Genomic DNA, 56,529 nt, shown 5'->3' with positions numbered 1-56,529 from the left:
TTGACCGGCGCCTGCTTGCCGGCGGCATCAAAGCGGTACAGGTCGAAGTTGGTCGACCACGGTTCCTGCTTGCCGGCCACGCGGATGCTGGCGACCACGCTGGCGCCGTCCGGCGACCAGGTGAAATCGTCGTTGCCGCCGAACGGCTTGGACGGTGCGTCGCCATCGATGGTCGCGCTCAGCGCCGAGGCGCCCTTCACCGGGCCGGCCTTGGCCGCCGGCAGCGGGGCCACGAACAGGGTGTTGCGTCGGCCGTCGTTCCAGGTGTCCCAATGGCGCACGAACAGCGAATCGAAGACCTTGCCGCTGGCCTTGGCGTCAGCCACGTCCTTGAGCTTCTTCTCGGTGCAGGCCAGGTCCGAGGCACAGGCCTGGAACACGCCGGCGCTGAACAGCACGCGGTCGTCCTGCGGCGAGACGTGGTAGCTGTCCACGTCCACCGGGAAATCGGTCAGCTGGCGCGGGGTGCCGCCACTGATGCCCTGCGCGTACAGCTGCTGGCTGCCGTTCTTGGCACTGAGGAAGTACACGGTCTGGCCGTCGGCCGACAGCGAGGCCGAATTGACGTTCCAGCCGGCCGGGGTGATCTGCTTCGGCGGTGCCGCATCGCGGGTGCGCAGGTTGCGCGCGAACAGCGCGGTGCTGGACTTGAGGTTGGCGTCGGTAGTGCGCTTGGCGAACACCACGGTGCCGCCGTCAGCGGTCAGGACCGGGGCGGAGACGCGATCCATGGCGACCATGTCGCGGACTTCCAGGCCACGGGCAGCGGCGACGCTGGGCAGGGCGGCCAGCAGGCTCAGTGGCAGCAGGGCATGACGCAGTTTCATCGGGATCTCCGCAGGACGGCAAAAAACCGATGGTAGGCCCGTGCGGGCGGGGCTGCCAAGGCCATCGGTCATGACCGCCCGCGGGGGGCGTTCCACCGCCAGAAAAAGCAAACCGCGCCGTAGCGCGGTTTGCCAGGGCAGCCGAGCACAGGCTCGGCCCTACATGGGCCCAGCCATCACGCCATGGCGCGCTTGCCGGTGCGGTAGATCAGCCAGCCCACCAGGAACAGCACGGCCAGACCGAACCACTGCGCGGCCGGCAGGTGGAACGGCAGGGCCAACACGTCGGCGCGGCTGCTGACCACGATCGGCACGGCGATGGCGATACCCATCAGCGCCTCGCCGGTGATCAGGCCGGCGGCGAACAGCACGCCCGGCTTGTGCACGCGGTCGCGGCCTTCTTCGTCATCGCCACGCACCTTGTGGAAACGCTCGACCAGGTAGGCGATCAGGCCGCCCAGGAAGATCGGCACCATCAGTTCCAGCGGCAGGTAGATGCCGATGGCGGCAGCCAGCACCGGCACGCGGAAGCGCGAGTTGCGCGACTTCAGCCAGCTGTCGAAGGCGATGATGACCGCACCGACCACGGCACCGATGCCGATGAAGGTCCACGGCAGCTCGCCTCCGAACAGGCCCTTGGCCACCGAGGCCATCAGGTTCGCCTGCGGGGCGGCCAGCGCGTTCGGGTGGAGCTCGGACTTCACGCCGATGCCGTAGGCGGTGGCCAGCAGGTTCAGCACCGGGGCCATGATCAGCGCGCACGAGAACGCGCCGATGCCCAGCATCAGCTGCTGTTTCCACGGGGTGGCACCGACGATGTAGCCGGCCTTGAGGTCCTGCAGGTTGTCACCGCCCACCGCGGCGGCGCAGCAGACCACCGCGCCGATCATGATGGCGGCCACCGCGCCCAGCGGCGCCCCGCCGGCACCGACCGGCTTCAGGCCATCGGCGCCCAGCAGCACGACCAGCACGGCCGAGGCGAACAGGATGGTGGAGATGGTGATGCCCGAGACCGGGTTGTTGGACGAACCGATCAGGCCGGCCAGGTAGGCCGAGACCGACACGAACAGGAAGCCGGCGACGATCATGATGAGGGTCATCGGGATCGACACATGCCACTGGCCGACGATGGCCTGGTACAGGGCCAGCAGCGGCAGCACGAAGACCACCAGGGCGACCAGCATCCACTTCATCGGCAGGTCGCGTTCGGTATGCGCCAGCACCGGGCCGCCGCTCTTGCGCGCGGCGGCGAAGCCGCTCTTGACGCCGTTCAGCAGCGACTTGCGCAGCGAGATCAGGGTCCAGATGCCGCCGATCAGCATCGCGCCGACGCCCAGGTAGCGCATCTTCGCGCCCCAGATGGCGAACGCGGCCTCCGTGGACGAAGCAGCGGCAACCGACGCGGCCAGGGCCGGATCGGTGTTCATGAAGAACGCCTGGTAGATCGGAATGGCGATGTGCCAGGTCAGGATCGAGCCGGACACGACCACGATGCCGACATTCAGGCCGACGATGTAGCCCACCCCCAGCAGGGCCGGCGACAGGTTGGTGCCGATGAAAGCGGTGATCTTGGAGCTGCCGACATAGGCCGAGGTCGACCAGGCATCGGGGATCAGGCGCAGGCCGCTTTCGGCGGCCAGCTTGACGAAGGCACCGATCACGGCAGACAGGCCGAGGATCTTCAGGCCCGGGCCGGGGTTTTCACCGGCCTTGAGCACTTCGGCCGCGGCCTTGCCTTCCGGGAAGGGCAGCGGGTCTTCGACGATCATCGAACGGCGCAGCGGCACCGAGAACAGCACGCCCAGCAGGCCGCCGAGACCGGCGATGCCCAGCACCCACCAGTACTTGAAGTCCGGCCAGTAGCCCATGATGACCAGCGCCGGGATGGTGAAGATGACACCGGCGGCGATGGACGAACCGGCCGAAGCGCCGGTCTGGACGATGTTGTTTTCGAGGATGGAACCACCGCCCAGCAGGCGCAGCACGCCCATGGAAATAACCGCCGCGGGAATGGCGGTGGCGATGGTCAGGCCTGCGAACAGACCGAGATAGGCGTTGGCCGCCGACAGCACCACCGCCAGCACGATGGCCAGGGCCACTGCGCGGAAGGTGAGCTGCTTGGGCGCAGCGTCATGGTTCATGGAAGCCCCTGCTGGCAAAAAATCCCTGCCACGCTAGCGTTCAGGGCAGAGCAAGTCCAGCGTGCCAAAGGATGGGGCCGGCTGCTGCAGTGCAACGGCCGCGGGCGTGCACAGGCAACCGGCCGATGCAGCAAAGCCGGACTGGCCACCCTGTAAATGATATGTTATATCTTTATGTTGTACCCAGCCGCTGCTCCACATGCCCCCTTCCCCCTCTCTCCGGCTGGCCTCCATCGACCAGCTGCGCGGCACCGTGATGCTGCTGATGCTGCTCGACCACGTGCGCGAGACCTTCTTCCTGCAGCACCAGGTCGGCGACCCGATGGACGCGGCCAGCGTCTCCCCTGCCCTGTTCGCCTGCCGCCTGCTGGCGCATCTGTGCGCCCCGGTGTTCGTGCTGCTCACCGGCCTGTCGGCGTGGCTGTACGGCCAGCGCCAGGCCGACCCGCGTCGCGCCATCGCCGCCTTCCTGCTCAAGCGCGGCCTGTTCCTGGTGGTGCTGGAACTGACCCTGGTCAACTTCGCCTGGACCTTCCAGTTCCCGCCGGACACGCTGTACCTGCAGGTGATCTGGGCCATCGGCCTGAGCATGATCGCGCTGGCCGGCCTGCTGTGGCTGCCGCGCCCGGCGCTGCTGGTGCTGGGCGTGCTGCTGGTGGCCGGCCACAACCTGGTCGATGGCGTGCGCGTGGAAGGCAACGGCGTGCTGGCCGTGTTGTGGAAGGTGCTGCACCAGCGCGACTGGATCGAAACCGGCGTGCTGCGCCTGCGCACGTCCTACCCGGTACTGCCGTGGATCGGGGTGATCGTGCTGGGCTACCTGATGGGTCCGTGGTTCGCCCGCGACCGCGACCCGGTGCAGCGCCAGCGCTGGCTGCTGTGGGCCGGGCTGGGTGCGCTGGCCGCGTTCGCCCTGCTGCGCTTGGCCAACAGCTATGGCGAGGCGCCGTGGCAGCACCAGGACAGCGCCCTGCGCACCTGGATGAGTGTGTTCAACGTGACCAAGTACCCGCCGTCGCTGCAGTTCCTGCTGCTGACCCTGGGCGTGGGCCTGTTGCTGCTGCGCCTGTACGAATGGCCGCCGCTGGCCCGCGCGCTACGACCGCTGGCCGATATCGGTGCAGCGCCGATGTTCTTCTACCTGCTGCATCTGTACGTACTGAAGCTGCTGTACGTGGCTGCGCTGGCGACCTGGGGGCCGACCCACGGCAGCCTGTACGCGCTGGATTCGGTGGCCGGCCTGCTGCTGGTGGCCTGCGCGCTGGCGGTGGCGATGTATCCGCCGACGCTGCTGTTCGGCCGGTTCAAGGCGCGCCGCCGCGACCTGGCCTGGCTGCGCTACCTGTAATCGACCGCGCGTGATGAGCCCCATCCACGCATGGCGTGGATCTACTGGGGCCGCCGGGCCATGCCCGGCGCTACCCGGCGCGCGCCTATAATCCGCCGATGAATTCCACCGCGATCGCTTCCGACGACTTCCTCGGCCACCCGAAAGGCGTCTACGTCTGCTTCTTCACCGAAATGTGGGAACGCTTCTCCTTCTACGGGATGAAGGCGCTGCTGCTGCTGTATCTCACCAAGTACCACCTGTTCGGCGACAAAGCCGGCCTGGACCTGCTGGGCGCTTACGGCGGCCTGGTCTACTGCATCCCCGTGTTCGGCGGCATGCTGGCCGACCGCTGGCTGGGCATGCGCCGGGCGGTGCTGTTCGGCGGCATCCTGCTGGTGCTGGGCCACCTCGGCATGGCCTTCGAGGGCCACGCCGCTTACCGGGTCAACGGTGAGGTGGTGCGCGATACCTCGGCCCTGGCGGTGACCTACCTGTCGCTGGCGCTGATCATCATGGGCGTCGGCTTCCTCAAGCCGAACATCTCCACCATCGTCGGCAAGCTCTACCCGCAGGACGACCCGCGCCGCGATTCGGGCTTCTCGCTGTTCTACGCCGGCATCAACCTCGGCGCGCTGTTCTCCTCGCTGGTCTGCGGCTTCCTCGGCGAGGCCTATGGCTGGAAGTACGGCTTCGGCGCCGCCGGCATCGGCATGCTCGCCGGCCTGGCGATGTTCCTGTGGGGCCAGAAGTATCTGCAGGGCCACGCCGAACCACCGCAGCCGGCCGCACTGAAGCAGAAGGTGCTGGGCCTGCCGCGCGAATGGCTGATCTACCTGTGCGCGGTGGTCGGCGTGCTGCCGGTGGCCTGGCTGATGTGGGCCGCAGGCAACGGTGCCTTCGCCCTGGGCGGCGAGATCAGCCTGGCGCTGATGCTGATGCTGGTGGTGCTGGGCGGCGTGCTGGTCTGGTTCGCCTGGTTCACCGGCAGCAAGTGCACCCCGGTGCAGCGCCAGCAGATGATCGCGCTGATGGTGCTGATCTTCATGGCGCTGGTGTTCTTCACGATGTACGAGCAGTCCTACGGCTCGTGGGTCACCTTCACCGATCGCCTGCTGACCAAGGACATCGTGCCGGCGCTGGTCATCACCGGTGGCACCCCGCTGCCGTGGTCGATCATCTCGCTGCTGCTGGCACCGCTGGGTTTCGTGGTCAGCGCGCGCCTGTCCGAGCGCCGCCCGGGCTCGAACGCGCCGCGTGCATTCTTCATCGTCATCGTCGCGCTGATGCTGGTGCTGCTGGTGCGCGACTGCCTGGTCATTCCGCAGACGGCCGGCTCGCTCACCTATCTGGGCGGCCTGTTCCTGGTGCTGCTGGCCCCGGCGTTCGCCGCGCTGTGGACCTGGATGGACCGCCGCGGCTGGGAGCCGGGCAAGCCGGTGAAGTCCGCCTGGGGCCTGGTCATCGGTGCGCTGTCGTTCGTGCCGCTGGCACTGGCCGCGCAGCAGGTCGGCGCCACGGGTGAAATGGCCAGCGTGTGGTGGCTGGTGCTGGCCTACTTCCTGTTGGCCAGCGGCGAGATGTGCTTGTCGCCGGTCGGCCTGTCAGCGGTGACCCAGCTGGCCGTGCCGCGGGTGATGAGCCTGATGATGGGCACCTGGTTCCTGGCCACCGCGTTCTCCGAAACGCTGGCCGCGCTGTTCGGCAAGCTGGCGGCGATCGAGGTTCCCGAAGGAGAGACGCTGGACATGGTGGCGGCCGCAGGCGCCTATGCGCACCTGTTCTGGCTGCTGATGTGGATCGGCCTGGGCTGTGCAGTGCTGGCCTTCATCGCCGCGCCGCTGCTGAAGCGGATGATGCACGGGGTGAAGTAGCCCCCCGTGCACCGGCGCCCGCTCAGGGCGCCTTGGCCTTGCCCGCCGCCGCAGATGCTGGTGCGGCGGTGGCGCCCCCGAGGCTGCGTGCGAGGAACGCCAGCAGCCGGGTGTAGTAGTCGCGCCGGTTGGCCTCGCCATACAGGCCATGCCCTTCGCGCGCGTAGTAGGCCGCTTCCACCGGCACGCCGACCTGTTTCAACGCCGCTTCCATGCGCTCGGTGTGCTGCACCGGCGCACGCTGGTCTTCGCGCCCCGCCGCCAGCAGTACGGGCACCTTGATCCGGGCCGCCAGGTTCACCGGCGAAACCTCCGCCAGTGTTGCTGGCTCGCCCAGCCAGTCGCGCAGGTAGTTCACGCCCGACGTGCGGTCCTGCACATCGCCGCGCTTGAACATCAGCGGCAGGTCGTACACGCCCACATAACCGGCCGCGCAGCGGTACAGCGCGGGCTCGCGGGCGACCCCCATCAGCGCGGAGTACGCGCCGTAGCTGGCGCCGTAGATGCAGATGCGCCGTGCATCGGCGATGCCTTCTGCGATGGCCCAGCGCGTGGCATCGGTGACATCGTCCTGCATGGCGCGGCCCCATTGTTTCGCGGCGGCCTGGGTATGCGCGCGACCATGATTGCCCGAGCCCCGGAAGTTGACCTGCAGCACCGCATAGCCGGCCGCCGCCAGCAACTGGTTGTCGCGCTCGAAGCTGCCGTCGTCGAACTCGCCGATGGGGCCTCCATGCGGCTTCACCACCATCGGCAGCCCGCGGCCATCGCTGCCGTGGGGAACGGTAAGGAAGCCGTGCAACGGCATGCCATCGCGTGCGGCCAGGGTCACAGGACGCACGCTGGCACCGCCGTCGCGGTCGAACCAGCGGTTGCGCGCGGTCAGGAACGCCGCTTCGCGGGTGGCCGTGTTGAACAGGAACCAGTCACCGGGATTTTTTCCCGAGTCGACCTTGACCAGGATGCGCGCATTGTCACGGGTGGCCGACAACAGGCTGACCACGTGGCCAGGGAAGGCTTTTTCCAGCATGCGCTGGATACGCGCGGTGGGCGTCTGCTCGTCGAAGAACGCGCTGCGCGGAGCCGCACCCACGAACTGCACGCCGACCGGCACCCGCGTGCCCGGCTGGTGGATGATGTAGGTCGGATCGACCGCTGCATCCTGCAGCAGGGTGCGGCGCTCGTTGGTCTGCGGATTCCAGCTGACCACCACATCGGGCCCGCTGGCCTGCTGCACCACCAGGTAGGCCAGCTGGTTGTCGGCGGAAAAACCGATCGGACGTTCGATGCGGTAGCTGCTGTCTTCATCGTTGAGCAGCGTCCAGCGGCCGTCATCCTGGCGGTAATACAGCTTGTTGACGTTGTCTTCGCCAGCGCCACGGGCGAAGCGCAGCACCCCCGCGTTGTCGGTGGTGAACGTGGCCCGCTGCACCGGCGAGCGCGAGACCAGCACGCGGCGACCGGTGACCACATCCAACCGTTCCAGCCGTGCACTGGTGTCATTGGCAAACGGCCACAGCGAGATCAGCACGTTGCGGTCATCGCCCTGCAGCGGGTCGGCGAGGAAGGCCGCCACTGGCTCCACCCTGCGGCCGCTGACCAGGCCCGGCTCGTCCGGGCGTGCGCGGTAGCCGACCAGCAGGTCACCACGCTTGCCGTTGGCATCCATGGCATACAGCTCGCCGGTGGGCCGCGGCGCGTCCAGCGCGCCCCACTTCTCGGCCAGGCCGATCAGCAGGCGGTTGTCACTGACCCAGTCGACGCTGTCGGCGTGGTTGTTGCGCGGCGGCCGGAAGTTGCCGACCAGCTCCATGGTGCTGGTGCGCAGGATGGCGACGGCGGTTGCATCTTCCAGCGGCAGGGTCATCGCCAGGTACTCACCGGTGGGCGAGAGCTGGATGTCATTGAACTCGGCGCGGCGCAGGTAGTCGTCCAGCGCGAGCTCGGCCGAACGGGCCTGGCCCGCGCCGCACAGCGCCAGCATCCCGGCCAGCAGGATGGAAGGTTTCATGATGTCTCCCCTGGCCGGGCAGCCGTGGCTGCCCGGCCTGCTGAAGCGCACGCGCGGCGTGCGCGGTTGGACTTACGGCGCCTTGCCGCTGGCCTTCGGCGCTGCCGCACTGGCCTGGGCCCCACCCAGGCTGTTGGACAGGAACGCCAGCAGGCGGCTGTAGTACTCGCGTTCGTGCTCGGGCCGGTAGAAGCCGTGGCCTTCGGTGCTGTAGTACAGGCTTTCCACCGGCGTGCCCGCCTTCTTCAGTGCTGCTTCAAGGCGCTTGGTGTGCTCGATCGGCGCGCGCTTGTCTTCGCCACCGGCCGCGAGGAACACCGGCACCTTGATCTGCCCGGCAAGGGTGACCGGCGAGGCCGCGCCCAGCTTCGCCGGGTCGCCCAGCCAGTCACGCAGGTAGGTCATGCCCGAACCGCGGTTCTGGATGTCGCCACGGGTGAACATCATCGGCAGGTCATACACCCCCACGTAGCCGGCGGCACACTTGTACATGCCCGGTTCGCGCGCGGCACCCATCATCGCCGAGTAGGCGCCATAGCTGGCACCGTAGATGCAGATGCGGTCCTTGTTGGCGATGCCCTGCGCGACGGCCCAGCGTGTCGCATCGGTGACGTCGTCCTGCATGGCGCCGCCCCACTGCCGTGCACCGGCCTGGGTGTGCGCGCGGCCGTAGTTGCCCGAGCCACGGTAGTTGACCTGCAGCACCGCATAGCCGGCATCGGCCAGCATCTGCGATTCCATGTCATAGCGGCCGGAGTCGAAGATGTCGTACGGACCACCGTGCGGCAGCACCACCATCGGCAGGTTGCGACCGTCGCTGCCGTGCGGCAGGGTCAGGAAGCCGTGCAGCGGCAGGCCATCGCGGGCCTTCAGCGATACAGCGCGCACCGGCGCGGTCTTGTCCACGTCCAGCCACTCGCTGCGGCTGATCAGGTGCTGCGCCGACTTGGCCACCGTATCGAACACGTAGAACGAGCCGGGATCGTTGCCGGTCCAGGTTTCCACCAGCACCTTCTTGCCGTCGCGCGTGCTGGAGGTGATGTAGACCGGCTGCTTGAAGGCCGCTTCCAGGCTGTGGTACAGGCGCGCATCGGCCGAGGTCTCGTCGAAGAAACGGCTGCGGGTGGTGTCGCCCAGGTACAGCGCACCCACCGGCACGCGCGTGCCGTTGCGGAAGATGATGTGGTACGGATCGACCACGTCATCGGCCAGCAGCGTCTTCCGCTCGCCGGTCTCCGGGTTCCAGCTGACGATGGCGTCGGGGCCCTTCGGCTGCTGGACCTGCAGGTAGGCCACGCTGTTGTCTTCCGCAAAGCCAATGGCTGTTTCGATCCGGCTGCTGACCGCTTCGTCGTTGACCAGCTTCCACTGGTTGTTGCCCGGCTGGCGGTAGTAGAGCTTGTTGACGTTGTCAGTGCCGGAACCATGGGCGAAACGCACTTCGCCCTTGTTGTCGGTGGTGAAGCGGGCGTTGCGCACCGGCGAGCCCGCGACCTGCACGCGGCGACCCGTGGTGACGTCCAGCCGCTCCACGCGGGTGAAGGGATCGTTGCCGAACGGCCACACCGCGACCAGCACGTTGCGGTCGTCATTGGCCAGCTCGTCGGTGAGGAAGGCGGCCACCGCCTCCACCTTCTTCGGCTGGATGCGGGTACCGGGCCCATTGCCTTCCACCCGGTAGCCGACCAGCAGCTCGCCGCGCCCGCCATTGGCGTTGACCGCGTACAGCTCACCGGTGCGCTGCGGCGTATCCAGCGAGCCGAACTTCTCGGACAGCTCGATCAGCACGCGTTCGTTGCTGACCCAGTCGAAGCTGGTCGCATGGTTGTTGCGGGGCGGGCGGAAACTGCCCATCGGCGTGTTGTCCGACGTCCGCATGATGACCACAGCCGTGCTGTCTTCCAACGGCACGGTGGCAGCGAAGTAGTCGCCCCCCGGCGAAATCTTGATGTCCTGGAATGTCTCCTGGCGGATGTACTTTTCCAGGTCCACGGCACCGACCGCAGTCGGCGCGGCACAGGCCAGCGCCAGCAGCGCGGCCATCATTGTCCTGCGCATCCTTCCCCCTATACAGCGGACACCCTGTCCGCACCCCCGATTGTAGGCAGGCCGATGGGCGGCCTGCCAGTACCCAGCGACATGCCGGCTGCAGGGACAAAAAAAGAACGGCGGCATCGTTTCCGATGCCGCCGCAGCCACGACCTTGGAGAGAGTGTGGTGTTCGGTGCAGTGCTCAGTGCACGCCGCGGATGGCCAGCGTGAGCGCCAGGATGCTGAGGATGACGGCGATGGTGCCGTCCAGCACGCGCCAGGTGCTGGGCTTGGTGAACAGCGGCGCCAGCAGGCGGGCACCCAGGCCCTGCGCGGTCAGCCACAGGCAGCTGGCGGTGACCACGCCGGCGGCGAACGCCATGCGCGCATTGCCGAAGTTCTCGGCGATCGAGCCGATCACCATCATGTCCAGCCAGAAATGCGGGTTGATGAGCGAGAAGCCGACCGCGGCCAGCAGCACCGCGCGGCGGCTGCCATCATCGCTGTCGGCCTCGCCCATGCCACCGCCACCGGCGAAGGCACGGCGCGCGGACTTCATTGCGTACCAGGCGAGGAAGGCCACGCCGGTCCACAGCACGGCGCTGGTCAGCCACGGCAGCGCCGAGGTGAGCGTGCGCAGGCCGGCTACGCTGGCGAAGATGAAGATGGCGTCGATGGCCGCGCAGGTGGCGACCACCGGCACGATGTGCTTGCGCAGGATGCCCTGGCGCAGAATGAAGGCGCTCTGGGCACCGACCACGGCGAACAGGCCGACGCCGGTAGCTGCACCAGAGAACCAGGCACCGAGGCCGGTGCTGGCGGAGATGACCGAGAACATGGGATTCACTGCCTTGTCTTACTGGGGGGGACGGTGCCTCGCAAAGGCGGACAGCACCGGAACGGGCGCCATTGTCGCGCCGCACCATTTGAAAGACGAGCTAAACTTACTAAACCAACATTAGCGGAGCTTAATTCGATGCGCATCGACCATGCCCAGCTGCGGGCTCTGGCAGCGGTCATCCGCGAAGGCAGCTTCGACCGCGCTGCGCAGTCGCTGAATGTCACCCCTTCGGCCATCTCGCAGCGGGTGAATGCGCTGGAGGACCGGATCGGCCGCCTGCTGGTCAAGCGCGGCACCCCGGCCACGGCCACCGCCGAGGGCCAGCTGCTGGTCCAGCTGGCCGAGCAGACCGCGCTGCTGGAGCACGACGCCCTGCACCGCATGGGCCTGGCCGACGAGGACCTGCCGCAGGCGAGCATCCCGGTGGCGGTGAACCACGACAGTCTGGAAACCTGGTTCCCGCAGGCCGCGCAGCAGTTCGCGCAGAACACCGGCACCACCCTGGACCTGCGCGTGGAAGACCAGGACCACACAGTGGAGCTGCTGCGCCAGGGCACGGTGCTGGGTGCAGTGACCACGCTGGACGAGCCGGTGCAGGGCTGCCAGATCCATGCGCTGGGCAGCATCCGCTATGCGGCGACCTGCACGCCGGAGTTCCGCGAGCGCCATTTCGCCAAGGGGGTGACGGCGCAGGCGCTGGCGCAGGCCCCGGTGCTGGTGTTCAACCGCAAGGACGACATGCAGTCGCGCTTCGCCCAGCGGATGGCCGGCGATGCGCTGCCGAGCACGGCGCCGACGTGGTGGATCCCCTCCACCCGGGCCTTCGTGCAGGCCAACCTGGGCGGGCTGGGCTGGACGATGAACCCGCTGCCGCTGGTGAAGCGCCATCTGGATGCGGGGCGGCTGGTGTATGTGCGGCAGCGTGCGTGGGAGGACGTGCCGCTGTACTGGCAGCACTGGAAGGGCGATGTGCAGACGATGGCGCTGCTGACCCGGGCGGTGCTTGAGGCGTCGAGCACGCTGGTCCGGCGGAAGCGGTAGTGCCGGCCGCTGGCCGGCAACGTCAACGTCAACGTCAGAAGCGGGCATTCCGTGGAATGGCGGGGTGGGTCCGGTTGCTGCGCAACGGGCTCTGACCCCATTTTTTGGGACCTGTTTCTGTGCCAGCATCGCGGCAACCGACCTTCTGGGGGCTGGGCGATGCAGACCGATCCGGTGTTCCTGCATATCCGCGTGGTGATGGGCATCATCCTGGGCCTGTCGATCACCACGCTGCTGAAGGGGCTGGCGCAGATCATCGAGCACCCGCAGCGGCGCGGCTGTTCGGCCCTGCACCTGTGCTGGGTGGCCTGGACGCTGGTATCGCTGGTGACGTTCTGGTGGTGGGAATTCCGCCTGGTCCAGATACACCAGTGGACCTTCGAGATCTATCTGTTCGTGATCACTTACGGCGCTACGTGGTTCCTTTTGTGCGCCCTGCTGTTCCCGGATGACCTGCGCGATTTCGGCAGCTACGGCGCCTACCTGATGCAGCGCCGGCGCTGGATCTTCAGCGCGATCGCCGCGCTGACGCTTCTGGATCTTGTGGATACCGCGATCAAGGGGCAAAGTCGCTGGCGCCTGCTGGGCGAGGCCTATCCGCTGCACACGGCGCTGATGCTGATGGTCTGCGTGCTGGGCTGGAACCTGCGCACGACACGCGCGCAGGTGGTGCTGGCCGGGGTGGCACTGGCGTACCAGGTGGGCTACTTCGCTGCGGAGTACTTCACCATCGGCAGTGATTGAACGCTTCCGCCGGGCATGGCCCGGCGCTACCGAAGGAACCTGCATGACGATCCACTACCGCCCCGCCCTTTCCACTGATGCGGCCGCCTGCATCGACCTGCGCGGGCGTACCCGCGAGAACGCCTTCAGCGCCGCGCAGCTGGCCGAACTGGGCATCACCGCGGAGAGCTGGGCGGCAGGCATCGCCGAGGGCGATTTCATCGGCCGCATCGCCGAGGACGACGGCACGGTGGTCGGCTACGGCTTCGCCGACCGCGACAGTGGCGAGGTGCTGGTGCTGGCGCTGCTGCCGGACTACGAACGCCGCGGCATCGGCCAGCGCCTGCTGCAGGAGGTGGTCGGTCTCGCCCGCGCCGCCGGCCATGGCCGCCTGTTCCTGGCCTGCTCGGCCGATCCGCGCTCGCGTTCGCACGGTTTCTACCGGCATCTGGGCTGGCAGGCCACCGGCGAGGTGGATGAGGCGGGCGACGAGATCCTGGAACTGGCCTGAGCGCGTGACGCCGAGGGGCGGGATGCTGCATTGCATCAAAACCGGACCAGATCGGGTTAAAATCGCGGCAGGTTGCTGCAAGGCATTGTTTCTTCACGCCATTTGCTGTCCCAGCGCGCATCCTGCCCCCTTCCCCACGCCCAAGTCATTCCCATGAAGAAATTTGGCAAGGCTCTTATCGCCCTGCTCGTGCTGCTGTTGCTGGCCGCCGCGCTGTTCCTGTACTGGCCGCTGACCCAGCGCTCGGTGCCCGCCGCCAGCAACGACAAGCCGGTCGACGTCGTCCTGGTCGGTGCCGGCATCATGAGCATCACCCTGGCCACCTACCTGCAGGAACTGCAGCCGGACTGGAACATCCAGGTCTACGAGCGGCTCGACACCGTCGCCGGCGAAAGCTCGGACGGCTGGAACAACGCCGGCACCGGCCACTCGGCATTCGCCGAACTGAACTACACCCCGGAACTCCCCGACGGCAGCATCGAGACCAAGCGCGCGGTCGGCATCGCCGAGTCGTTCGAGGTTTCGCGCCAGTTCTGGTCGCACCAGGTGAAGGAAGGCCGGCTGAGCCAGCCCAGCGACTTCATCAACCCGACCCCGCACATGAGCTTCGTCTGGGGCGATGACAACATCGCCTACCTGCACAAGCGCCAGCAGGCGCTGGTGAAGAACCCGCTGTTCTACGGCATGCAGTACTCGGAGGATCCGGCGCAGATCAAGCAGTGGGCCCCGCTGCTGATGGAAGGCCGCGACCCGAAGCAGAAGGTCGCTGCGACCTGGATGCCGCTCGGTACCGACGTCAACTTCGGCGTCATCACCCGCCAGCTGACCGCCGGCCTGCAGCGCAGCCCGAACTTCGGCCTGCACCTGGAACATGAAGTGCGCGCGCTGCGGCAGAACGCCGACAAGAGCTGGAACGTGACGGTGAAGGACCTCAAGGCCGGCACCGAGACCACCACCCACGCCCGCTTCGTGTTCATCGGTGCCGGTGGCGCCGCGCTGAAGCTGCTGCAGATGTCCGGCATTCCCGAATCGAAGGATTACGCCGGCTTCCCGGTGGGCGGCCAGTTCCTCGCCTTCCAGGGCGCGGACGTGACCTCGCGCCACCACGTGAAGGCCTACGGCATGGCCGAAACCGGCTCGCCGCCGATGTCGGTGCCGCACCTGGATGCGCGAAAGCTGGACGGCAAGCCGGTGATCCTGTTCGGGCCGTTCGCCCTGTACAGCACCAAGTTCCTCAAGCACGGCTCGTGGTGGGACCTGTATTCGTCGGTCAACCACAACAACGTCGGCCCGATGCTGTCGGTGGGCAAGGACAACCTGGACCTGGTGCAGTACCTGATGGCCCAGGCGCGTCTGGATGATGCTGACCGCCAGGCCGAGCTGGTCAAGTACTTCCCCAACGCCAAGCCCACTGACTGGAAGCTGGTGACGGCCGGCCAGCGCGTGCAGATCATCAAGCGCGACCCGCTGAAGGGCCCCGTGCTGCAGTTCGGCACCGAGATCGTGACCGACAAGGACCACACCCTGGCCGCCCTCCTGGGTGCCTCGCCGGGTGCCTCGACCTCGCCGCCGATCATGCTGGACCTGATGGCCAAGGCCTTCCCGGAACAGATGAAGGCCGGCTGGGAAACCCGCCTGCGCGAGATCGTGCCGTCGTACGGTCGCAAGCTCAACGAGAGCGCCGCGCTGACCAACGAGATCCGCACGCAGACCAGCCAGACCCTGCACCTGCCGTATCTGGACGTGCCGGTGGAAGCCGGTGCGACGCCGGCGCTGGCGCCGACCGCTGCCCCGGCCGCGCCGCAAAAGCGCAACGCCAACGAGGAGCTGCAGGCGCTGTAAGCCTGTTTGCCCGCTGCGGTACACGGACGGCCACCTTCGGGTGGCCGTTCGTATTTGGGCGGCTCTTTGGTGTAGAGCCGAGCCCATGCTCGGCTCCAGCCAAATGCAGCCGAGCATAGGCTCGGCTCTACAGAAGGCGGTGCCCGGCGCCAGGACGCCCATGTCCGGTGATACGAATTGTAATGTTGTTAAGAATTATTTACATTTGCGACCTGCGCAGTGACTGCGCCCTCCCAGATGGACCTGATGTGCCCGAAGCCGCCGCCCCGGGTACTGGACGACTGTCGCCACCCTTCCCCGCTTCCAACCCTCGAGCCCACCATGTCCTTGACCCTACGTAACCGCCTGCCCCGCCGCGCGCTGCTGCCGGCTGCCCTGCTTTCGTCGCTGTCCCTGCTGGCGGCGCCCAGCGCGTTTGCTGCCGCCGATGCCTCCGACGCAAAGACCCTGGACCGGGTGAGCGTGCGCGCCGAGCAGTCGGCGCCGCCGTCGAGCACCACCCGTCTGCCGATCACCCTGCAGGAGACCCCGCAGTCGTCCACGGTGATCGGCCTGGATCGCCTGCAGAACGAATCGCTGTTCAGCATCAACGACGTGATGCGCAACGTCACCGGCGTCAGCGTGTCCTTCTATGACACCCAGCGCCCGCTGTATTACGCGCGTGGTTTCGCCATCACCGATTTCCAGGTCGACGGCATCCCCACCTACAGCGGCTCGACCAACCAGGAATACGACACCGCCTTCTACGACCGCGTGGAAGTGATCCGCGGTGCCAACGGCCTGCTCAGCGGCGCCGGCGTGCCGTCGGCCACGGTCAACCTGCTGCGCAAGCGCCCGGGCAAGGAATTCGACGCCTCGTTCTCGGTCAGTGCCGGTAGCTGGGATTACCGCCGCATGGAGGCGGACGTGACCGCGCCGCTCACCGCCGATGGCCGCTTCCGCAGCCGCGTCGTCGCCGCCTATACCGATCGTGATTTCTATTACGACCGCTACAAGGAAAACAAGATGGCCGGCATGGCCGTGCTGGAAGGCGACCTGACCGACAGCACCACGGTCACCGTCGGCTACCAGACCCAGGACAACAACCCGGTAGGTTCGACCTGGGGCACCGTGCCGTTCTTCGACAGCCAGGGCAATTTCGCCCACCTGCCGCGCTCGACCAACCTGTCGCCGAAGTGGAGCTATTGGCAGCGCGAAACCAGCACCGTGTTCGCCAACCTCGAACAGCGCTTCGGCGACGACTGGCTGCTGAAGGTCAACACCTCCTACACCCGCGGCAACGTGCAGAACGTGCGCCTGTACGGCACCGGCAACCCGAACCCGGTGGACGGCTCGGGCATCTTCCTGCGCGCCGCCGCCGGCGATGCCGAAGACACCCGCCGTAACGTCGATGCCTACCTGACCGGCACCTTCAGCCTGTGGGGCCAGGAGCACGACGTGACCCTGGGCACGCAGTGGTCGGACCTGGAAGCCACCACCAACACCACCACGCTGAACTTCCCGAGTGACTGGGCGCGCTGCGGCAACGAGCGCTGCTACTACATCCCCAACATCTACGACTGGAACGGCGACATCTCCGAGGTGACCTACACCCGCACCGGTGCGCGCCGCCTGGCCAAGACCACGCAGAGTGGCGTGTACCTGGCCACCCGCCTGCGCCTGGCCGATCCGCTGGCGCTGATCGCAGGTGCACGCCTGAGCCGCTGGGAAACCCGCACCCGCGCCTACAACGCCGCCGGCGCGTACACCGGCACCAGCGGTGCGTACAAGGTCAGCGACGAAGTCACGCCGTACGTGGGCCTGGTCTACGACATCACCCCGGACGTGTCGGTCTACGCCAGCTACACCGAGATCTTCAACCCGCAGAACTACAAGGACAAGAACGAGAACCTGCTGGCGCCGGTGCAGGGTTCCAACGTCGAAGCGGGCATCAAGACGCAGTGGTTCGACGGCCGCCTGACCGCCAATGCGGCGGTGTTCGAAGCCAAGCAGGACAATTACGCGGTGCGTGACATGAGCGTGCCGGACGGTTCGCTCAGCGATGGCAGCTCGGCCTACATCGGTGTCAACGGCACCAAGGCGCGCGGCTGGGAAATGGACATCAACGGCGAGATCCTGCCGGGCTGGACGGTCAATGCCGGCTACACCCACGTCAAGGTGACCCGCGCCGCGACCGACCTGCTGTACGCGAACCCGGCTGAAGACCTGCTGCAGCTGAACACCCAGGTGCGCCTGCCCGGCGTGCTGGACCGCCTGAGCGTCGGTGCCGGCGTGCAGTGGCAGAGCAAGGTGCAGGGCTACAACATCCCCTACCCGCTGGGCGGCACGGTGACGGTGAACCAGCCGGCGTATGCACTGGTGCAGTTCAACGCCAACTACCGCATCAGCGACAACTGGACGGCGACGCTGAGCGTGCGCAACGCGCTGGACAAGACCTACTGGGCCAACCTGGACTACAACAACTACGGCGAACCGCGCTTCGTGGCGGCCAGCCTGCGCTGGAAGTTCTAAGGTCGCCGCGGGGTCGGATCCCTTTCCGCAGGAAAGGGCTCTGACCCCACACCGGGTCTCCATCCACGCATGGCGTGGATCTACCGGCCAATCCCGGTGGGGGCCGACCATGGGTCGGCACTTGCCTTCCCCGGGCTGCCACGACCAACGGTCGTGGCCTACATGAATGGGCCCGCCTGCGTGCGGGCCTTTTTCTTGCTGCGCTGCGGGTTGCACACCGCCCTGTAATTATGTCGTAATTATCCAACCACCAATCGGAAGCCGGTCGATGAACCCGAGCTGGGACACGTTGGAACGCAGCCGCCAGGCCCGCCTGGAACGGGCCGCGCCATGGGCCAGGGGCCGCGAGGTCGCCGCTGCGGATGTGGCCGAACTGCTGCATGCCCTGCTGGAGCCGGGCGACAAGGTCTGCCTGGAGGGCAACAACCAGAAGCAGGCCGATTTCCTCGCCCAGGCCCTGGCCGACCTGGACCCCGTCCGCGTGCACGACCTGCACATGGTGCAGTCGGTGCTGTCCCTGCCCTCGCACCTGGATGTGTTCGAGCGCGGCATCGCGTCGAAGCTGGACTTCTCGTTCTCCGGCCCGCAGTCGGTGCGGCTGGCCAACCTGGTGGCCGAAGGGCGCATCCAGATCGGTGCCATCCACACGTATCTGGAACTGTTCGGCCGCTACTTCATCGACCTCACCCCGCGCGTGGCGCTGGTCGCCGCGCAGGCCGCCGATCGCCACGGCAATCTCTATACCGGCCCGAACACCGAAGACACCCCGGTGATCGTCGAGGCCACCGCCTTCGGTGGCGGCATCGTCATCGCCCAGGTCAACGAAATCGTCGACACCCTCCCCCGCGTCGATATCCCCGCCGACTGGGTCAACTTCGTGGTGCAGGCACCGCGCCCGAACCACATCGAACCGCTGTTCACCCGCGACCCGGCGCAGATCTCCGAGATCCAGGTGCTGATGGCGATGATGGCCATCAAGGGCATCTACGCCGAGTACGGCGTGAACCGCCTCAACCATGGCATCGGCTTCGACACTGCGGCCATCGAGCTGCTGCTGCCGACCTACGCCGAATCGCTGGGACTGAAGGGCAAGATCTGCCAGCACTGGGCGCTGAACCCGCACCCGGCGCTTATTCCGGCGATCGAATCGGGCTTCGTCAAATCGGTGCATTCGTTCGGTTCGGAGCTGGGCATGGAGAGGTACATCGCCGCGCGAGGCGATGTGTTCTTCACCGGTGCAGACGGCTCGATGCGCTCCAACCGCGCGTTCTCGCAGACCGCCGGCCTGTATGCCTGCGACATGTTCATCGGCTCGACCCTGCAGATCGACCTGCAGGGCAACAGCTCCACCGCCACCCGCGACCGCATCGCCGGCTTCGGCGGCGCACCCAACATGGGCTCGGACGCACGCGGCCGCCGCCACGCCAGCGACGCCTGGATCAAGGCTGGCCAGCAGGCCGCGCGGCCGGGCGAAATGCCGCGCGGGCGCAAGCTGGTGGTGCAGATGGTGGAAACCTTCCGCGAGCACATGGCGCCCGCCTTCGTTGAACGCCTGGATGCCTGGGAACTGGCCGAGCGCGCGGACATGCCACTGCCGCCGGTGATGATCTACGGCGACGACGTCAGCCACGTGCTGACCGAGGAAGGCATCGCCAACCTGCTGCTGTGCCGCACGCCGGAGGAACGCGAACAGGCGATCCGTGGCGTCTCCGGCTACACCGCCGTCGGCCTCGGCCGCGACCGCGCGATGGTGGAAAACCTGCGCGACCGTGGCGTGATCCGTCGTCCTGAAGATCTCGGCATCTCGCCGCGCGACGCCAGCCGTGACCTGCTGGCCGCGCGTTCGGTGAAGGACCTGGTGCGCTGGTCCGGCGGCCTGTACGACCCGCCCAAGCGCTTCCGCAACTGGTAAGGGACTGAGCATGGAAACCCTCGACTATCGATTCGACGGCCGCACCCCCGTGCAGTTCCCGCGCGATGCGGTGCTGGTGGGCGTGCTCGCCTCGGGCAACCTGGAAATCCTGCTGGAGCCCGCCGCGCAGGACGGGGCGATGACGGTGCGCATCATCACCGCCACGCAGGGCTTCGGCACCATCTGGCAGGCGGTCATCGCCGATTTCGCCCAGCGCCATCCCCTGCGCGACGTGCGCGTCTCGATCAACGATGCCGGTGCGACGCCGGCCGTGGTCAGCCTGCGCCTGGACCAGGCCGTGGAAACCCTGCTGGCCGGAGGCACGCCATGAGCCACGTGCAACGCCACAGCTATTACGAAGCCGATGCACGCGAACGCATCGCCGGTCTGGTCGACGCCGGTTCGTTCCGCGAATTCCTCGGCCCCGCACGGCGGATGATGAGCCCGCACCTGGCCCAGCTCGACCAGCCGGCCGCCTTCGACGATGGCATCGTCGTCGGCGAAGCGACGCTGCAGGGCAAGCGCGTGTTGCTGGCCGCGCAGCAGGGTGAATTCATGGGCGGTGGCGTCGGCGAAGTGCACGGCGCCAAGCTGACCGGTCTGCTGCGCCGCGCGGCGGAAACGCAGCCCGATGGCGTGCTCCTGCTGCTCGATACCGGCGGCGTGCGCCTGCACGAAGCCAATGCCGGCCTGATCGCGATTTCCGAAATCATGCGCGCCACCCTGGGCGCACGCGCCGCCGGCGTACCGGTCGTGGCCCTGATCGGCAGCGGCAACGGCGCGTTCGGCGGCATGGGCATCGTCGCCCGCTGCTGTACCACCGTCATCATGTCCGAGGAAGGCCGGCTGTCGCTGTCAGGGCCGGAAGTGATAGAGACCGTGCGCGGCGTGGAAGAGTTCGATTCGCGCGACCGCGCACTGGTCTGGCGGGTGACCGGCGGCAAGCACCGCTATCTGATCGACCAGGCGCAGGTGCTGGTGCCCGACGCCATCGAAGCCATCGCCCGCGCCGCGGCCGATGCGTTGCAGGCCGACGCCGACAGCACAGATACCGACGCTGCCCTGGCCGCCCTGCAGGCCCGCCACGCCGCGTTGAAGGCGCGCGTGCAGGCCTGGGGCGACTGCCGCGATGGGCTGGAGATCTGGGCCCGTCAGGGCATCGCCGAACCCGAGCGCCTGCCGCTGCTGGACACCGACGCCTTCCTCGCCGCCACCGCCGACCGGAGCCTGCCATGAGCGCCCCGCTGCAGACCCTGCTCGACGCCCTGTTCCCGCGCGGCCACCGCATCGACATCCATGATTCGGTGCTGACCGGAACGGCCACCACCGAGGACGGCGAAGTGACGGTGATCGGCACCACCGACCGCATCGAGGTCGGCGTCGACCATGCGCTGGCGCTGGCCGAAACCGTGCTGGCCAGTACCGCCGCACACCCGCAGCGGCCACTCGTGATGCTGGCCGACACCGCCGGCCAGCGCCTGGCCCGTCGCGATGAACTGCTGGGCATCAACGGCTGTTTCGCCCACCTCGCGCAGACCCTCGATCTGGCCCGCCGTCGTGGCGCGCGCCTGGTTACCCTGGTCTACGGCGAATCGGTGAGCGGCGGCTTCCTGTCCTTTGGCCTGATGGCCGACCACATCCATGCCCTGCCCGATGCACAGGTGCGGGTGATGGACCTGCGCGCGATGGCGCGGGTGACCAAGCAACCGCTGGAAAAGCTGCAGGCGCTCAGCCAGAGCTCGCCGGTGTTCGCACCGGGCGTGGCCAACTACGTGTCGATGGGCGCGGTCGAATCGCTGTGGGATGGTGACCTCGCCCAGCACCTGCTGCAGGCGCTGCGCGCGCCCAGCGACGGCGACCTGCGTGCCACACGCGGTGCCGAACGTGGCGGCCGCGCACTGGCGGCCGATGTCTGCACTGCGGTGGCCCGCGGCGATGCCTGACCGGCCCGCCCGCCACACGCTGGTCTGGCTTTCGGCCAATGCCGACTGGCGGGCCGACGTGGCCGCGCAGGAACCGCGCCTGGCGGCGTGGTTCGCGCAGGGGCTGCCCGCGATGGTGGCGCGGCGTGCCGTGGATGATCCCGACCCGCGCCTGCGTCTGGGCGTGCCGCTGCCGCCGAGCGAGGGCAAGCAGCGCCTGGCCCTGCGCGTGCCGCTGCATGACGTGCTGCGCCAGCAGCCGCCGCCGATGCTGGAAGCCATCCTCACCACCGGCGTTGCCAACGACTGGCAGGCCGCGCTGCACGCACTGGCGCGCCTTGCGCCGGCCCGTGTTTTCGGTGCCTTCGCATGGCAGCACCTGAGTGGCCTGCCCTATGTGCATGCCGGATCGGACATCGACCTGCTGTGGCAGGTGGAGGCCACGGTACAGGCCGATGTACTGGTGGCGCGCCTGCAGAAGTGGGAGGCCGAGCACGGCCGTCGGGTGGACGGCGAACTGTGCCTGGCCGACGGCGGCGCGGTGAACTGGCGCGAATACGCCGGTGGCAGCCGCCAGGTACTGGTCAAGCGCCTGGAAGGTGCCGCGCTGGAAGCCCGCGAACGACTGTTCCTGGCCACTGGAGTGGCCGCATGAACCCCCTGGCCCACGCCACCCGCCCCGTCGCGCACCGCGTCGACAGCGCGCGCCTGGGCCGCCTGGCCATCGCCAGCCTGCATGCCGAACTGGCCTGCGCACCCAAGCCGGGCCTGGTCACTCCGTTCGATACCGGCAGCCATGACGACATGGATGCCGGTACGTTCCTGCGCAGCCTGTTCGCACTGCGCCACTACTTCACCGCGATTGCCGGCGCCGGTGCCGCTGATGCGCCGTTTGCCAACCTGCGCGCTCACGGCATCGCCGCCGAGCACGCGATGCTGCGCGCCACCGGCGGCATCAATACCCATCGCGGTGCCATCTTCAGCCTGGGCCTGCTGGTCGCCGCTGCCGCCCGCTGCCGCCGCCAGCAGAGCCACGCCGCGCCCGCCGCGCAGGTCTGCCTGGCCGTCCAGCACTGGGCCGATGCGTTGGCCGCTGCGCCGCTGGATGCGAACAGCCCCGGCCAGCGCGCGCGCGTGCGCCATGGCGTGCCGGGGGTGCGCGAACAGGCCGCCGCCGGTTACCCCGTGCTGCGCGAGCTGGCCGTACCGACCCTGCGCCATGCGTTGCACAACGGCTTGGCGCGTGATGCGGCGATGTGCCAGACCCTGATGCAGCTGGTCGCGCAGGTGGACGATCTCAACCTGCTGCACCGTGGCGGCGCAGAGGGCCTGGCCTGGGCGCAGCAGCAGGCGCGCCGCTTCATCGAGGCAGGCGGTGCCTTCGCACCCGGCTGGGAAACTCGCCTGCACGGCATCGGTGAGGGCTTCGTCGCGCGCCGCCTGAGCCCCGGTGGCAGCGCTGACCTGCTGGCCTGCAGCTGGTTCCTGCTGCAGCAGGAGGGCGCATGAGCCTGGCCCTGCTCTGCCCCGGACAGGGTGCGCAGCACGCGGCGATGTTCGACCGTGTGCGCGAGCTTCGCGCGGCCCGCGACGTGCTGGCGTCGGCCAGCGCCGTGCTCGGCCGTGATGTGTTCGCGGCCGCCGCCGACGGAGCACGCTTCGACAACGCACTGGCGCAGCCCTTGCTAAGTGCCGCAACGCTGGCGCACTGGCACGGCCTGCGCGAGGCGCTGCCGGCACCGCTGCTGGTGGCCGGCTACAGCATCGGTGAACTGGCCGCGCATGCAGTTGCCGGCAGTTTTGATGCAAGCACCTGCCTGGCCCTGGCCGCGCAGCGCGCGCGGTTGATGGATGGCGCCAGCCCTGCCGATGCAGGCATGCAGGCCGTGCTGGGGCTGGAGCGCCAGACGCTGCAGCCGCTGTGTGCCGCGCATGGCGCGCATGTGGCCATCGCCAACGGCCGCGATCACTTCATCGTCGGCGGCACGCAGGCCTCCCTGCAGGCACTGGCCGATGCCGCGCGCGCGCAGGGTGCGGAGATCCGCCCGCTGCCGGTGCATGTCCCCGCGCATACGCCGCTGCTGCACGCTGCCGTCCCACCGTTCGCCGCCGCACTCGACGGCTCGCCGCTGCAGGCCCCACGCCTGCCGCTGCTGGCCGGCATCGATGCGCGCCCGGTGCGTGACCGCGCAGCGGCGGTGCACACGCTGTCAGCGCAGCTGGCACAGACCATTGAATGGGCGCAGGTGATGCGCCAGGCCTTCGAGCGCGGCGCGCGGGTATTCCTGCAGCTTGGTCCGGGCAATGCATTGGCGCGCATGGTCGCGCCGTCCTACCCGTGCTGCGAGGTGCGCGCGGTGGAAGAGTTCCAGAGCCTGGACGGCGCGGCGGCATGGGTCCGCAGCGCGCTGGATCGGCTGCAGTAACGGGTTCGAGCAGTACGTATCACGCATCACGTTGTACGACGCCTTACCCCGGGATGGCGGGTCTCCATCCGAGCTGTACCCGAGTCACGTGTCTGGGAGGGCGCATGAGTCCACAAATCGCAACGATCATCGGTCTGGTGATCATGTTCATCGTCGCCACCGCGATGCCCATCAACATGGGTGCGGTGGCCTTCGCCCTCGCCTTCATCATCGGCGGGATCTTCGTCGACATGGGTGGCAAGGACGTGCTCGCCGGCTTCCCCGGTGACCTGTTCCTGACCCTGGTCGGCATCACCTACCTGTTCGCCATCGCGCAGAAAAACGGCACCATCGACCTGCTGGTGCACTGGGCGGTGAAAGCGGTACGCGGCCACATCGTGGCCATTCCGTGGGTGATGTTCGTCATCACCGCCGTGCTGACCGCCTTCGGCGCGCTGGGCCCGGCCGCGGTGGCCATCATCGGCCCGGTCGCGCTGCGCTTCGCCAAGCAGTACAACATCAACCCGCTGATGATGGGCCTGCTGGTGATCCATGGTGCGCAGGCCGGTGGCTTCTCGCCGATCAGCGTGTACGGCAGCATCACCAACGGCGTGGTGCAGAAGGCCGGCCTGGAAGTGACCGAGATGGCGGTGTTCCTGACCAGCCTCGGCTTCAACTCCATGATGGCGATCATCTGCTTCCTGGCCTTCGGCGGCATCGCGCTGATGCGTCGCGGTTCGATCACCGCCGCCGGTGGCGTCGGCAACGCCGAGCTCGCCATGGCCGGTGGCCCGCAGGCGTCGTCGCGGCAGTTCGCCATCGAAGGCCACGGCGCGCTGGTCGCCGCCGGTGGTGGCACGCTGTCCAATGACCCCGCCGCGCTGGATGCGGTGGGCTTCACCCGCGAGCGTCTGTTCACCCTGATCGGCCTGCTCGGCTTGGGCGTGGCCGCGCTGATCTACAACCTCAACGTCGGCCTGGTCTCGATCACCGTCGCGGTGGCGCTGGCCCTGCTCTCGCCGCAGAGCCAGAAGGGTGCGGTCGATGGCATCAGCTGGTCGACCGTGCTGCTGATCTGCGGCGTGGTGACCTATATCGGCGTGCTTGAACATGCCGGCGCGGTGGACTTCATCGGCCATGGTGTTTCCAGCATCGGCATCCCGCTGCTGGGCGCCCTGCTGGTCTGCTATGTCGGCGGCATCGTGTCCGCATTCGCCTCCTCGGCGGCCGTGCTGGGCGCGACCATTCCGCTGGCGGTGCCGTTCCTGATGCAGGGCCACCTGGGTGCGGCCGGCGTGATCTGCGCGCTGGCCGTGTCGTCCACCATCGTCGACGTCAGCCCGTTCTCGACCAACGGCGCGCTGGTGGTGGCTTCGGCCGCGAAGGAAGAGCGCGAGACGCTGTTCCGCCGCTTCCTGGTGTACAGCGGCCTGGTGGTGGCGTTTGGCCCGCTGCTGGCCTGGCTGGTGTTCGTGGTACCGGGCTGGATGTAAGTGCGAGGGGCGCCGGAAGAATCCGGCGCCCTTTTAGTTGGGGCGGCGGACTTCCCGCACCGCGTTACAGGTTCCACGCAGGGAGGCAGTACACTTTCCACCATGGCCATTGCTCCCGCCCCGCGTTCGCCGAAGAAGCGCGCACCTCTGTACGAAGAGGTGGCCGAGCATGTGCGCGAGCGCATCTACGATTACCGGCTGCCGCCGGGCGAATGGATCGACGAACCCGCGCTGTGCGAGGAACTCGGCATCAGCCGTACGCCGCTGCGCGAGGCGTTGAAGCTGCTGGCCGCCGAAGGGCTGGTGCAGATCGATGCCGGCCGCGGTGCGCGGGTCACCCGACTTACCCTGGAAGACCTCAACCAGCTGTTCCCGGTGATGGCGATGCTGGAAGGCCGCTGCGCGCATGAGGCGGTCAAGCACATCGACGACGCCGGCGTGCAGCAGCTGGAAGACCTGCATGCGGCGATGGAAGCGGCGGCCGCCAACGGCAACATCGCCGAGTACTACCGCAACAACTACCTCATCCACGAGACCGTGCAGCACTACGCCGGCAACCCGTGGCTGATCCGCATCACCCACGACCTGCACCGCATCCTGAAGATGCACCGTGGCCGCCAGCTGCTGGCACCGGGCCGCACGGCGCAGTCGCTGGCCGAACACCGCGAGCTGATGGACTGCTTCCGCCGCCGTGACGCGCAGGCGGCAGAGCGCACCATGGAACGCCACCTGCTGAGCCAGGGCCAGGCGCTGGCCGCGTACGTGGCCGATGGCGGGTTGTTGAACGTGCCCGCGCCGCTGCCGACCGAAGGCGGCGGCTGAGCGGGCTGTTGCCCGCCACGACAAACCACGGCTGACCGCTGTTCTGTAGAGTCGAGCCATGCTCGACTGCTTTTTCGGGGCAGTCGAGCATGGCTCGACTCTACACAATGCCTGCGCCTCAATCGCCGCAGCTGCCACCATCGCCGCCACCACTGTCGCTGCTGCAGTCCGATCCGCCATGGCTGTGGCTGCCGTGGCTGTCACCGGCATACCCACCCGAGGAATCGTAGCTGCCCGCGAAGCTGCCATCACTGCGGCTGACCGAGCCATCGGCGGTGGCGATCGCCATGCACAGGATCGCGCCGACCAGCGGCAGCAGCCAGACCAGCAGCAGCTGCACCATCCGTCCTCCCACCGACACGTCGTCGCGCCGCACCACCACATAAGTGGCGACCAGGTTCAGGCCCAGCACCAGGGCGATGAGGACCAGGGTCACCACCAGCATGGCGTGCCTCCGCAGCAGCGAACCGGCGCGGTCATGGCGCCACCATCAATGACTGGATCTGCGCGCGCTCTTCCAGCGGCCGCTGGAAACCCGTCGGATAGACCGGTGCGTGGCGCTCGCCCTTGAGCAGGAACAGGCTTTCGCTGCCCAGCGTGGCCTCGCGGATATGGCCCAAGGTGTAATGCCACATCGTCCACAGCGGCACCCGCATCGCCGCCGGCACCTTGCCCTCCCGCGGCCGCAGCACTTCCTCCACCTGCAACACCAGGCGGATCTCGTTGTCCAAGCCTGGCCCGGTACGCGATCCGGGATCGGTCAGCGGCCGTCCCCTGCCATCGACCATCTCCACGTCGACCACCTTGGCGCGGACGATCTGGTCGGCGTCCGCCACCATTTCCGCCAGCGGCTTCGGCGCCACCGAGGTGGCCAGGGCCGGCGCGACGGCGCCCAGGCACAGCAGCCCGGCCAGCAGGATCGCGGGGGTCTTCATGGCGGTTCTCCTTCCGTGGATACCCCCTGACGATAGCACCGCCGCCCCGGTTCGCCCTGCCTGTCATGAAGATGGGACAATGTAGGGCGCGCCGGCCCGGCCCCCCGGGTCCCGCCGGCCCCCTTGCACCACACGGAAGAAGAAGAACAACAACATGCTGAAAGTCATTTTCGATACCGACCCGGGCGTCGACGACGCGCTGGCCCTGCTGTACCTGCACAAGCACGCCCAGATCGACCTGGTCGGCGTCACCACCACCTTCGGCAACGCGTCGGTGGATTCGACCACCCGCAACGCGCTGTACCTGAAGCAGGCCTGGGGCTTTGCCGCCCCGGTCGCGCGCGGCGCCGCCGGCCCGCTGCAGCCCGAAGCCACCCCGGAAGCGTGGCCGGTGCACATCCATGGCCACAACGGCCTGGGCAACCACCCGGTGCCGGCTGCGCTGGACGTGGCCGCCGATGGGCGCCCGGCCCACCAGCTGATCATCGACCTGGTCCGCGCCCACCCGGGCGAAGTGACCCTGGTCGCGGTCGGCCGCATGACCAACCTGGCCCTGGCCCTGCAGCAGGCTCCGGACATCGCCGGCCTGGTGCGCGGCGTGGTCCTGATGGGCGGCGCCTTCCACGTCAACGGCAACATCACCCCGGCCGCCGAGGCCAACATCTGGGGCGACGCCGAAGCGGCTGACATCGTGTTCACCGCGCAGTGGCCGGTCACCGCCATCGGCCTGGACGTCACCACCCGCGTGGAGATGGACCGTGACGGCCTGGACAAGCTGGCTGCCATCGGCGGTGCCGATGCCGAGCTGGTGCGTGCGCTGTCGCAGGACTACGTGGACTTCTACCTGCAGGCCGGGCACAAGGGCATGGTCGTGCACGACTGCTGCGCCTGCATCGCCCTGACCCGCCCGGAGCTGTTCCAGTTCGAGCGCGCCAGCGTGCGCGTGGCCACCGACGGCGTTGCCCGCGGCATGACCATCCCCAAGCCGGAAGGCCTGGCCTTCGGCCCCAGCGTGTGGGATGGCCACGTGCTGCAGTCGATCGCCATCGGCGTGGATGCGCCGGCCGTGCTGGCCGACATCGAGCAGACCCTGGCGGTCTGATCGCCTAGCGCTTGCCCCTGCCCGGGGTCGTCTCGGGCAGGGTCCACAGCACCGGCAGCACCAGCACCGCCACCAGCGCGATCATCGCGCCCGGCGCCGCCGCCCAGCCGCTGCGTTCCACCCACCACTGCGCCAGCCACGGTGTCGCACCGCCGAACACCGCCGTGGCCATGGTCACCCCCAGTGCCAGCCCGCTCACCCGGCCCTCGCCCGGGAACTGCTCGGCCGTGGCTGGTGCCGCGACCGCGCTGATGCCGCCCGCCACGCAGGCCAGCACCACCGCCGCCAGCGCGATGCCCAGCGGCGCGGCCTCGGCCATCCAGCCGAACATCGACAGCGGCAGCAACGCCGCCAGCACGGTCAGGCCCAGCAGCAGCGGTCGCCGCCCGAAGCGATCGGACAGCAGTCCGCACAGCGGCGTGATGGCGATAACCGCCACTGCCGCGACTGTCGACAGCCACAGCGCATCGCCTTCATCGTGCCCCTGCGCATGCAGGAAGGCCGGCACATAGGTGATGCCCACGTAGTAGGTGATCGAACCGAGTGCGGAGATCGCGAAGGTGCGCGCCACCGCGCCGGGATGGTTGCGCAGCACATGGCGCAGCGGCGTCGCCGGAATGCTGCCCTCGCGACGCTGGCGCTCGAACTCGGGCGATTCGTGCATGCCCGAGCGCGCTATGAGAATCACCAGCGCGAGCGCGGCACCGACGAAGAACGGGATGCGCCAGCCCCAGCCATCGAGCTGTGCGGGCGTGAGCATCGCCACGGTCACCGCAGAGATCGCCACCGCCAGCAGTGCGCCCACTTCGCTGGCCGCCGAGGCCAGCGAAGTGACCAGGCCGCGGCGGCGGGCCGGTGCGCTTTCCAGCAGGTAGGCAACCACGCCGGTGTATTCGCCGCCCACCGAAAAGGCCATCACGCAGCGCAGGACCAGCAGCAGCACGCCGGCCGTAGTGCCCGCCGTCGCTGCAGTCGGCAGCAGGGCAGTGGCCAGCATCGCCGCCGCCATCAGCGCCATCGAGGCCAGCAGCATCCAGCGTCGGCCGAGGCGATCACCGAGGTGGCCGAAGCACAGTGCGCCGAGCGGCCGCATCAGGTAGGAGACGGCGAAGCCCGCGAGCGTGACCAGCATTGCCTGCTCGCCGCCACCGAAGAACACCCGCGACAACACGGTGGCGAAATACAGGTACAGGGTGAAGTCGTACCACTCCACCACGGTGGACAGGCCCGCGACCCACATCGAGCGCTGCCGCGCCGCCGTCATTTCATTCATGGCCGGAGGGTGTCACGCGCGGGGTGACGACGCGGTGCATCTGCAGGCAGGAGGCGGGGTCAGAGCCCTTTACCGGTGGCAAAGGGATCCGACCCCATCAGAGTTCGGGGTGCGCGGCGCAGGGTGAACAGGGTGATTTCCGAAGGCACGCTGATGCGCGCGGGGAAACCGGCCCACAGGCCGGCGCCGTTGCTCACGTACAGGGTCATGCCATCCACCTCGTAGCGGCCGGAGACAAAACCACCGTTGGCCCGCTTCACCAGCTGGTCCATACCGACGATCTGCCCGCCATGGGTATGGCCGGACAGCTGCAGCTTCACCCCGCGCGCGGCCGCATCGGCGGCATTGCGCGGGCGATGGTCGAGCAGGATCACCGGTGCGGCCGGATCGGCACCGGCCAGCGCCGCCTGCAGGTCGGGCAGCGGCAGGCCGTAGCGCGCCGCCATCGGGTCGGTGACGCCGGCAATGGTCAGCGCGGCATCGCCACGCCGCACCTGGGTGTGGCTGTTTTCCAGCACCTGCATGTGCAGCGCGCGGAAGGCCTGCATCCAGTCGCTGTACTGTGCGTAGTACTCGTGGTTGCCAGTGATGGCGATCACCCCGTCCGGCGCCTGCAGGTCGCCCAGCGGACGGAAATCATCGCGGCGTGCATCCACCGTGCCATCGATCAGGTCACCGGTGATCACGATCAGGTCCGGCTTCAGCGCATTGCTTTCGGCCACCACCTGGCGCACCCAGTCGCCGGTCAGAAGGCGGCTGGCGTGGATGTCAGTGAGCTGCAGCATGCGGTAGCCGTCGAAGGCGGCCGGCAGGTCCTTGATGGCGACCTCGACCTGACGCGGCTTCGGCACCGCCATGCCCTGGCTGACGCCGTAGGCACTGAGCAGCAATGCGACACCTGCGGCCAGCGGACGCAGCAACGGCGTACGCAGAGCCGAGACTGCACCCGGCAGGCGCAGCGCGCGCGCTGCCAGCAGGCCGGCATCGAACAGCAGCATCGCCAGCGCCAACAGCAGCACGGCGGTGGAGCCGGTAGCCAGCACGGCGATGGCCATCTTCGGGATTTCCGGCGAGGCCATCGTGCCCCAGAAGGTGGCGACGATGCGCAGCTGCACGGCCAGGCCCACCAGCAGCAGCGACAACAGGGCCTTGGCCCACACCGGCAGGCGCAGCGGCCAGAACAGGCGCCAGGCCACGTACAGGCCCATCAACAAACCAATCGTACTCAGCACTGCGGCATTCCAGAACGTAGGGCCCGCCATGGTGACGGGCGGAGATTGCAATGGGTAGAGCCGAGCCCATGCTCGGCTCCTTCAACCGTAGAGCCGAGCCCATGCTCGGCCGCTTCAACTGTAGAGCCGAGCGTGGGCTCGGCTCTACACGAGGCGGCGGCGCGTTACGGCTGCGCCAGCCTTTGCACGCGCAGACGCGCGATGCGGCGCTTCTCCATCGCCAGCACGGTGATGCGCACATCGGCTACATCCACCGCATCGCCTTCATCCGGCAGGCGCCCCAGCTGGTCCAGCACCAGGCCGGAAATGGTCATGTAGTCGCTGCTGCGCGGCAGCGACACGCCCGCCAGACGCTGCAGGTCGTCCAGGGTCAGCGCGCCGTCGGCTTCCCACTGGCCCTCGCCCTGCGCCACCACGCCGTAGCGCTCGTCCTGGGTATCGGCCAGGTCGCCGGCGATCGCCGCCAGCAGGTCGTTGGCGGTCACCAGGCCTTCCACGCTGCCGTACTCGTCCACGGCCACCGCCAGCGGCACCGGGTGCTGGCGGATCAGTTCCAATGCCTGCAATGCGCTGGCGCTGGACAGCACGTACTGCGGCTCGCGCAGGTTGCCCTCCAGCTGCAGAGGCCTGCCCTGCAGCAGGTCGGCCAGCAGGTCGCGGCTCTGCACCACGCCGCGCAGGCAGTCCAGGTCGCCCTCGCCCACAAGCAGGCGCGTATGCGGCGACGCCACCAGGCGCGCCACCACGTCGTCCTGGCCACGCGCCAAGTCGATCCACTGCACGTCGGCACGCACCGTCATCACGCTCGACACCGGTCGGTCGGCCAGGCCCAGCACGCTGCGGATCATCTCGTGCTCGGCCGGCTGCAGGCGCTCCTCCGCATCACCGTGCTCCTCTTCGCCGGCGTCATCGTGGCCGTTGGCCGGGCGTGCACCCAGCATGCGCAGCACTGCATCGGCGGTGCGCTGGCGGAACGGCTGGCGGCGCTCGTTGCGCTCGCGGTTGAAACGCACCCACTGGTTGAAGGCTTCCACCAGGATCGAGAAGGCGATGGCCGCGTACAGATAGCCCTTCGGAATCTTGTAGCCCAGGCCTTCGGCCACCAGGCTGAAGCCGATCATCAGCAGGAAGCCCAGGCACAGCACGACCACGGTCGGATGCTTGGTGACGAAGCGGGTCAGCGGCTTGCTGGCCAGCAGCATCAGCACCATGGCGATGGTCACCGCGGCGTACATCACGCCCAGGTTGTCGACCATGCCGACAGCGGTGATCACCGAGTCCAGCGAGAACACCGCGTCGAGCACCACGATCTGCGCCACCACCATCGCGAAGCTGGCATACACCTTCTTGCCGTTGTCCTCGTGCTGGCGGCCTTCCAGGCGCTCGTGCAGTTCCATGGTGCCCTTGAACAGCAGGAACAGGCCACCGCCCAGCAGGATCAGGTCGCGCCCGGAGAAGCTGTGATCGAACAGCGTCAGCAGCGGCTCGGTCAGTTTCATGATCCAGGCCAGCGCGGCCAGCAGCACCAGGCGCATCAGCAGGGCCAGGCTGAGGCCGATCACCCGCGCGCGGTCACGCTGGTGCGGTGGCAGCTTGTCGGCCAGGATCGCGATGAACACCAGGTTGTCGATGCCAAGCACGATCTCAAGCACGATCAGGGTCGCAAGGCCCATCCAGATCGAGGGGTCAGCCAACCATTCCATTTCGGTTCCGTTTCTTCATGAGGTAAGGGAGAGAGGGGTGTTTCAGTCGTCGTCCTGCGCCTGCAGCGGGTCATGCCCGAGCAGGTCGCCCGGCGTGCACTGCAGCTCGCGGCAGATCGCATCCAGCGTCGAGAAGCGGATGGCGCGTGCCTTGCCGGTCTTGAGGATGGACAGGTTGGCCAGGGTGATGTCGATGCGCCCGGCAAGCTCGGACAGGGTCATGCCCCGTTCCTGCAGCATGCGGTCGAGCGTGATGACGATCGCCATCAGATGACACCATCGAGGTCATCACGCATGGCCGCACCGGCGGCGAACACGCGTGCCAGCACGAACAGCATCAGCACGGCGATCAGGCCGGTGATGGACATGCCGCCGCCGACTTCCATCCACGCGAAGTCCGGGCCCATCCAGGATGCGTACACGCCGATGATGATCGACAGCACTTCCATCGCCAGCATCAGCCACGCCATGCGCTGCAGGCGCTGCGCGTTGGCATGGGTGAACGGGCGCGCACCGGCGGCCGAGCGCAGCAGGCGCGCCAGGTGCCGCAGGAACACCAGGCACAGCACCAGCAGGGCCACGATGCTGCCCAGGCCGAGGCAGAAATGCAGGAACAGATCGCTGCCGTGGACGGCCGCGGCGTGCGCGTCGTGCACGCTGTCCAGCAGCCAGCGCCGGTCGTAGGCCACCAGGGGAACGGCCAGCAGCGCGGCCAGGATGCCCAGCCAGCACATTGCCCGAACGGCCTGCACGGCGGTCTGGGCCAGGGTGAACAAGCCTCGCGCGGATTCGGCGCGGGCGGGACGAGCGGTCAAGCAACCTCCGGCGTGGGGCAGCCTCGCCGCCCGGGATGGATTTATCGATAAACGATATACCACATCCGGACGCAGTGGATGAATCGCACGCGTGGGCCGGGGCCCGGCCTTAGCGCGGAGGCGTCGCCTCGCCCGGCGGCGTGGACGCCTGTTCGAGCATGGCTTCACCCGGGCTGGCCGACGCCATCGCCTGCACGCCAGCTTCGGCGGCCTGGCGGGTGACCAGGCGGAAACGCACGCGCAGCCTGGTTTCGCCCGGCGTGGCCCAGCCGTACTGGATGGCCACCTGGTCGGCCGGCAGCGGCCCGCGGCCGGGCAGCGAACGCACCTGCAGCGGTTTCGGCGCCGCCTGCATCAACCGCGCGAAACCCTTCTGCACCACCGCCGGTTCGGCCTTCTCCGCGTACACACTGCAGGTGCCGTCGTCGGCCCAGCTCACCGCATAACGCCCGCTGGCCAGCGGCACCAGCCACGCCACGCCAGGCTGGCCCTGCAACAGGGTGGCCGCCTCGGCTGGTTGCAGCGGGGTCAGCCCATTGGCCTCCATCAGTGCCTGCAGCCGCGCCGGGGCGCCGATATGCTGCATGCACGCGGTGTCGAACAGTTCGCTGAAGGAATCCTGCGCGACGGCCGGCTTCGGCGCGCGCGACGGCTGCGCCACGGCCAGCACGGGCAGCAGCAGGCCAGCCATCAGCCAGGGCGCAGCACGCATCACAGCTCCAACGGATCGATATCAGCGGTGAGGATGGCAAAGGCAGGGGCTGCTGCGCAACGGGCGCGCCCGCTTGACACGGCCCCATGCACGCCGGATCATCAATTAACTAATTAGTTAATTAACGACCCATGGACCGCATCTTCGAAGCCCTCGCCTCCGGTGCCCGCCGGCAGATCCTGGCCTACCTCAGCGCTGGCGAACTGAGCGCGGGCGAGCTGGCCGAGCGCTTCGACTTCAGCAAGCCGGCACTGTCCAGCCACCTGCGCATCCTCGAAGAGGCCGGCCTGATCGAGCGCGAGAAGCGCGGCCAGTTCGTGTACTTCCGCCAGGTGCCCGAGCGCCTGGCCAACACGCTGTTCTCCTGGGCCGCCGAAGTCTGTCCGGTCGGTGGTCCGCTCAAGCGCGAAGCCCGCGCACGCCGCAAGTCCCCTGCCCGCTGACAAGGAGCACGACGATGCCTGGTTCGACCCGCAACAGCCGTTCGTTTCCAGGTGTCCAGCTGCCCGCACAGGACGGCACCGGCCCGATTGAGGTCACCCTCATCGCCCAGCTCGGCATCGGCGCCGGCGACGCGCTGGTGAAGGATGCCGGGGAGCGCCAGCGCCACCATCCGGCCTTCATCGATGCGCTGGATGAACCCTCCGCGCGGCTGGGCGGGATGCACCTGCAGCACGGCGATGCGTCCTCGCTGTACAGCTTCGTGGTCACCGGCGGCGGCCATCCGTTCCATCGCCATGCCGGCCCACGCATGTTCACCGCCATCGCCGGCAGCGCCGGTGCGGAGCTGCGCTTCGCCACCGCCGCCGATGCGCAGCTGGCCACCGACCCGGCCGCCTTCCTGCGCAGCCTGCGGCGCATCCGCATCCCGCCGGACTGCCTGTTCACCGTGCGCTTCGGCGGCGGCACCTGGCACCAGTTCGCCTCCAACCATGCCGCCCACCCTGCCCTGTTCGCGCTGTCGTGCCACAGCAATGAACTGGCCGGGACCATGAGCGAGAGCACCCGCGCGCAGGTGCAGGCCAACAGTGCCGACATTCCCAGCCTGACCGACGTGCTGCCGGAGCCGCATTGGCCGAGTGCGGCCATGCTGGCCACCGCGCCCCTGCTGCAGCTGTCACTGCAGGCCGCGCCGCCCAGCCTGTGCGCGCGGCTGTGTGCGCAGACCCGTTCACTGCTGGGCCCGCTGCGGCGGATCAACCTGCGGCCGTTGCGCGGGTTCGTCGAACGCAGCACGCCGCATTACCCGGTGCACAGCGGTGGTCCCGACGCGCAGGGCCTGTTGGCCGGTACGCTGCCCTCCAGCCAGTACCAGGACCTGACCGTGCTTACCCTGCGCAGCGGGCAGTGCACGCAGCGCTCGGCGTCCGCGCTGCTGGCCGAGGTGCTGGACGGTTTCCTGCGCAATCCGCCGGGCGGCGTCGGCCGTTTGATGGCGCTGCGCAATCGTCTGGTCGCACCGTTGCGCCTGCGGACCTCACCGCTGGGCTGCCCGGTATCGTCGCTGCTGTCCACCGACCGCAGCCGCCTGTTCGCCGCCCGTTTCCCGGTTCTGGACGCGCGCGTCGACGGGCAGGACCGCAGTGCCGAAGTGCTGCTCGGTGCAGACGACCGCCACCTGCGCTTCCGCAGCAGCGTGCGCGTGCAGCTAGGTGACGACGGCAGCGTGCAGGTCAGCCTGGGCTCGCGCGTGCAGACCCACAACCGCTTCGGCCGCCTGTACATGGCGATGATCGATGCCGTGCACCGCCACTACATCGCTCCCGCGCTGCTGCGGCGGGCGGTTGAACATGCACTGGCGCCGGAGCTGGCCGACTGGGTGGATGAGGGCGCGTTCGAAGTGATCTGAGCCGCCGGGCATGGCCCGGCGCTACCGCAGGCATTCAGACCGTCAGTTCGCCGTGGTCCTCGCCATCCCAGTACTGGATGCGCTGTGCGTGCACGTGGATCAGCACCAGTCCCGGCGTATCCACGCCCTGCTCGAACCAGCGTTCCAGCTCTTCAACCCAGTGCTGGGCCAGCACACCGCGTTCGCGGATGATCGCAGCCCGGCCCGTGACATGCACGAACAGCGGCGGCTTGCCCAGCAGTGACTTGCTGCCGGTGAAACCGAGTGCAACCGCTGGGTTGGCTTCGATCTGCTGCACCATGCCGGTGCTCTCCAGGGTGAAGAACCAGCTGTCCCCGTCGTAGTCCACGTCGCCGTTGTTGCTCATCGGCCGGCCGTCGATCTCGCCGGCTGCGTGGGTCTGCAGCATCGCGAAATCGATGCCGGCCATCTTCTTCGCCAGTTCGGGCAGGGTGAGCGTGGTCATGGTCGGTTCTCCGTGGGCGTGCGCCCAGCCTCCGCTCGCGCAGGTAAGGCGGGCGTGCAGGTCCGTCGCGGCGGATTTCACGCGTGCGCCGCGCCGGGATCAGATCCAGCCCTGGTCGACCAGTTCGCGCTTCAGGTAGGCGTAGAACACCGGGGCGGCCACCAGCCCGGCCAGGCCGAATGCCGCTTCCATCACCAGCATCGCCAGCAGCAGCTCCCAGGCCCGCGCCTGGATCTCGCCGCCGACGATGCGCGCGTTGAGGAAGTACTCCAGCTTGTGGATGACGATCAGGTACAGCAGCGCCGCCACCGCCACGTAGAACGACACCGACAGCGCCACGATGGTGATGATGGTGTTGGAGATGATGTTGCCCACCACCGGCAGCAGGCCGGCGAGGAAGGTGATCAGCACCAGCGTCTTCGACAGCGGCAGGTGCACGCCGAACAGCGGCAGCACGCCCAGCAGGAACACCGCGGTGAACACCGTATTGAGCAGCGAGATCTTCACCTGGGCGAACACCACCTGGCGGAAGGCCACGGCCAGGCGCGTGGTGCGCCCGATCAGCTCCTGCGCCAGCGGCCCCATCTTCGGCAGCGGCAGCTCGTCGTACAGGGCGATCATCGCGCCCAGCACCATGCCGATCAGCACGCGCACGCCCACCTGCACCACCGACGTACCGGCCACGCCCAGCTGCCGCTGGTGCTCGGCGGCCCATTCGTTCACCGCCTCGCGCAGTCGCGTCAGGTCTTCGGGAATGTACGGCTGCAGCAGTGCGGGCACCTGGTGCCGCGAGGTATTGAGGATGTCCATCAGCCGCGCCAGCAGCACGTCGGGGCCACCGGTCTCGTTGCGGAAGAACGAGGCCACGCCGATACCGGCCAGCACCAGCGCACCGATGATCACCGCCGACAGCACGATGACCGCGAACGCGCGCGCCCGTCCCGGCGGCAGCTTGCCTTCCACGGTGTCGGCCAGCACGTGGGTCAGCTGGAACACCAGCAGGCCCGACAGCAGCGTGACCACCAGGCCCAGCTTCAGGGCCAGCCACATGCCCAGCAGCATCAACAGCCAGGCGGCGATGCGCGCGGCAGGTGGCCTGGGCGGGACAAGGATCACGTCGGTCATGGCAGCACATCCACTGGGGTGGCCCATGGTAGTGGATTGCCATGGCGGTTCCGGGGCAGTGCGCGGCGTTCCGTTCAGCCCTCTGGCGGCCGCGCCCACGCCAGCGCACACTGGCACCCCACCTGCCCGCATGGATGCCCGATGCCCCGCCTGCTGCCCGCCGCCCTGCTGTTGATGCTGTGCCCTCTGCCGACGCTGGCCGCGGGCAGCGCTGCCGACACGACGCCGCTACCGCCGCAGGTCAAGGCCGATGCCGAAGCCATCGCCGCCTCGCTGCTGGAAGTACAGCGCACCGATGCCGAGCTGTCCTGCCGCAAGGCCGTCGAGAACGCGCGCTACGGGCTGGAAACCATGCTGGAAGTCGGCGCGAAGAACGTGGCCGGCGGCTACATGGATGCCGCGAAGTTCGAGGCCATGGCCACGCCGATGCGCGGTCTGCTGCCGCAGATCACCGATGCCGACTGCGAAGGCGCGACGGACGCCAAACGCGACTTCTACCAGTGCATGTCCAGCGACTACAACCACGTGCTGGCCTGCGCCAAGGCCCACCTGAAGTAACACCGCGCCCTGCCCGGCGCCTGCCGCTCAGCCGGCGGCAGGCGCGGCCGTCGAGCCCCGCAGCATCAGGCTGAAATCCAGCGTCTGCTGCAGCGGCACATCGACGCGTTCGATGATCGCCAGCAGCAGGTTGACCGCACGCGCACCGATTTCCCGCATCGGCTGGCGGATGGTGGTCAGCGGCGGCGTCAGGAAGCTGGACGAGGCGAGATCATCGAAACCGACGATGGACAGCTGGTCGGGCACGCGGATGCCCAGGTCGCGGCAGGCAGCCAGCGCACCCAGCGCCATCTGGTCGCTGAAGCAGAACACCGCGGTCGGCGCGCGCGGAAGCGCGAGCAGCGCCTTCGCCGCCGCATGGCCGGATTCCAGCGAGAAATCACCGGGTACGACGCTCAGGCTGCGCAGCCGGCCACGCGCGTTGCCGGCACTGCGCACGCCCTCCAGGCGCTGCTGGTGCAGCGGATTGTCCGGCGGCCCGCCCACAACGGCGATGCGCTCATGGCCGAGTGCATACAGGTGCTCCATCACCGCGCGCGCGGCGGCGGCGTTGTCGATGTGCACGCTGGGAATGCCCAGCGCGGGATCGAACTCGCAGCCGTTGACCACCGGCGCGGCGGCGCCCAGCGCCTGCACGATCTCGCGCGCGGTCGGCGGCAGCCGGTGCCCCAGCACGATCAGGCCATCGGCTTCGTTGCGCCGGAGCATCTGCGCGTAGCGTTCCTCGCGGTCGGGCTGGTGCTGGGTATCGCCCAGCAGCACGGCGTAGCCGACGGCCTGCGCTGCCTCTTCGGCGCCCTGCAGGATCTGCGCGAAGAACGGGTTGGCGATGTCCGGCACGGTCACCAGGATCTTGCCGCTGCGCTGGGTCTTCAGCGTGCGGGCCACCGTGTTGGGCACATAACCCAGCGTGGCGGCCGCCTGTTCGATGCGCGCACGGGTGGCCGGCAGCACTTTTTCCGGCCGCGACAGCGCCCGCGACACCGTGCCCGCGGAGACGCCTACGTGCTTTGCGATGTCGTAGATGGTTGCCATGGTCCTAGCTCCTGTTGCCGCTGTGCACTGCACAACGGGTCTGTGGAAAGCCCATGCTAGGGTAATGCAATCGATTGCATCGAGGGCGAATCAACGTGAGGACGCTCAAGGGTCCGGCGCTTTTCCTGGCGCAGTTCATCGGCGACAAGGCTCCTTTTGATCGGCTGGACACGCTGGCCGGATGGGCCGCGGGGCTGGGCTATTCTGGCGTACAAGTGCCCACTACTGCGCCTCACCTGTTCGACCTGGCCGAGGCGGCGCGCAGCCAGACCTACTGCGACGACGTGGCCGGGATGCTTGCCGGGCACGGCGTGCAGATCACCGAATTGTCGACCCACCTGCAGGGGCAGTTGGTCGCCGTCCACCCCGCCTATGACAGCCTGTTTGACGGATTCGCCCCGGCAGACACGCGCGGCGATCCTGCCGCCCGCCAGGCCTGGGCCGTGGATCAGCTGATGCTGGCCGCCAAGGCCAGCCAGCGCCTGGGGCTGACCGCACACGCCACCTTCTCCGGCGCACTGGCCTGGCCCTACATGTACCCTTGGCCGCAGCGCCCGCCCGGTCTTGTGGAAGAAGCCTTCGCCGAACTGGGCCGCCGCTGGCGCCCGATCCTCGATGCGTTCGACGACTGCGGCGTCGACCTGTGCTTCGAGATACACCCGGGTGAAGACCTGCACGACGGCGCGACCTTCGAGCGCTTCCTCGAGGTGGTCGACCATCATCCGCGCGCGAAGATCCTCTACGACCCCAGCCACCTGCTGCTGCAGCAGATGGACTACCTCGGCTTCATCGACCGCTACCACGCGCGCATCGGCATCTTCCACGTCAAGGATGCGGAGTACCACGCCAGCGCCCGCAGCGGCGTCTATGGCGGCTACCAGGACTGGATCGATCGGCCAGGCCGGTTCCGGTCGCTCGGCGATGGACAGGTCGACTTCAAGGGCATCTTCTCGAAGTTCGCGCAGTATGACTTCCCCGGCTGGGCGGTCCTGGAATGGGAGTGCTGCCTGAAGCACCCCGAGGACGGCGCACGGGAGGGCGCCGCCTTCATCCGCGAGCACATCATCCGGGTCACCGGGCGCGCCTTCGACGACTTCGCTGACAGTGGCAGCGACGCCGCATCACTGCACCGCATGCTGGGAATCTGAGCTGACACCGCCCCGGGAGGGCAAACCATGACGCACGCCATGTCGCGCTTGGGCGCGATGATGTTTCTGCAGTTCTTCATCTGGGGGGCGTGGTTCGTCACCCTTGGCACCTACCTGGTGCAGGGCCCGCTGCAGGCCAGCGCCAGCCAGGTGGCCACCGCCTTCCTCAGCCAGTCCATCGGCGCGATCGTCGCTCCCTTCCTGGTCGGCCTGATCGCGGACCGCTACTTCGCCGCGCAGCGCATCTTGGCGGTACTGCACCTGGCCGGCGCGGTGCTGATGTGGCTGGCCTCCACCGCGACCAGCTTCAGCATGTTTTCCGCCTGCGTGATGGGCTACATGCTGCTGTTCATGCCGACGCTGGCGCTGGCCAACAGCGTGGCGATGCGGCACATGCAGTCGCCCGAGAAACAGTTCCCGCTGGTGCGGGTGGCCGGCAGCATCGGCTGGATCATCGCCGGCGTGCTGATCGGCTGGCTGGGCTGGGAACAGGCGCACCGTCTTGAACTCACCTTCCGGATGGCGGCGGTGGCCTCGCTGCTGTCGGGCCTGTATGCCTTCACCCTGCCGCACACGCCGCCACTGGCGAAGCAGCGCGACGCCGGGCTCGGGCAGATCCTCGGCCTGGATTCGCTGCGCCTGCTGAAGTCACGCGCCTACCTGGTGTTCTTCCTGGCCTCCATCGCCATCTGCATCCCGCTGTCGTTCTACTACAACTTCACCAACCCGTACCTCAACGACCTGGGCGTGCGCGGCGCGGCCGGCCTGCAGTCGCTGGGCCAGGTGTCCGAAGTGCTGCTGATGCTGGCCATGCCGTTCCTGTTCGTGCGGCTGGGGGTGAAGACCATGCTGGCGGTGGGCATGGCCGCCTGGGTGGTGCGCTATGCGCTGTTTGCCTTCGGTGATGCCGGCGGCGGCTTCTCGCTGCTGGTGATCGGCATCGTCCTGCACGGCATCTGCTACGACTTCTTCTTCGTCACCGGGCAGATCTACACCGATGCACATGCGGGACCTGAAGCACGCAGCAGCGCGCAGGGCTTCATCACCCTGGCCACCTACGGCGTGGGCATGCTGATCGGCACCTTCCTGTCCGGCGCGGTGGTGGAGCACTACACCACGGCCGCAGGGCCGGACTGGCAGCAGATCTGGCTGTTCCCGGCCGGCGTTGCATTGGTCGTGCTCATCGCCTTCCTGCTGCTGTTCCGCGATCGCCCCGCCGCTGCTGCCGCAGCCACTTCCCGCTGAGAACAACGCCGATGCCTAAGCTGGGAATCGCCATTATCGGCACGGGGATGATCGCCGCGGTGCACCGCCGCGCCGCCCTGCTCGCCGGTGCCGAAGTGCGCGGCGTGGCGGCGTCTTCTTCGCAGCGCGCGAATGAGGTGGCGCAGGCATGGAGTGTGCCGCGCGCTTACCGCGATATTGACGAGGTCGTCGCCGATCCGCAGGTCCAGGTGGTGCATGTGTGCACGCCCAACCACCTGCACCGGCCGATGGCGCAGGCCGCACTGGAAGCCGGCAAGCACGTGATCTGCGAGAAGCCGCTGGCCACGACCCTCGACGATGCACAAGCGCTGGCATCGTTGGCCGCATCCAGCGGCCTGGTCGCCACGGTGCCCTTCGTCTACCGCTACCACCCGGTGGTCCGCGAGGCCCGCGCACGCATCGCGGCCGGCGACCTCGGGCCCCTGCACCTCATCCACGGCAGCTACCTGCAGGATTGGCTGCTGGACCCGGCCAGCAACAACTGGCGCGTCGATCCGGTACTGGGCGGCACCTCGCGCGTGTTCGCCGACATCGGCTCGCACTGGTGCGACCTGGTGGAATGGGTGAGCGGCGAGCGCTTCACCGAAGTCAGCGCGGCCTTCGCCACGGTGATCGCCGAGCGCAGCGCCGAAGGCGCACAGAGTTTCAGCACACCCGCGGCAGGTGGCGCGACGCAGGCAGTGTCCAGCGAGGACGTGGCCATGGCGATGTTCCGCACCGGCGCCGGCACATTGGCATCGCTGACCGTCAGCCAGGTCTCGGCGGGGCGGCACAACCGCCTCTGGTTCGAGATCGATGGCACCAAGGCCAGCGTGGCGTTCAACCAGGAAGATCCCGAGCGGCTGTGGATCGGCCGGCCCGACCAGCGCGAAGAAACCTTCGTGCGCGGCCCCGGCGCCGGCAGTGCCGAACAGCGTCGTCTGTCGACATTGCCGCCCGGCCATGCGCAGGGCTACGCGCAATGCTTCGAGGCCTTCGTCGCCGACACCTATCGCGCCATCGACGGTGAAACGCCGCAGGGCCTGCCTACCTTCGAAGACGGCCTGCGCTCGGCGCGGATCGTCGACCGCGTCATCGCATCGGCCAGGTCGCACGCCTGGGCCACCCTCGAATGAACCCCTGGAGGATGTACGGATGAAGGCTCCAACACGCAGCATCGCCACCGCCGCACTGCTGCTGCTCGCCACCCTGCCCGTCTTCGCTGCGGAAACCGGCGGCGCTGGAAAGCCCATTGCGGTGCAGATGTACACGCTGCGCAACGCCGGCACGCTCGACCAGCAGCTGAAGATCGTCCACGACGCGGGCGTGCATGCGGTGGAAACCGTCGGCACGCAGGACGTCAGCGCGGCAGAGCTGAAGCAGCTGCTCGACAAGTACGGCATCAAGGCGATTTCCTCGCACACCGCACTGGCCGACCTGCGCAATGACCTCGACAAGGTCGTGGCCTTCAACCGTGCCATCGGCAACACCACGCTGGTGGTGCCCTACCTGGACAGCAAGGATCGGCCGAAAGATGCCGCCGGCTGGGCCGCGCTGGGCAAGGAACTGGGCGGCATTTCCGAACGGGTGCGCGCCAAGGGCATGCGCCTGGCCTACCACAACCATGACTTCGAGCTGGTCGACTTCGATGGGCGCACCGGCCTGGAGCTGCTGTTCGAAGCCGCCGGCCCGAACCTGCAGACCGAGCTGGACCTGGCCTGGGTGGCCCGCTCCGGCCACGACCCGGTGGTGATGCTGGGCAAGTTCCGCGGCCGCCTGTTCGCGGTGCATGCCAAGGACAACGCGCCCAAGGGCCAGGCCGAAGATGCAGGCGGATTCGCCGCCGTCGGCCAGGGCGTGCTCGACTGGGACGCGATCCTGCCGGCTGCCGCCAGTGCGGGCGTGACGTGGTACATCGTCGAGCACGACCAGCCGCGTGACCCGGCCAAGGTGATCCAGACCGGCGCCGACTACCTGCGTGAACACCTGACCGTCAGCCTGCCCGCCCGCGCTTCGCGCTAGCCCGCCAAGGAGCTTCGTTTGAAAACTGTCCTGACCCTGGCCCTGACCCTGTGCGCGGCGACCCATGCGCTGCCGGCGTGGTCCAAGGAAGATCCTGCTGCAGGCGCCAAGCTGTACGCGACGAACTGCGTGGCCTGCCACGGTGCCGATCGCGCGGGCATGCCCGGCGCATTCCCCGCGCTCACCGACATCGGCAAGCGCCTGCCGCCGGCACAGATCAAGGAAAAGATCAGCAAGGGCGGCGGGCTGATGCCGCCCTTCTCCCAGCTGTCCGCGCAGGAGATCGATGACCTCGCCAGCTACTTGGCGAAGTAGGCGCTAGCGTTACAGCTCGCGCACCCAGATGTTGCGGTAGCTGACCTTGGAGGCATGCTCCTGCAGATACAGCGGCGCGCAGCCATGCGGTGAGTACGACGGCGCGCCGATGTACTCCGTCCGGCCCGCCAGCACGGTGTCGTCCTGCACCAGCACGCCGTTGTGCAGCACGGTGATGCGCGCCGGCGAGGTCAGCCCGCCACCGGCGGAGAACCGCGGCGCCTTCCAGATGATGTCATAGGCCTGCCACTGGCCGGGCGCACGCGAGGCATTCACCAGCGGCATGGCCTGCTTGTAGATCGAGCCGGCCTGGCCATTGGCGTAGGTCGGGTTGCCGTGGCTGTCGAGCACCTGCAGCTCATACAGCTCCTGCAGGAAGATGCCGCTGTTGCCGCGGTTCTGGCCGTCGAACCCCTTGGTATCGGTCGGCGTGCGCCACTCGACATGCAGCTGCATGTCACAGAAACGCTGCCGGGTGCGGATGCCCTTGCTGCCCGGCACCACGGTCATCGCGCCGTCCGCCACCGTCCACGGTACCCGCCCGCCCTGCTCCGCCTCCCAGGCGGACACGTCCTTGCCATCGAACAGCACGATGGCGTCCGACGGCGCAGCGCCGACCGGCGTGGCAACGTCCGCCACCGGCGCCCATACCTCGGTCTTCGCCGGATCACGCTCCGCACCGGCCTGCGCGAACGCCGGCACTGCCGCCAGCACGCCCGCGGCCATCAAGAAAATTCTGATCATCCTGTCGTACTCCATCAGCTGGTGGCCCAGGCCGGCGTACCTGGCACATAGGCCATGTCACCATCGTAGCGTCCGGGCACGGCGACGTACTTCAGCACTTCGGTCGCGCCCTGTTTCGAGGTGAAGAAGCCGAAGATGGCCAATTGCTTGATCATGGTGAACGGATGCGGCATCGCCTTCGCAGTTTCCCCTGTGCCGGTCTCGCTCACCTCGACCGCACGCTTGCGGGCCTCGGCATCCAGCGTGCGCAGCAGCGAGGTGCGCGCCTCGGGCGCAAGGGCCACGAAGCTTCCGCCGGCGCGCTTGTCGATGTCGGCCAGGCCAGCGCGGAACGTCGCCTGCTGGCGGGCGGTGTAGCAGTCGGTCACGAACCGCGCCATGAAGGCGCCAGTGGCCGCATCCTTCGCGCCGGGCGTGCGGGTCCGCGGCAGGATGGTCTCGGCGATTTCATCCAGCGTGGCGATCTCGGCATCGGAGAAGCCAGCGCCTGGCGGCGCAGCCGGCAGCTTGGCACTGGCCAGCGCCGGCAGGCCGATCATCGCCGCACCGGTGGCGGCAAAGATCATCTTCAGCAGTTCACGGCGGTCCATCAGAGATTCCCCGCTTTCAGTTCGCGCACGGCATGGTCGGCGGCCCGCGCGGTCAGCGCCATGTAGGTCAGCGACGGGTTCACGCAGGCACTGGATGTCATGCACGCACCGTCGGTGACATAGACGTTGGGCGCATCCCAGACCTGGTTGTTGGCATTGAGGACCGAGGTCTTCCGATCACGGCCCATGCGTGCGGTGCCCATTTCGTGGATGCCCTTGCCCGGCGCATAGTCGTTGTCGTGCATCTCCACGTCCTTGACGCCGGCCGCTTCCAGCATTTCCGCCGCATCAACCGCCATGTCCTTGCGCATCGCCTTCTCGTTCTCGCGCATGGTAACGTCCATCGCCAGCACCGGCAGCCCCCACTTGTCCTTGCGTTCGTGGTCCAGGCGGATGGTGTTGTCGTGGTGCGGCAGCATCTCGCCAAAACCGGTCATGCCGATGCGCCAGTCACCGGGCAGGCTCAGTGCCTCCTTCAGGTCGGCACCGATGTTCAGCTCGGCGATCTCGCGTGACCAGCCGTTGCGGCTGGCACCGCCCTGGTAGCCGAAGCCGCGCAGATAGCCACGCTTGTCCGCCGCCACGTTGCGGAAGCGCGGAATATAGAAGCCGCAGGGACGACGGCCGAAGTAGTACTTGTCGTCGTAGCCTTCCACCCGGCCCGATGCGCCCGCGCCGAAGTGATGGTCCATCACGTTGTGCCCGAGTTCACCGGACGACGAGCCCAATCCCCCGTCCCAGACATCGGTGGCCGAGTTCATCAGCAGCCACGTCGAATTGAACGACGACGCATTGAGGAAGATGACCTTGGCCGTGTACTCGTAGGTCTGGCCGGTCTCGGCGTCGATGACCTCCACGCCGCGCGCACGCTTGCGGTCCTTGTCGTAGAGCACTTCCTTGACGATCGAGAACGGCCGCAGCGTCAGGTTGCCGGTCTTCATCGCCGCCGGCAGCGTGGCCGCCTGGGTCGAGAAGTAGGCGCCGAAGGGACAGCCGAGAATGCACTTGTTGCGGTACTGGCAGTTGACCCGGCCCTGCTCGGGCATCGGCTTGGTGATGTTGGCGGTGCGCGAGTGGATCATGTGGCGCGTGCCACCAAACGCCTTCTGGATCCGCGCGGCGACGTCCTTCTCGACGATGTTCAGCGGGATCGGTGGCAGGAACTCGCCATCAGGCAGCACATCCAGCCCCTCGCGCGTGCCGGCGATGCCAGCGAACTTCTCCACGTGGTCGTACCACGGCGCGATGTCGGCATAGCGGATCGGCCAGTCGGTGGCGATGCCTTCCTTGAGGTTCGCTTCGAAATCCAGATCGGAGAAGCGGTAGCTCTGACGCCCCCACATCAGCGAACGGCCACCGACGTGGTAGCCACGAAACCAGTCGAAGCGCTTGGTCTCGATGTAAGGCGAGTCCTGTTCGTCGGCCCACATGCCTTCCAGGTTCTCGGCAAGGGCGTAGTCGCGCATCAGCACCGGGAACGCGGCCTTCATCGCCTGTGTCGGCCGGTTGCGATGCGGGAAGTCCCACGGTTCCTTCATCGCATTGACGTAGTCCTTCACGTGCTCGATGTTGCGCCCGCGTTCCAGCATCAGGACTTTGAGACCTTTTTCGGTCAGTTCCTTCGCCGCCCAACCGCCACTGATTCCCGAGCCAACAACGATGGCGTCGTAATGATTATCTGCCATGGGTCTATCACCTGGGTGGATATCGTTTCAGACGTCGCAGAGACGGATCGCCTCGCGCAATGAGCCAACGGGATCGGGCGCTGCAGGCATGAATTCCTGCGCCAGATACCCATCAAAACCGGTGTCGCGGATCGCGCGACAGATGGCCGGATAGTTCAGTTCCTGCTGGTCACCGATCTCGTGCCGGCCAGGCACGCCTGCGGTGTGGTAGTGCTTGAAGTACGCGTGGTCCCGACCGATGGTGGCGATGATGTCGCCCTCCATGATCTGCATGTGGTAGATGTCGTAGAGCAGGCCGAAATTGTCCGAGCCGAGCCGCTTGCACAGCTCCACGCCCCAGGCCGAGTGGTCGCACAGATAGTCGGGATGGTCGACGCGCGAGTTCAGCAGCTCCATCACCAGTACGACGCCACGCTTCTCGGCATGGCCGAGAATGCGCTTGAGGCCAGCCTCGGCGTTGGCCATGCCCTGCTGGGGGTCCATGCCGTTGCGGTTGCCGGAGAAGCAGATGAGGTTGCGATAGCCGGCATCGGCGACCCGGTCGATGTGCTGGGTGTAGCGCGCCACCAGCGCATCGTGGAATTCTCGGCCGGCAAAGCCCTTGGTCAGGCCCAGCTCGGCGCCGTTGCACATCGCGCTGTCCACGCCATGCGCTTTCAAGGTGGGCCAGTCCTCCGGGCCGACCAGGTCGATGGCGGCAAAGCCGAGGCCCTTCACGGTCTGGCAGAGCTGGGCGACCGACAACTGCGGAAAGGTCCAGCGGGCGACGGAGTGCTTCAGCCGGCCCTTGAGGGACGCAGCAGACGCGACAGAGGGCAGAACGCCTGCAGCCGCCAGGCCCAGGCTGCCGGCGACGGCCATGCGCAGCGCATCGCGCCGCGTGAGCCCCGGCGCAGGCGCCGGTTCGATGGAATGGATCGACATCCACTTCCCGGCCTCCCAACCGGTGCAAACACTGAGCATTCACAGCAATGCAATCGATTGCACCATACGGGAGGAATTATTTTTTTTGCAAGACGCGGTGCACGAAAAGCCATGCTGCGGAGCACAACGTTTCTCACCTGACACGCAAAAAAAAAGAGCCCCACGAATGGGGCTCCTTCTGGATTCACGCCTGTGCCTGTTGCCAGGCATGCATCAGAACGGAATATCGTCGTCAGCGAAGTCGTCCATCGGTGGTGCCTGCTGCGGCTGCGGGCGCTGGTTGCCGCCTTGGTTGCCGTAGCCGCCACCCTGGTTGCCACCGCCCTGGTTGCCGTAACCACCGCCCTGGCCGCCACGCTGGCCGCCGCCACCGCCGCCGTACTCCTGGCGTGGGGCCTGCTGGCGCTGCGGACGGTCGCCGCCGAAGTTGCCACCACCGCCGCCACCGCCGCCTTCACCGCGGCCGCCCAGCATCTGCATTTCGTCGGCGATGATGTCGGTGGAGTACTTCTCCACGCCATCCTGGCCGGTGTACTTGTCGTAGCGCAGGCTGCCTTCAACGTAGACCGAGCTGCCCTTGCGCAGGTATTCGCCGGCGATTTCGCCGAGCTTGCCGAAGAACACCACGCGGTGCCATTCGGTGCGCTCCTGCTGGTTGCCGTCCTTGTCCTTGCGGACGCTGGTGGTGGCCAGGCTGATGCGGGTGATCGCCATGCCGCCCTGGGTGTACTTCACGTCCGGGTCGTTGCCGAGGTTGCCGACCAGGATGACTTTGTTGATGCCACGCGCCATAGGTGTGTTCGTCCGTTGTACAGGGGCAGACCACGAGTGATAGCACGTCCTCCTGGCAGGAGGCAGTGGCCCGGGGCCGCCCCCGATGCATTTGGGGGAATTCAAGAATGTCCCATCTTATCATCGCCACCGCCTTCCGCCCGGTCAGGGAAGCCCCCGGCGGCGGCCGGATTGCCCCCTAGGCCCTTGTCCTGTCAGGCCTGGGGGGCCGTTCAACCCAGCCGACAGCAGGAATGGTCTGGACCTGTCCGCACCGGGCGGGTCCGGTCGCGTCACAGCCAAGCGCTGTCCGATCCGTCTCCCCGGCAAGACATCCACAGGGCCAGCAGCAGCCACCCGTGGCATCATCCGTGAATCTCCCCGCCTGCTCCCTCCATGACCATCAAAGGCAAAGCCACGTCCCTGGACATCGCCCACCTGGCCGGGGTTTCCCAGCCCACGGTGTCGCGTGCCCTGCGCGGCAGCCCGATGGTCAACGCCGAAACCCGCGAGCGCATCCTGCGCATCGCCCGCGAGCTGAACTACAAGGTCGACAAGAACGCCTCCAGCCTGCGCCTGCGCAACGCCGGCACGCTGGCCCTGCTGTTCTTCGAAGACCCGACCAACGATGACTCGCTGATCAACCCGTTCTTCCACTCGATGCTGGGCTCGATCACCCGCGCCTGCGCGCTGCATGGGCAGGACCTGCTGGTGTCCTTCCAGCAGCTGTCCACCGACTGGCAGGCCGATTACGAGGACAGCAACAAGGCCGATGGCATCATCCTGCTGGGCTACGGCGACTACCACCAGTCGCGCGACCGCCTGCAGCGACTGGTCGAACAGGGCACGCATTTCGTGCGCTGGGGCGCGGCCCTGCCCGGCCAGCCGGGTGTGTCAATCGGCAGCGACAACTTCCAGGGCGGGCATGACATCACCACCCACCTGCTGCAGCAGGGCTGCCGTCGCATCGCCTTCCTCGGCCATGCGTCCAGCCACTACCCGGAATTCGAGGAGCGCTACCGCGGCCACGTCGAGGCGCTGCGCACCCACGGACTCGCCGCCGACCCGGCGCTGCAGCACGATGCGATCACCACCGAGGCCTCCGGGCAGGAAGCCTGCCAGGCGCTGCTGGCACGCGGTGAACGCATCGATGCGATCTGCGCCGCCAGCGACCTGATCGCCATCGGTGCGATGCGTGCATTGCGCGAGGCCGGCCTGCGCGTGCCGCAGGACGTGGCGGTGACCGGCTTCGACGATATTCCGCTGGCAGCCTCGGTGTCGCCGGCGCTGACCACGGTGCAGCAGGACACCAAGCAGGCGGGCCAGCTGCTGGTGGAGAAGCTGTTGGCGCTGATCGGCCGGCAGCCGGTGGAGAGCCTGAGCATTCCGGTAAAACTGGTGGTGCGCGAGTCTTCCGTGCGGATGTAGAGCCGAGCAACGGCAGCCGAGCATGGGCTCGGCTCTACAGGGTCTCGTGGAGGCCGGTAATCCACTTCCCCTACTGCGGACACGTGCGGGCCCTCATGGCGATGGAACCGGATACCCTCGGCGATCCGATCGCGATGCAGGGTCTGCCGCAGTTCCCGGTTCACGATCCGCATCTTGGCCCGCAGCCACGGGCCGACCGGCAGTGCGATGTCTTCGGCCAGCGGCTGGCCATCCTCGCCAAGGAACTCCGGGAAGATCATGAACGGCTCGAGCTCGCCCGACGCATCGGCATAGGCGAAGTCCCAGCGGATGCCGTTGTACGCGGGCTGGCGGCGGCCGCCTTCTTCAGGTGCCAGCAGGCGGATGCGCGCCTCGGAATCGTCCTTCAGCAACAGATACACGCCCACGCCCTGCTCTCTTTCCCCTGGATAGCGGCCGATGGTGATCGATCCGCGGGCGAAGGGGAATCGCGCGGCAGGCACGCCCGGCCACGCCCGCAACCATGACCATTGGCATTGACCGGCGCCGCATTCAGCGCGATAAACCGCTATTCACACAGGGAAGAGGTGTACGCGCATGCTGCAGATCGACTCGCTGTCCAAGACCTACGCCAACGGCGTCCACGCGTTGAACGCGGTCACCCTGGACATCCCGCGCGGCATGTTCGGCCTGCTGGGCCCCAACGGCGCCGGCAAATCCTCGCTGATGCGTACCCTGGCCACGCTGCAGGAAGCCGACAGCGGCACCGCGGTGTTGAGCATTCCCGGCGAAGCGCCGATCGACGTGCTGCGCGACAAGGACGCCGTGCGCCGCCGCCTGGGCTACCTGCCGCAGGATTTCGGCGTCTACCCCAAGGTCAGCGCGCTCGACCTTCTGGAACACTTCGCCGTGCTCAAGGGCCTGACCCAGCGCGTGCAGCGCCGCGAAGTGGTGGATGGCCTGCTGCAGCAGGTGAACCTGTGGGACGCGCGCAAGCGCAAGCTGGGCACCTACTCCGGCGGCATGCGCCAGCGCTTCGGCATCGCCCAGGCCCTGCTCGGCGACCCGCGCCTGGTCATCGTCGATGAACCCACCGCCGGCCTCGACCCGGAGGAACGCAACCGTTTCCTCAACCTGCTGGCCGCCATCGGCGAGAACGTCGCAGTGATCCTGTCCACCCACATCGTGGAGGACGTGACCGACCTGTGCCCGAGCATGGCCATCATGAACAAGGGCCAGGTGCTGCTGACCGGCCGCCCGACCGATGCCATTGAAGCGCTGGCAAACCAGGTCTGGCGCAAGCAGGTCGATCCGTCCGAGCTGGCCGACCATGAAGCACGCTACGTGGTGCTGTCCACGCGCCTGGTCGGCGGCCGCCCGGTCATCCATGTCCACAGTGCCAGCGATCCCGGCGATGGCTTCCGCGCCGTGGCCCCCGATCTCGAGGACGTCTACTTCCAGCGCCTGCGCCTGCAGGCGCGTGCCCGCGCGGCCTGATTCGGAGTAGACCATGATCCTGACCTTCTTCCGCTTCGAGCTGCGCGAGCAGCTGCGTTCGCCGCTGCTGTGGCTGCTGGCCTTCCTGTTCGCCGCGCTGGCCTTCGCCGCTGCTTCCACCGAAGCCGTGCAGATCGGCGGCGGCACCGGCAATGTGCACAGCAACGCGCCCATCGTCATCGCACGCTTCATGGGCATCTTCACCATGGTGTGCATGCTGGTGTCCACGATGTTCGTCAGCGATGCCCTGCTGCGTGACTTCGAGCTGGGCACCGCCGAACTGATCTTCGCCAGCCCGATCAAGCGCCGCGACTACCTGGCCGGGCGCATCCTCGCCGCGATCTGCGCCAGCCTGGTGGTCTACCTGATCATCGCACTGGGCATCTTCCTGGGGCAGTTCATGCCGTGGGTGGACAAGGCGCGGGTGGGACCGGTGTCGCTGGCTGCGTATGCCTGGACGTTCACCTGGATCGTCCTGCCCAACGTGGTGTTCACCACCGCGCTGCTCTCGCTGCTGGCGGCGGTGACCCGCTCGATCCTGTGGGTCTACATCGGCCTGGTCGGGTACTTCGTGCTGTACGGGGTGAGTGCCTCGTTGCTGAAGGATATCGACAACGTCTGGATTGCCACGCTGACCGAACCGCTGGGCGTGCGTGCGCTGGGCCGCGCCGTGCGCTACTGGGCGACCGAGCAGAGCAACACGAAGCTGCCACCGGTAGCCGGTTACCTGCTGGCCAACCGCGCCCTGTGGCTGGGTGTAGCCGCCGCGCTGTTCGCCGCCACCTTCGCCCTGTTCCGCACCGAACGCGCGGGCAGCGGCCGCAGCCGCTGGGGCCGGCGCAAGGTCGTTGCCAGCACCGAACCGGCACGGCCGACGCGTATCGTGGCACCGCGCGTGCGCCCGGTCTTCGGCGCCGGCACCAGCCTGCAGCAGTTCCTGCGACAGGTACGCTTCGATACCTTCGGCGTGCTGCGCAGCGTTCCCTTCATCGTGCTGCTGATCCTCGGCCTGGCCAACTTCATCCCCGGCGCGCTGCAGCAGCGAGCGCTGTACGGCACGCCGATATGGCCGGTGACCGCCGAAATGCTGTCGTCCCTGCAGGGCGCCTACAGCTGGCTGCTGGTGATCATCGTGCTGTTCTATTCGGGCGAACTGATCTGGAAGGAGCGCACCGCGCGCCTGAACGAAGTGAACGACGCCATGCCCGTGCCCAACTGGGTACCGCTGATCGCCCGGCTCACCACGCTGGTGGTCATCGTTGCCGCGTTCCAGTTCATCGGCGCAGTGGTGTCGATGGCGATGCAGCTGGTCCAGGGCTTCACCCACCTGCAGCCACTGCTGTATCTGAAGGCCCTGGCGCTGGGTTCGGTGTTCTACGTCCTGATGGGTGGGCTGGCACTGGTCCTGCAGGTGCTGACCAACAACAAGTTCTTCGGCTACGCACTGCTGATCGTGGTAATGATCGCCCAGGTCGCACTGGGGCTGCTGGACTTCACCCAGAACCTGTACAACTTCGGCAACTGGCCCAACGCCCCGTATTCGGACATGAATGGCTACGGCCACTTCCTGCCGGGCCAGCTGGTGTTCCAGGCTTACTGGGCCCTGCTGCTGATCGCACTGCTGTTCCTGGCCTCTGCGTTCTGGGTGCGCGGCGTCGGCACACGTCTGCGTGAGCGGATGAAGCTGGCCATGCACCGCCTGCGCGGTCCGACCGGCGCGGGGTTCGCTGTATCGCTGGTGGCCTTCGTTGCCCTGGGCAGCTGGCTGTACTGGAGCACCAACATCCGCAACGAGTTCGTGTCGCCGGACCAGCAGCGTGACCTGCAGGTGCGCTACGAGCGCGAGTTGTCCAAGTACCGGAACCTGCCGCAGCCTCGCATCATCGCCATCGACAACCACGTGAACCTGCGTCCGGAAACGCAGACGGTGACCATCGATGCCGACTGGACCATCCGCAATCCGCACGCGGCGCCGATCAACGACATCCACATCTCGATGGGCGACGACCGTGAGCTGATCAAGGTCGACCTCGGCGGGCAGACCCTGAGCTACCACGACGTGGACCTGGGCTACCGCATCTACCGGCTGGCCTCGCCGCTGCAGCCCGGCGAGCAGCGCACGGTTCATTTCCGCGTCGAGCAGAAGCCCAACGGCATCACCGCCGGGCAGGCGCCCAGCAACATCGTGGACAACGGCACGTTCTTCAACAGCGGATTGCTGCCGTCCTTCGGCTACGACGAGAACAGCGAGCTGAAGGATCGCAACGAGCGCCGCAAGCGCGGGCTGGGCGAACCGACCCGCATGCCGAAGCTGGAAGATGAAGCCGCGCGCGCCAACAACTACGTTTCCAACGACGCCGACTGGCTGGATTTCCGCACCACCATCTGCACCGCTCCGGATCAGGTGGCACTGGCGCCGGGCTACCTGCAGAAGGAAGCCACCGTGGAGGGGCGGCGCTGCTTCAGCTACGCAATGGACCGGCCGATGCTGAACTTCTATGCCTACCTGTCCGCACGCTGGCAGGTGAAGAAGGGCATGTACAAGGACATCCCGATCGAGGTGTACTACGACCCGGCCCACCCCTACAACGTGGATCGGATGATCGAGGCCGTGCAGAAGTCGCTGGCCTACTACGAGGCGAACTTCACCCCGTACCAGCACCGCCAGGTGCGCATCATCGAGTTCCCGGGCTACCGCAGCTTCGCCCAGTCCTTCGCCAACACCATTCCCTATTCCGAGTCGATCGGTTTCATCGCCGACCTGCGCGACCCGGACAACGTGGACTACGTGTTCTACGTCACCGCGCATGAGATCGCCCACCAGTGGTGGGCGCACCAGGTGATCGGCGCCAACGTGCAGGGCGCCACCATGCTGTCCGAATCACTGGCGCAGTACTCGGCACTGATGGTGATGGAACAGGAGTATGGCCGCGCGCACATGCGCCAGTTCCTGAAGACCGAACTGGACCGCTACCTGGCCGAGCGTGGCAGCGAGCGCATCGAGGAACTGCCGCTGGAGCGGGTGGAGAACCAGCAGTACATTCACTACCGCAAGGGTTCGCTGGTGTTCTACCGCCTGCGCGAAGAGATGGGCGAAGCCGCCCTGAACCGCGCACTGAAGCGCTTCCTGCAGGACAAGGGCTACCAGCAGCCGCCGTACACCACCTCGCGCGAACTGCTGGGCTACCTGCGTGCCGAAGCACCGGCCGACCGCCAGCAGTTGCTGACCGATCTGTTCGAGAAGATCACCCTCTATGACAACCGGCTGGAGACGGCCAGCGCGAAGAAGCGTGCGGATGGCCGCTACGACGTGACCCTGAAGCTGCACGCCACCAAGGTGCATGCCGATGGCCAGGGCAAGGAAACCCCGGCCACGCTGGATGACTGGATCGAGATCGGCGTGTTCGCCAATGCGCCTTCCGGCAAGGAACGCGACCAGAAGGTGCTGTACCTGCAGCGCCAGCACATCACCGAGGCCGCTCCGACGATCACCGTGACCGTGGGCGGCAAGCCGGATGAGGCCGGGTTCGATCCGTACAACAAGCTCATCGACCGCGACAGCGACGACAACCGTAAGAAGGTGTCGATGTGATGCCTGCGGAGGTGCCGGTGATTGCCGGCACCTCCATCACTCCGATACCCGCTGTTCGCCCCATACGGGATGAGTCGAGCATGCCTCGAGCCTATTCCAGTAGTGCCAGGCCATGCCTGGCAGAGCTTGCCCACGTTACCGCTGTGGCGATGCGCCGCGCTTAGGCCCCAGCAACGCCAGCAGCCCATACACCACGATCGAAGCGACCGTGCCCAGCAGCGCTGGCCCACCGAGGGCCCAGGCCGGACGGCCCTGCTGCCGCGCCCATTGGCCGAGATGCCAGGCCGCACCCAGGTTGACCAGCCAGGCAAGGGCAAACACCGGCCACTGCGCCATGCCCACGGCACGCAGCAGCGGCAGGGCCAGCAATGCAGCGACGATGGCTGCGATCAGGAAGATCAGGGCGTTACGGGAATGCCGGGATGCAGGTGTGTTCATGCCTGCAGCCTACGCACCATCACCAACACGCGATAGCGATGGCTGTCGGCCACGAATACACTGCCCAGCCAATGCTCATACTGCGGGAACGCCTGCATTTCCCGACGCTTGAGTTGCACCGCACCGATTATCTGACCTTCATGAAATGCAGCAATCCGGTGCGGGAAACCGCCGACGTCCTGCGGCTGGTTGAGCCGCTGCAGTTCCTGTTCCAGCGACAGGCCAGCTTCCTTGCCCCATTGCGTGTGGTACCACTGGGCCAGCTGCAGATTCTCCGGCGCGCCGCTGGGTAGTTCCCTGAATTCCATGACAGAGCCTGCATCCCGATGTCGCCCAAGCGAATCACGGATGGCGCGCGAAGGGAAGCATCCTGCAACGTTGAATCATGCCCGCCTGATGCTTTTGTAGAGTCGAGCCATGCTCGACTGCCGTTCGCACGATGCCAGATAAGTCGAGCATGGCTCGACTCTACACCTGCGCGAGATCCTTCAGGATCCCGCCAACGCCTTGGCCACCGGGCAAACGGAGCCCATGAAGACCAAGCGTCAGCCCTGTCGCCAGCGACACAGCCACGCCCGTCACCAGCCAGGTCGCGGCCCGACGTTCATGCTGGGAGGCGGTGCGATCAATCGAATCCATGGGAGATCCTGCTCAGCCCTGCGCCAAATCCTTCAGGATCTCGCCCACGCCGCTGGCGGAGATCTCGAAGCCCAGCGTGGTGCCGGGGTTGACCACCACGCCGTAGCCACCGGGCACTCGGCGCAGCACGTCCAGCATCAGCCAGCGGATCTGGTGCGGGGCCTGCTGGCTGTGGATGCCCACCCGCGCCGGATCGGTGAACACCGCCACGTGCAGGGTGCCCTGCTTGTCGAACAGCAGCGGGTCGAAGCCGCTGCCATCAGGGGTGACCAGGCTGCCGGTCAGCAGCACCACCTCGGAGGCCACGAAGGCTTCCATGAAGGCACGGATCGGTACGGCTCCGTCCATGGCGGCCTTCAGCAGGATTTCGATCGGGGTCTGCGGGACAAGGTCGGTCATGGCGGCTGCGGCAGGTAGGTAGGGGGGACCTATTGTAGAGCCGAGCCCACGCTCGGCTGCCTTCCCAAGCGCAG

The 56,529-nt window shown here is 67.6% G+C and carries 54 protein-coding genes (1 of these 54 only partly in view); 29 read left to right on the top strand and 25 right to left on the bottom strand.

The window, feature by feature from the left end:
* Positions 1–827, bottom strand: partial view of a S9 family peptidase gene (locus tag DCO49_RS05400; protein WP_116863146.1) — the start only. The gene continues 1,252 nt to the left of window position 1, outside the view; only the first 827 of its 2,079 coding nucleotides appear in the window; its start codon is at positions 825–827; its stop codon lies beyond the left edge, outside the window.
* Between the two features lie 176 nt (positions 828–1,003).
* The gene (locus DCO49_RS05395; RefSeq protein WP_116863145.1) at positions 1,004–2,968 is read right to left on the bottom strand and encodes an oligopeptide transporter, OPT family; all 1,965 of its coding nucleotides are present in this window, start codon (positions 2,966–2,968) and stop codon (positions 1,004–1,006) included.
* Between the two features lie 199 nt (positions 2,969–3,167).
* Here DCO49_RS05395 and DCO49_RS05390 point away from each other — a divergent pair, with 199 nt between their 5' ends.
* Together DCO49_RS05390 and DCO49_RS05385 are read left to right on the top strand one after the other, a co-directional pair.
* Entirely contained in the window at positions 3,168–4,316 is a 1,149-nt protein-coding gene (locus DCO49_RS05390) for a heparan-alpha-glucosaminide N-acetyltransferase domain-containing protein (RefSeq protein WP_116863144.1), read from the top strand.
* Between the two features lie 98 nt (positions 4,317–4,414).
* A complete protein-coding gene (locus tag DCO49_RS05385) occupies positions 4,415–6,169 on the top strand; it encodes an oligopeptide:H+ symporter (protein ID WP_116863143.1) in 1,755 nt (584 codons plus the stop codon).
* Between the two features lie 22 nt (positions 6,170–6,191).
* On the opposite strand, the gene DCO49_RS05380 is transcribed toward DCO49_RS05385, so the two are convergent.
* The 3 genes from DCO49_RS05380 to DCO49_RS05370 form a co-directional block, all read right to left on the bottom strand.
* Positions 6,192–8,180: a prolyl oligopeptidase family serine peptidase gene (locus DCO49_RS05380; RefSeq protein WP_116863142.1), complete on the bottom strand. Its 1,989-nt coding sequence runs from the start codon at positions 8,178–8,180 to the stop codon at positions 6,192–6,194.
* 72 nt (positions 8,181–8,252) lie between these two features.
* Complete coding sequence (locus tag DCO49_RS05375; protein WP_116863141.1) at positions 8,253–10,238, bottom strand: S9 family peptidase; 1,986 nt, start codon at positions 10,236–10,238, stop codon at positions 8,253–8,255.
* A 175-nt stretch (positions 10,239–10,413) separates the two neighbouring features.
* A complete protein-coding gene (locus DCO49_RS05370; protein WP_108764406.1) occupies positions 10,414–11,049 on the bottom strand; it encodes a LysE family transporter in 636 nt (211 codons plus the stop codon).
* A gap of 138 nt (positions 11,050–11,187) precedes the next feature.
* Here DCO49_RS05370 and DCO49_RS05365 point away from each other — a divergent pair, with 138 nt between their 5' ends.
* From DCO49_RS05365 to DCO49_RS05300, 14 genes are all read left to right on the top strand, one after another.
* On the top strand, positions 11,188–12,093 hold the full coding sequence (locus DCO49_RS05365) for a LysR family transcriptional regulator ArgP (protein WP_116863140.1): 906 nt from the start codon (positions 11,188–11,190) through the stop codon (positions 12,091–12,093).
* A gap of 159 nt (positions 12,094–12,252) precedes the next feature.
* Positions 12,253–12,837 carry a hypothetical protein gene (locus tag DCO49_RS05360; protein WP_116863139.1) on the top strand — a complete coding sequence of 195 codons (585 nt, stop codon included), beginning with the start codon at positions 12,253–12,255 and terminating at the stop codon, positions 12,835–12,837.
* A 43-nt stretch (positions 12,838–12,880) separates the two neighbouring features.
* On the top strand, positions 12,881–13,327 hold the full coding sequence (locus DCO49_RS05355) for a GNAT family N-acetyltransferase (protein ID WP_116863138.1): 447 nt from the start codon (positions 12,881–12,883) through the stop codon (positions 13,325–13,327).
* A 153-nt stretch (positions 13,328–13,480) separates the two neighbouring features.
* Positions 13,481–15,169, top strand: coding sequence for a malate dehydrogenase (quinone) (gene mqo / locus DCO49_RS05350; protein ID WP_116863137.1), 1,689 nt, complete (start codon positions 13,481–13,483; stop codon positions 15,167–15,169).
* Between the two features lie 321 nt (positions 15,170–15,490).
* The gene (locus tag DCO49_RS05345) at positions 15,491–17,680 is read left to right on the top strand and encodes a TonB-dependent siderophore receptor (RefSeq protein ID WP_116863136.1); all 2,190 of its coding nucleotides are present in this window, start codon (positions 15,491–15,493) and stop codon (positions 17,678–17,680) included.
* Positions 17,681–17,948: 268 nt separating this feature from the next.
* The gene (gene mdcA / locus DCO49_RS05340) at positions 17,949–19,592 is read left to right on the top strand and encodes a malonate decarboxylase subunit alpha (RefSeq protein WP_116863135.1); all 1,644 of its coding nucleotides are present in this window, start codon (positions 17,949–17,951) and stop codon (positions 19,590–19,592) included.
* 10 nt (positions 19,593–19,602) lie between these two features.
* Positions 19,603–19,923: a malonate decarboxylase acyl carrier protein gene (mdcC, locus tag DCO49_RS05335; protein ID WP_116863134.1), complete on the top strand. Its 321-nt coding sequence runs from the start codon at positions 19,603–19,605 to the stop codon at positions 19,921–19,923.
* Positions 19,920–20,828 carry a biotin-independent malonate decarboxylase subunit beta gene (locus tag DCO49_RS05330; protein ID WP_116863133.1) on the top strand — a complete coding sequence of 303 codons (909 nt, stop codon included), beginning with the start codon at positions 19,920–19,922 and terminating at the stop codon, positions 20,826–20,828. Before mdcC ends, DCO49_RS05330 begins: the two co-directional genes overlap by 4 nt.
* Positions 20,825–21,535, top strand: coding sequence for a biotin-independent malonate decarboxylase subunit gamma (gene mdcE / locus DCO49_RS05325; RefSeq protein ID WP_116863132.1), 711 nt, complete (start codon positions 20,825–20,827; stop codon positions 21,533–21,535). Before DCO49_RS05330 ends, mdcE begins: the two co-directional genes overlap by 4 nt.
* Positions 21,528–22,169, top strand: a complete 642-nt coding sequence (gene mdcG / locus DCO49_RS05320) for a malonate decarboxylase holo-[acyl-carrier-protein] synthase (protein WP_116863131.1) — start codon at positions 21,528–21,530, stop codon at positions 22,167–22,169. Before mdcE ends, mdcG begins: the two co-directional genes overlap by 8 nt.
* The gene (mdcB, locus tag DCO49_RS05315) at positions 22,166–23,023 is read left to right on the top strand and encodes a triphosphoribosyl-dephospho-CoA synthase MdcB (protein ID WP_116863130.1); all 858 of its coding nucleotides are present in this window, start codon (positions 22,166–22,168) and stop codon (positions 23,021–23,023) included. The genes mdcG and mdcB overlap by 4 nt, the downstream gene beginning before the upstream one ends.
* A complete protein-coding gene (gene mdcH / locus DCO49_RS05310) occupies positions 23,020–23,940 on the top strand; it encodes a malonate decarboxylase subunit epsilon (RefSeq protein WP_116863129.1) in 921 nt (306 codons plus the stop codon). The genes mdcB and mdcH overlap by 4 nt, the downstream gene beginning before the upstream one ends.
* A 104-nt stretch (positions 23,941–24,044) precedes the next feature.
* Positions 24,045–25,412: an SLC13 family permease gene (locus DCO49_RS05305; RefSeq protein ID WP_116863128.1), complete on the top strand. Its 1,368-nt coding sequence runs from the start codon at positions 24,045–24,047 to the stop codon at positions 25,410–25,412.
* A gap of 102 nt (positions 25,413–25,514) precedes the next feature.
* Positions 25,515–26,234, top strand: coding sequence for a GntR family transcriptional regulator (locus DCO49_RS05300; RefSeq protein WP_108768136.1), 720 nt, complete (start codon positions 25,515–25,517; stop codon positions 26,232–26,234).
* A gap of 118 nt (positions 26,235–26,352) precedes the next feature.
* Here DCO49_RS05300 and DCO49_RS05295 read toward each other — a convergent pair whose 3' ends face one another.
* The gene (locus DCO49_RS05295) at positions 26,353–26,679 is read right to left on the bottom strand and encodes a hypothetical protein (protein WP_116863127.1); all 327 of its coding nucleotides are present in this window, start codon (positions 26,677–26,679) and stop codon (positions 26,353–26,355) included.
* 31 nt (positions 26,680–26,710) lie between these two features.
* Entirely contained in the window at positions 26,711–27,169 is a 459-nt protein-coding gene (locus DCO49_RS05290; RefSeq protein WP_116863126.1) for a hypothetical protein, read from the bottom strand.
* Positions 27,170–27,323: 154 nt separating this feature from the next.
* On the opposite strand from DCO49_RS05290, the gene DCO49_RS05285 reads away from it, so the two are divergent.
* Entirely contained in the window at positions 27,324–28,271 is a 948-nt protein-coding gene (locus tag DCO49_RS05285; RefSeq protein ID WP_116863125.1) for a nucleoside hydrolase, read from the top strand.
* 4 nt (positions 28,272–28,275) lie between these two features.
* On the opposite strand, the gene DCO49_RS05280 is transcribed toward DCO49_RS05285, so the two are convergent.
* From DCO49_RS05280 to DCO49_RS05255, 6 genes are all read right to left on the bottom strand, one after another.
* The gene (locus DCO49_RS05280; protein ID WP_108768132.1) at positions 28,276–29,535 is read right to left on the bottom strand and encodes an MFS transporter; all 1,260 of its coding nucleotides are present in this window, start codon (positions 29,533–29,535) and stop codon (positions 28,276–28,278) included.
* Positions 29,536–29,603: 68 nt separating this feature from the next.
* Positions 29,604–30,806, bottom strand: a complete 1,203-nt coding sequence (locus tag DCO49_RS05275) for a metallophosphoesterase (RefSeq protein ID WP_116863124.1) — start codon at positions 30,804–30,806, stop codon at positions 29,604–29,606.
* Between the two features lie 134 nt (positions 30,807–30,940).
* Positions 30,941–32,479: a TerC family protein gene (locus DCO49_RS05270; RefSeq protein ID WP_116863123.1), complete on the bottom strand. Its 1,539-nt coding sequence runs from the start codon at positions 32,477–32,479 to the stop codon at positions 30,941–30,943.
* A gap of 42 nt (positions 32,480–32,521) precedes the next feature.
* Positions 32,522–32,746 (bottom strand): helix-turn-helix transcriptional regulator, encoded by a 225-nt coding sequence (locus DCO49_RS05265; protein ID WP_108764376.1) that lies wholly within the window; start codon positions 32,744–32,746, stop codon positions 32,522–32,524.
* Entirely contained in the window at positions 32,746–33,213 is a 468-nt protein-coding gene (locus tag DCO49_RS05260; RefSeq protein ID WP_116863148.1) for a DUF2975 domain-containing protein, read from the bottom strand. The genes DCO49_RS05265 and DCO49_RS05260 overlap by 1 nt, the downstream gene beginning before the upstream one ends.
* A 190-nt stretch (positions 33,214–33,403) precedes the next feature.
* A complete protein-coding gene (locus DCO49_RS05255; RefSeq protein WP_116863122.1) occupies positions 33,404–34,006 on the bottom strand; it encodes a hypothetical protein in 603 nt (200 codons plus the stop codon).
* Between the two features lie 131 nt (positions 34,007–34,137).
* Between DCO49_RS05255 and DCO49_RS05250 the strand changes: the two genes are divergently transcribed.
* On the top strand, positions 34,138–34,449 hold the full coding sequence (locus DCO49_RS05250) for a metalloregulator ArsR/SmtB family transcription factor (protein WP_079221004.1): 312 nt from the start codon (positions 34,138–34,140) through the stop codon (positions 34,447–34,449).
* Between the two features lie 14 nt (positions 34,450–34,463).
* A complete protein-coding gene (locus DCO49_RS05245; RefSeq protein WP_116863121.1) occupies positions 34,464–35,855 on the top strand; it encodes a DUF2867 domain-containing protein in 1,392 nt (463 codons plus the stop codon).
* A 34-nt stretch (positions 35,856–35,889) separates the two neighbouring features.
* Here the strand turns inward: DCO49_RS05245 and DCO49_RS05240 are convergent, their stop codons facing one another.
* Both DCO49_RS05240 and DCO49_RS05235 read right to left on the bottom strand, forming a co-directional pair.
* Positions 35,890–36,321: a pyridoxamine 5'-phosphate oxidase family protein gene (locus DCO49_RS05240; protein WP_116863120.1), complete on the bottom strand. Its 432-nt coding sequence runs from the start codon at positions 36,319–36,321 to the stop codon at positions 35,890–35,892.
* A 99-nt stretch (positions 36,322–36,420) separates the two neighbouring features.
* The gene (locus DCO49_RS05235; protein ID WP_116863119.1) at positions 36,421–37,446 is read right to left on the bottom strand and encodes an AI-2E family transporter; all 1,026 of its coding nucleotides are present in this window, start codon (positions 37,444–37,446) and stop codon (positions 36,421–36,423) included.
* Positions 37,447–37,587: 141 nt separating this feature from the next.
* On the opposite strand from DCO49_RS05235, the gene DCO49_RS05230 reads away from it, so the two are divergent.
* The gene (locus DCO49_RS05230; RefSeq protein ID WP_116863118.1) at positions 37,588–38,004 is read left to right on the top strand and encodes a hypothetical protein; all 417 of its coding nucleotides are present in this window, start codon (positions 37,588–37,590) and stop codon (positions 38,002–38,004) included.
* 27 nt (positions 38,005–38,031) lie between these two features.
* Here DCO49_RS05230 and DCO49_RS05225 read toward each other — a convergent pair whose 3' ends face one another.
* Positions 38,032–39,039, bottom strand: coding sequence for a LacI family DNA-binding transcriptional regulator (locus DCO49_RS05225; protein ID WP_116863117.1), 1,008 nt, complete (start codon positions 39,037–39,039; stop codon positions 38,032–38,034).
* A 95-nt stretch (positions 39,040–39,134) separates the two neighbouring features.
* On the opposite strand from DCO49_RS05225, the gene DCO49_RS05220 reads away from it, so the two are divergent.
* The 5 genes from DCO49_RS05220 to DCO49_RS05200 are packed head-to-tail and all read left to right on the top strand — an operon-like array spanning position 39,135 to position 43,769.
* On the top strand, positions 39,135–40,187 hold the full coding sequence (locus DCO49_RS05220; protein WP_116863116.1) for a sugar phosphate isomerase/epimerase family protein: 1,053 nt from the start codon (positions 39,135–39,137) through the stop codon (positions 40,185–40,187).
* A gap of 27 nt (positions 40,188–40,214) precedes the next feature.
* Positions 40,215–41,432: a nucleoside permease gene (locus tag DCO49_RS05215; RefSeq protein WP_116863115.1), complete on the top strand. Its 1,218-nt coding sequence runs from the start codon at positions 40,215–40,217 to the stop codon at positions 41,430–41,432.
* An 11-nt stretch (positions 41,433–41,443) separates the two neighbouring features.
* The gene (locus DCO49_RS05210; protein ID WP_116863114.1) at positions 41,444–42,568 is read left to right on the top strand and encodes a Gfo/Idh/MocA family oxidoreductase; all 1,125 of its coding nucleotides are present in this window, start codon (positions 41,444–41,446) and stop codon (positions 42,566–42,568) included.
* A gap of 19 nt (positions 42,569–42,587) precedes the next feature.
* Positions 42,588–43,454, top strand: coding sequence for a sugar phosphate isomerase/epimerase (locus DCO49_RS05205; protein ID WP_116863113.1), 867 nt, complete (start codon positions 42,588–42,590; stop codon positions 43,452–43,454).
* An 18-nt stretch (positions 43,455–43,472) separates the two neighbouring features.
* Positions 43,473–43,769, top strand: coding sequence for a cytochrome c (locus tag DCO49_RS05200; RefSeq protein WP_165835681.1), 297 nt, complete (start codon positions 43,473–43,475; stop codon positions 43,767–43,769).
* A 9-nt stretch (positions 43,770–43,778) separates the two neighbouring features.
* Here DCO49_RS05200 and DCO49_RS05195 read toward each other — a convergent pair whose 3' ends face one another.
* From DCO49_RS05195 to DCO49_RS05175, 5 genes are all read right to left on the bottom strand, one after another.
* Complete coding sequence (locus DCO49_RS05195; protein ID WP_207776461.1) at positions 43,779–44,528, bottom strand: DUF1080 domain-containing protein; 750 nt, start codon at positions 44,526–44,528, stop codon at positions 43,779–43,781.
* Complete coding sequence (locus tag DCO49_RS05190; RefSeq protein WP_116863111.1) at positions 44,528–45,103, bottom strand: gluconate 2-dehydrogenase subunit 3 family protein; 576 nt, start codon at positions 45,101–45,103, stop codon at positions 44,528–44,530. The genes DCO49_RS05195 and DCO49_RS05190 overlap by 1 nt, the downstream gene beginning before the upstream one ends.
* Complete coding sequence (locus DCO49_RS05185; RefSeq protein WP_116863110.1) at positions 45,103–46,788, bottom strand: GMC family oxidoreductase; 1,686 nt, start codon at positions 46,786–46,788, stop codon at positions 45,103–45,105. Before DCO49_RS05185 ends, DCO49_RS05190 begins: the two co-directional genes overlap by 1 nt.
* A gap of 27 nt (positions 46,789–46,815) precedes the next feature.
* Entirely contained in the window at positions 46,816–47,712 is an 897-nt protein-coding gene (locus tag DCO49_RS05180) for a TIM barrel protein (RefSeq protein WP_116863109.1), read from the bottom strand.
* 213 nt (positions 47,713–47,925) lie between these two features.
* A complete protein-coding gene (locus DCO49_RS05175) occupies positions 47,926–48,504 on the bottom strand; it encodes a single-stranded DNA-binding protein (RefSeq protein WP_116863108.1) in 579 nt (192 codons plus the stop codon).
* 375 nt (positions 48,505–48,879) lie between these two features.
* Here DCO49_RS05175 and DCO49_RS05170 point away from each other — a divergent pair, with 375 nt between their 5' ends.
* The 4 genes from DCO49_RS05170 to DCO49_RS05155 all read left to right on the top strand — a co-directional run bounded on the left by DCO49_RS05170 (position 48,880) and on the right by DCO49_RS05155 (position 54,979).
* On the top strand, positions 48,880–49,911 hold the full coding sequence (locus DCO49_RS05170; RefSeq protein WP_116863107.1) for a LacI family DNA-binding transcriptional regulator: 1,032 nt from the start codon (positions 48,880–48,882) through the stop codon (positions 49,909–49,911).
* A gap of 95 nt (positions 49,912–50,006) precedes the next feature.
* Positions 50,007–50,417, top strand: coding sequence for a hypothetical protein (locus DCO49_RS20285; RefSeq protein WP_165835680.1), 411 nt, complete (start codon positions 50,007–50,009; stop codon positions 50,415–50,417).
* Positions 50,418–50,487: 70 nt separating this feature from the next.
* Positions 50,488–51,387, top strand: a complete 900-nt coding sequence (locus tag DCO49_RS05160) for an ABC transporter ATP-binding protein (RefSeq protein ID WP_116863106.1) — start codon at positions 50,488–50,490, stop codon at positions 51,385–51,387.
* A gap of 13 nt (positions 51,388–51,400) precedes the next feature.
* The gene (locus DCO49_RS05155; protein WP_116863105.1) at positions 51,401–54,979 is read left to right on the top strand and encodes a M1 family aminopeptidase; all 3,579 of its coding nucleotides are present in this window, start codon (positions 51,401–51,403) and stop codon (positions 54,977–54,979) included.
* A gap of 135 nt (positions 54,980–55,114) precedes the next feature.
* Here the strand turns inward: DCO49_RS05155 and DCO49_RS05150 are convergent, their stop codons facing one another.
* The 4 genes from DCO49_RS05150 to DCO49_RS05140 form a co-directional block, all read right to left on the bottom strand.
* Entirely contained in the window at positions 55,115–55,417 is a 303-nt protein-coding gene (locus tag DCO49_RS05150; protein WP_116863104.1) for a hypothetical protein, read from the bottom strand.
* Positions 55,414–55,725, bottom strand: a complete 312-nt coding sequence (locus tag DCO49_RS05145) for a hypothetical protein (protein WP_243402667.1) — start codon at positions 55,723–55,725, stop codon at positions 55,414–55,416. Before DCO49_RS05145 ends, DCO49_RS05150 begins: the two co-directional genes overlap by 4 nt.
* A gap of 160 nt (positions 55,726–55,885) precedes the next feature.
* Entirely contained in the window at positions 55,886–56,056 is a 171-nt protein-coding gene (locus DCO49_RS20280) for a hypothetical protein (RefSeq protein ID WP_165835679.1), read from the bottom strand.
* A 12-nt stretch (positions 56,057–56,068) separates the two neighbouring features.
* Entirely contained in the window at positions 56,069–56,455 is a 387-nt protein-coding gene (locus DCO49_RS05140) for an SseB family protein (RefSeq protein WP_116863103.1), read from the bottom strand.
* Positions 56,456–56,529: the final 74 nt, after the last annotated feature.

The organism is Stenotrophomonas sp. SPM (genome assembly GCF_003105135.1).
In the GTDB taxonomy this organism is placed as follows: Bacteria; Pseudomonadota; Gammaproteobacteria; order Xanthomonadales; family Xanthomonadaceae; genus Stenotrophomonas.
Note: the sequence above shows the minus strand (reverse complement) of the source record. Positions and strands in the feature narration are given on the sequence as shown.

Coding starts and splice junctions, on each gene's coding strand:
- DCO49_RS05295 (WP_116863127.1), bottom strand. CDS start 26,679: ATGCTGGTGGTGACCCTGGTCCTCATCGCCCTGGTGCTGGGCCTGAAC.
- DCO49_RS05275 (WP_116863124.1), bottom strand. CDS start 30,806: ATGGCGGGCCCTACGTTCTGGAATGCCGCAGTGCTGAGTACGATTGGT.
- DCO49_RS05140 (WP_116863103.1), bottom strand. CDS start 56,455: ATGACCGACCTTGTCCCGCAGACCCCGATCGAAATCCTGCTGAAGGCC.
- DCO49_RS05240 (WP_116863120.1), bottom strand. CDS start 36,321: ATGACCACGCTCACCCTGCCCGAACTGGCGAAGAAGATGGCCGGCATC.
- DCO49_RS05290 (WP_116863126.1), bottom strand. CDS start 27,169: ATGAAGACCCCCGCGATCCTGCTGGCCGGGCTGCTGTGCCTGGGCGCC.
- DCO49_RS05185 (WP_116863110.1), bottom strand. CDS start 46,788: ATGGCAGATAATCATTACGACGCCATCGTTGTTGGCTCGGGAATCAGT.
- DCO49_RS20285 (WP_165835680.1), top strand. CDS start 50,007: ATGGCGATGGAACCGGATACCCTCGGCGATCCGATCGCGATGCAGGGT.
- DCO49_RS05330 (WP_116863133.1), top strand. CDS start 19,920: ATGAGCCACGTGCAACGCCACAGCTATTACGAAGCCGATGCACGCGAA.
- DCO49_RS05225 (WP_116863117.1), bottom strand. CDS start 39,039: ATGGCAACCATCTACGACATCGCAAAGCACGTAGGCGTCTCCGCGGGC.
- DCO49_RS05345 (WP_116863136.1), top strand. CDS start 15,491: ATGTCCTTGACCCTACGTAACCGCCTGCCCCGCCGCGCGCTGCTGCCG.
- DCO49_RS05300 (WP_108768136.1), top strand. CDS start 25,515: ATGGCCATTGCTCCCGCCCCGCGTTCGCCGAAGAAGCGCGCACCTCTG.
- DCO49_RS05215 (WP_116863115.1), top strand. CDS start 40,215: ATGACGCACGCCATGTCGCGCTTGGGCGCGATGATGTTTCTGCAGTTC.
- DCO49_RS05255 (WP_116863122.1), bottom strand. CDS start 34,006: ATGCGTGCTGCGCCCTGGCTGATGGCTGGCCTGCTGCTGCCCGTGCTG.
- DCO49_RS05210 (WP_116863114.1), top strand. CDS start 41,444: ATGCCTAAGCTGGGAATCGCCATTATCGGCACGGGGATGATCGCCGCG.
- DCO49_RS05380 (WP_116863142.1), bottom strand. CDS start 8,180: ATGAAACCTTCCATCCTGCTGGCCGGGATGCTGGCGCTGTGCGGCGCG.
- DCO49_RS05175 (WP_116863108.1), bottom strand. CDS start 48,504: ATGGCGCGTGGCATCAACAAAGTCATCCTGGTCGGCAACCTCGGCAAC.
- DCO49_RS05180 (WP_116863109.1), bottom strand. CDS start 47,712: ATGTCGATCCATTCCATCGAACCGGCGCCTGCGCCGGGGCTCACGCGG.
- DCO49_RS05145 (WP_243402667.1), bottom strand. CDS start 55,725: ATGGAATTCAGGGAACTACCCAGCGGCGCGCCGGAGAATCTGCAGCTG.
- DCO49_RS05205 (WP_116863113.1), top strand. CDS start 42,588: ATGAAGGCTCCAACACGCAGCATCGCCACCGCCGCACTGCTGCTGCTC.
- DCO49_RS05305 (WP_116863128.1), top strand. CDS start 24,045: ATGAGTCCACAAATCGCAACGATCATCGGTCTGGTGATCATGTTCATC.
- mdcB (WP_116863130.1), top strand. CDS start 22,166: ATGAACCCCCTGGCCCACGCCACCCGCCCCGTCGCGCACCGCGTCGAC.
- mdcH (WP_116863129.1), top strand. CDS start 23,020: ATGAGCCTGGCCCTGCTCTGCCCCGGACAGGGTGCGCAGCACGCGGCG.
- DCO49_RS05395 (WP_116863145.1), bottom strand. CDS start 2,968: ATGAACCATGACGCTGCGCCCAAGCAGCTCACCTTCCGCGCAGTGGCC.
- DCO49_RS05250 (WP_079221004.1), top strand. CDS start 34,138: ATGGACCGCATCTTCGAAGCCCTCGCCTCCGGTGCCCGCCGGCAGATC.
- mdcC (WP_116863134.1), top strand. CDS start 19,603: ATGGAAACCCTCGACTATCGATTCGACGGCCGCACCCCCGTGCAGTTC.
- DCO49_RS05190 (WP_116863111.1), bottom strand. CDS start 45,103: ATGGACCGCCGTGAACTGCTGAAGATGATCTTTGCCGCCACCGGTGCG.
- DCO49_RS05170 (WP_116863107.1), top strand. CDS start 48,880: ATGACCATCAAAGGCAAAGCCACGTCCCTGGACATCGCCCACCTGGCC.
- DCO49_RS05285 (WP_116863125.1), top strand. CDS start 27,324: ATGCTGAAAGTCATTTTCGATACCGACCCGGGCGTCGACGACGCGCTG.
- DCO49_RS20280 (WP_165835679.1), bottom strand. CDS start 56,056: ATGGATTCGATTGATCGCACCGCCTCCCAGCATGAACGTCGGGCCGCG.
- DCO49_RS05390 (WP_116863144.1), top strand. CDS start 3,168: ATGCCCCCTTCCCCCTCTCTCCGGCTGGCCTCCATCGACCAGCTGCGC.
- DCO49_RS05245 (WP_116863121.1), top strand. CDS start 34,464: ATGCCTGGTTCGACCCGCAACAGCCGTTCGTTTCCAGGTGTCCAGCTG.
- DCO49_RS05235 (WP_116863119.1), bottom strand. CDS start 37,446: ATGACCGACGTGATCCTTGTCCCGCCCAGGCCACCTGCCGCGCGCATC.
- DCO49_RS05230 (WP_116863118.1), top strand. CDS start 37,588: ATGCCCCGCCTGCTGCCCGCCGCCCTGCTGTTGATGCTGTGCCCTCTG.
- DCO49_RS05155 (WP_116863105.1), top strand. CDS start 51,401: ATGATCCTGACCTTCTTCCGCTTCGAGCTGCGCGAGCAGCTGCGTTCG.
- mdcE (WP_116863132.1), top strand. CDS start 20,825: ATGAGCGCCCCGCTGCAGACCCTGCTCGACGCCCTGTTCCCGCGCGGC.
- DCO49_RS05385 (WP_116863143.1), top strand. CDS start 4,415: ATGAATTCCACCGCGATCGCTTCCGACGACTTCCTCGGCCACCCGAAA.
- DCO49_RS05375 (WP_116863141.1), bottom strand. CDS start 10,238: ATGCGCAGGACAATGATGGCCGCGCTGCTGGCGCTGGCCTGTGCCGCG.
- DCO49_RS05260 (WP_116863148.1), bottom strand. CDS start 33,213: ATGTGCTGGCTGGGCATCCTGGCCGCGCTGCTGGCCGTTCCCCTGGTG.
- DCO49_RS05150 (WP_116863104.1), bottom strand. CDS start 55,417: ATGAACACACCTGCATCCCGGCATTCCCGTAACGCCCTGATCTTCCTG.
- mqo (WP_116863137.1), top strand. CDS start 13,481: ATGAAGAAATTTGGCAAGGCTCTTATCGCCCTGCTCGTGCTGCTGTTG.
- mdcG (WP_116863131.1), top strand. CDS start 21,528: ATGCCTGACCGGCCCGCCCGCCACACGCTGGTCTGGCTTTCGGCCAAT.
- DCO49_RS05365 (WP_116863140.1), top strand. CDS start 11,188: ATGCGCATCGACCATGCCCAGCTGCGGGCTCTGGCAGCGGTCATCCGC.
- mdcA (WP_116863135.1), top strand. CDS start 17,949: ATGAACCCGAGCTGGGACACGTTGGAACGCAGCCGCCAGGCCCGCCTG.
- DCO49_RS05195 (WP_207776461.1), bottom strand. CDS start 44,528: ATGGAGTACGACAGGATGATCAGAATTTTCTTGATGGCCGCGGGCGTG.
- DCO49_RS05280 (WP_108768132.1), bottom strand. CDS start 29,535: ATGACGGCGGCGCGGCAGCGCTCGATGTGGGTCGCGGGCCTGTCCACC.
- DCO49_RS05360 (WP_116863139.1), top strand. CDS start 12,253: ATGCAGACCGATCCGGTGTTCCTGCATATCCGCGTGGTGATGGGCATC.
- DCO49_RS05160 (WP_116863106.1), top strand. CDS start 50,488: ATGCTGCAGATCGACTCGCTGTCCAAGACCTACGCCAACGGCGTCCAC.
- DCO49_RS05270 (WP_116863123.1), bottom strand. CDS start 32,479: ATGGAATGGTTGGCTGACCCCTCGATCTGGATGGGCCTTGCGACCCTG.
- DCO49_RS05265 (WP_108764376.1), bottom strand. CDS start 32,746: ATGGCGATCGTCATCACGCTCGACCGCATGCTGCAGGAACGGGGCATG.
- DCO49_RS05370 (WP_108764406.1), bottom strand. CDS start 11,049: ATGTTCTCGGTCATCTCCGCCAGCACCGGCCTCGGTGCCTGGTTCTCT.
- DCO49_RS05355 (WP_116863138.1), top strand. CDS start 12,881: ATGACGATCCACTACCGCCCCGCCCTTTCCACTGATGCGGCCGCCTGC.